Annotated in this window: 52 protein-coding genes and 1 pseudogene (2 of these 53 cut by a window edge); 23 read left to right on the top strand and 30 right to left on the bottom strand. The window is 72.3% G+C overall.

Translation table 11 applies throughout. The features are described from left to right. The 4 genes from ASC56_RS10070 to ASC56_RS10055 all read left to right on the top strand — a co-directional run. On the top strand, positions 1 to 665 hold the 3' portion of the coding sequence (locus tag ASC56_RS10070; RefSeq protein ID WP_055490906.1) for a polysaccharide pyruvyl transferase family protein. It extends 250 nt beyond the left edge of the window; only the last 665 of its 915 coding nucleotides appear in the window; its start codon lies beyond the left edge, outside the window; the stop codon is at positions 663 to 665. 320 nt (positions 666 to 985) lie between these two features. Beyond that, positions 986 to 2,080, top strand: coding sequence for an NAD-dependent epimerase/dehydratase family protein (locus tag ASC56_RS10065; RefSeq protein ID WP_079102424.1), 1,095 nt, complete (start codon positions 986 to 988; stop codon positions 2,078 to 2,080). A gap of 79 nt (positions 2,081 to 2,159) precedes the next feature. Continuing rightward, entirely contained in the window at positions 2,160 to 3,068 is a 909-nt protein-coding gene (locus tag ASC56_RS10060; protein ID WP_234376912.1) for a glycosyltransferase family 2 protein, read from the top strand. 34 nt (positions 3,069 to 3,102) lie between these two features. Continuing rightward, complete coding sequence (locus ASC56_RS10055) at positions 3,103 to 4,101, top strand: glycosyltransferase family 2 protein (RefSeq protein ID WP_079102403.1); 999 nt, start codon at positions 3,103 to 3,105, stop codon at positions 4,099 to 4,101. Between the two features lie 143 nt (positions 4,102 to 4,244). Here the strand turns inward: ASC56_RS10055 and ASC56_RS10050 are convergent, their stop codons facing one another. From ASC56_RS10050 to ASC56_RS10035, 4 genes are all read right to left on the bottom strand, one after another. After that, entirely contained in the window at positions 4,245 to 4,439 is a 195-nt protein-coding gene (locus ASC56_RS10050) for a DUF2795 domain-containing protein (protein WP_055490905.1), read from the bottom strand. 108 nt (positions 4,440 to 4,547) lie between these two features. Further along, on the bottom strand, positions 4,548 to 5,111 hold the full coding sequence (locus ASC56_RS10045) for a hemerythrin domain-containing protein (RefSeq protein WP_055490904.1): 564 nt from the start codon (positions 5,109 to 5,111) through the stop codon (positions 4,548 to 4,550). Between the two features lie 79 nt (positions 5,112 to 5,190). After that, positions 5,191 to 6,207, bottom strand: coding sequence for a cytochrome d ubiquinol oxidase subunit II (locus tag ASC56_RS10040; RefSeq protein WP_055490903.1), 1,017 nt, complete (start codon positions 6,205 to 6,207; stop codon positions 5,191 to 5,193). A 48-nt stretch (positions 6,208 to 6,255) separates the two neighbouring features. Further along, positions 6,256 to 7,668: a cytochrome ubiquinol oxidase subunit I gene (locus tag ASC56_RS10035; protein WP_055490902.1), complete on the bottom strand. Its 1,413-nt coding sequence runs from the start codon at positions 7,666 to 7,668 to the stop codon at positions 6,256 to 6,258. Between the two features lie 247 nt (positions 7,669 to 7,915). Between ASC56_RS10035 and ASC56_RS10030 the strand changes: the two genes are divergently transcribed. The 4 genes from ASC56_RS10030 (at position 7,916) to ASC56_RS10020 (ending at position 10,861) form a co-directional block, all read left to right on the top strand. Further along, complete coding sequence (locus ASC56_RS10030) at positions 7,916 to 8,431, top strand: hypothetical protein (protein ID WP_055490901.1); 516 nt, start codon at positions 7,916 to 7,918, stop codon at positions 8,429 to 8,431. A gap of 157 nt (positions 8,432 to 8,588) precedes the next feature. Continuing rightward, positions 8,589 to 8,762 (top strand): hypothetical protein, encoded by a 174-nt coding sequence (locus tag ASC56_RS41140; protein ID WP_199835953.1) that lies wholly within the window; start codon positions 8,589 to 8,591, stop codon positions 8,760 to 8,762. A gap of 61 nt (positions 8,763 to 8,823) precedes the next feature. Beyond that, on the top strand, positions 8,824 to 9,141 hold the full coding sequence (locus ASC56_RS10025; protein ID WP_055490900.1) for a DUF2795 domain-containing protein: 318 nt from the start codon (positions 8,824 to 8,826) through the stop codon (positions 9,139 to 9,141). A 322-nt stretch (positions 9,142 to 9,463) separates the two neighbouring features. Further along, complete coding sequence (locus ASC56_RS10020; protein ID WP_079102402.1) at positions 9,464 to 10,861, top strand: MFS transporter; 1,398 nt, start codon at positions 9,464 to 9,466, stop codon at positions 10,859 to 10,861. 47 nt (positions 10,862 to 10,908) lie between these two features. Here ASC56_RS10020 and ASC56_RS10015 read toward each other — a convergent pair whose 3' ends face one another. The 10 genes from ASC56_RS10015 to ASC56_RS09970 form a co-directional block, all read right to left on the bottom strand. Beyond that, the gene (locus ASC56_RS10015; protein ID WP_234376911.1) at positions 10,909 to 12,009 is read right to left on the bottom strand and encodes a glycosyltransferase family 9 protein; all 1,101 of its coding nucleotides are present in this window, start codon (positions 12,007 to 12,009) and stop codon (positions 10,909 to 10,911) included. A 53-nt stretch (positions 12,010 to 12,062) separates the two neighbouring features. Then, positions 12,063 to 13,454 carry a D-glycero-beta-D-manno-heptose 1-phosphate adenylyltransferase gene (rfaE2, locus tag ASC56_RS10010; protein WP_055490898.1) on the bottom strand — a complete coding sequence of 464 codons (1,392 nt, stop codon included), beginning with the start codon at positions 13,452 to 13,454 and terminating at the stop codon, positions 12,063 to 12,065. Then, positions 13,451 to 14,107, bottom strand: a complete 657-nt coding sequence (locus ASC56_RS10005) for an SIS domain-containing protein (RefSeq protein WP_055490897.1) — start codon at positions 14,105 to 14,107, stop codon at positions 13,451 to 13,453. The genes rfaE2 and ASC56_RS10005 overlap by 4 nt, the downstream gene beginning before the upstream one ends. A gap of 137 nt (positions 14,108 to 14,244) precedes the next feature. Further along, positions 14,245 to 15,516, bottom strand: a complete 1,272-nt coding sequence (locus ASC56_RS10000; RefSeq protein WP_055490896.1) for a glycosyltransferase — start codon at positions 15,514 to 15,516, stop codon at positions 14,245 to 14,247. Beyond that, positions 15,513 to 16,478 (bottom strand): glycosyltransferase, encoded by a 966-nt coding sequence (locus ASC56_RS09995; protein ID WP_055490895.1) that lies wholly within the window; start codon positions 16,476 to 16,478, stop codon positions 15,513 to 15,515. The genes ASC56_RS10000 and ASC56_RS09995 overlap by 4 nt, the downstream gene beginning before the upstream one ends. Beyond that, positions 16,475 to 17,632: a glycosyltransferase family 9 protein gene (locus ASC56_RS09990; protein ID WP_079102400.1), complete on the bottom strand. Its 1,158-nt coding sequence runs from the start codon at positions 17,630 to 17,632 to the stop codon at positions 16,475 to 16,477. Before ASC56_RS09990 ends, ASC56_RS09995 begins: the two co-directional genes overlap by 4 nt. Beyond that, positions 17,629 to 18,384: an HAD-IIIA family hydrolase gene (locus ASC56_RS09985; RefSeq protein ID WP_079102399.1), complete on the bottom strand. Its 756-nt coding sequence runs from the start codon at positions 18,382 to 18,384 to the stop codon at positions 17,629 to 17,631. The genes ASC56_RS09990 and ASC56_RS09985 overlap by 4 nt, the downstream gene beginning before the upstream one ends. Continuing rightward, the gene (locus ASC56_RS09980; protein WP_055490894.1) at positions 18,381 to 19,469 is read right to left on the bottom strand and encodes a glycosyltransferase family 2 protein; all 1,089 of its coding nucleotides are present in this window, start codon (positions 19,467 to 19,469) and stop codon (positions 18,381 to 18,383) included. The genes ASC56_RS09985 and ASC56_RS09980 overlap by 4 nt, the downstream gene beginning before the upstream one ends. Then, positions 19,469 to 21,130: a carbamoyltransferase C-terminal domain-containing protein gene (locus ASC56_RS09975; protein WP_055490893.1), complete on the bottom strand. Its 1,662-nt coding sequence runs from the start codon at positions 21,128 to 21,130 to the stop codon at positions 19,469 to 19,471. Before ASC56_RS09975 ends, ASC56_RS09980 begins: the two co-directional genes overlap by 1 nt. Before the next feature lie 164 nt (positions 21,131 to 21,294). Beyond that, on the bottom strand, positions 21,295 to 22,257 hold the full coding sequence (locus ASC56_RS09970; protein WP_055491083.1) for a UDP-glucuronic acid decarboxylase family protein: 963 nt from the start codon (positions 22,255 to 22,257) through the stop codon (positions 21,295 to 21,297). A 443-nt stretch (positions 22,258 to 22,700) separates the two neighbouring features. Between ASC56_RS09970 and ASC56_RS09965 the strand changes: the two genes are divergently transcribed. Continuing rightward, on the top strand, positions 22,701 to 24,449 hold the full coding sequence (locus tag ASC56_RS09965; RefSeq protein ID WP_055490892.1) for a glycoside hydrolase family 15 protein: 1,749 nt from the start codon (positions 22,701 to 22,703) through the stop codon (positions 24,447 to 24,449). 48 nt (positions 24,450 to 24,497) lie between these two features. Here ASC56_RS09965 and ASC56_RS09960 read toward each other — a convergent pair whose 3' ends face one another. From ASC56_RS09960 to ASC56_RS09950, 3 genes are all read right to left on the bottom strand, one after another. Continuing rightward, positions 24,498 to 24,989, bottom strand: coding sequence for a DUF1360 domain-containing protein (locus tag ASC56_RS09960; protein WP_055490891.1), 492 nt, complete (start codon positions 24,987 to 24,989; stop codon positions 24,498 to 24,500). A 293-nt stretch (positions 24,990 to 25,282) separates the two neighbouring features. Continuing rightward, positions 25,283 to 26,128, bottom strand: a complete 846-nt coding sequence (locus ASC56_RS09955) for a DMT family transporter (RefSeq protein ID WP_055490890.1) — start codon at positions 26,126 to 26,128, stop codon at positions 25,283 to 25,285. Between the two features lie 428 nt (positions 26,129 to 26,556). Further along, positions 26,557 to 27,255, bottom strand: a complete 699-nt coding sequence (locus ASC56_RS09950) for a hypothetical protein (protein WP_055490889.1) — start codon at positions 27,253 to 27,255, stop codon at positions 26,557 to 26,559. 821 nt (positions 27,256 to 28,076) lie between these two features. Here ASC56_RS09950 and ASC56_RS09945 point away from each other — a divergent pair. Further along, on the top strand, positions 28,077 to 28,778 hold the full coding sequence (locus tag ASC56_RS09945; protein ID WP_055490888.1) for a hypothetical protein: 702 nt from the start codon (positions 28,077 to 28,079) through the stop codon (positions 28,776 to 28,778). Positions 28,779 to 28,997: 219 nt separating this feature from the next. Further along, positions 28,998 to 29,972: a hypothetical protein gene (locus ASC56_RS09940; protein WP_371330048.1), complete on the top strand. Its 975-nt coding sequence runs from the start codon at positions 28,998 to 29,000 to the stop codon at positions 29,970 to 29,972. Between the two features lie 470 nt (positions 29,973 to 30,442). On the opposite strand, the gene ASC56_RS09935 is transcribed toward ASC56_RS09940, so the two are convergent. The 3 genes from ASC56_RS09935 to ASC56_RS09925 form a co-directional block, all read right to left on the bottom strand. After that, a complete protein-coding gene (locus ASC56_RS09935) occupies positions 30,443 to 31,270 on the bottom strand; it encodes an SAM-dependent methyltransferase (RefSeq protein ID WP_055491082.1) in 828 nt (275 codons plus the stop codon). A gap of 91 nt (positions 31,271 to 31,361) precedes the next feature. Continuing rightward, on the bottom strand, positions 31,362 to 31,613 hold the full coding sequence (locus ASC56_RS09930; protein WP_055490887.1) for a DUF397 domain-containing protein: 252 nt from the start codon (positions 31,611 to 31,613) through the stop codon (positions 31,362 to 31,364). Beyond that, on the bottom strand, positions 31,610 to 32,482 hold the full coding sequence (locus ASC56_RS09925; RefSeq protein WP_055490886.1) for a helix-turn-helix transcriptional regulator: 873 nt from the start codon (positions 32,480 to 32,482) through the stop codon (positions 31,610 to 31,612). The genes ASC56_RS09930 and ASC56_RS09925 overlap by 4 nt, the downstream gene beginning before the upstream one ends. A 299-nt stretch (positions 32,483 to 32,781) precedes the next feature. On the opposite strand from ASC56_RS09925, the gene ASC56_RS09920 reads away from it, so the two are divergent. Further along, complete coding sequence (locus tag ASC56_RS09920) at positions 32,782 to 33,273, top strand: ATP-binding protein (protein WP_055490885.1); 492 nt, start codon at positions 32,782 to 32,784, stop codon at positions 33,271 to 33,273. Between the two features lie 106 nt (positions 33,274 to 33,379). Here the strand turns inward: ASC56_RS09920 and ASC56_RS09915 are convergent, their stop codons facing one another. Both ASC56_RS09915 and ASC56_RS09910 read right to left on the bottom strand, forming a co-directional pair. Continuing rightward, the gene (locus tag ASC56_RS09915) at positions 33,380 to 35,818 is read right to left on the bottom strand and encodes a SpoIIE family protein phosphatase (RefSeq protein ID WP_055490884.1); all 2,439 of its coding nucleotides are present in this window, start codon (positions 35,816 to 35,818) and stop codon (positions 33,380 to 33,382) included. A gap of 202 nt (positions 35,819 to 36,020) precedes the next feature. Continuing rightward, positions 36,021 to 36,449 (bottom strand): ATP-binding protein, encoded by a 429-nt coding sequence (locus ASC56_RS09910; RefSeq protein ID WP_055490883.1) that lies wholly within the window; start codon positions 36,447 to 36,449, stop codon positions 36,021 to 36,023. Between the two features lie 153 nt (positions 36,450 to 36,602). On the opposite strand from ASC56_RS09910, the gene ASC56_RS09905 reads away from it, so the two are divergent. Then, positions 36,603 to 37,370 carry an IclR family transcriptional regulator gene (locus ASC56_RS09905; protein WP_055490882.1) on the top strand — a complete coding sequence of 256 codons (768 nt, stop codon included), beginning with the start codon at positions 36,603 to 36,605 and terminating at the stop codon, positions 37,368 to 37,370. A gap of 41 nt (positions 37,371 to 37,411) precedes the next feature. Continuing rightward, entirely contained in the window at positions 37,412 to 38,926 is a 1,515-nt protein-coding gene (gene glpK, locus ASC56_RS09900; RefSeq protein ID WP_055490881.1) for a glycerol kinase GlpK, read from the top strand. Positions 38,927 to 39,019: 93 nt separating this feature from the next. Here glpK and ASC56_RS09895 read toward each other — a convergent pair whose 3' ends face one another. Beyond that, on the bottom strand, positions 39,020 to 39,892 hold the full coding sequence (locus tag ASC56_RS09895) for a helix-turn-helix transcriptional regulator (RefSeq protein ID WP_055491081.1): 873 nt from the start codon (positions 39,890 to 39,892) through the stop codon (positions 39,020 to 39,022). A 191-nt stretch (positions 39,893 to 40,083) separates the two neighbouring features. Between ASC56_RS09895 and ASC56_RS09890 the strand changes: the two genes are divergently transcribed. The 3 genes from ASC56_RS09890 to ASC56_RS09880 all read left to right on the top strand — a co-directional run bounded on the left by ASC56_RS09890 (position 40,084) and on the right by ASC56_RS09880 (position 42,096). Continuing rightward, a complete protein-coding gene (locus tag ASC56_RS09890) occupies positions 40,084 to 40,887 on the top strand; it encodes an SDR family oxidoreductase (RefSeq protein WP_055490880.1) in 804 nt (267 codons plus the stop codon). Positions 40,888 to 40,946: 59 nt separating this feature from the next. Then, on the top strand, positions 40,947 to 41,162 hold the full coding sequence (locus ASC56_RS09885; protein ID WP_055490879.1) for a 4-oxalocrotonate tautomerase family protein: 216 nt from the start codon (positions 40,947 to 40,949) through the stop codon (positions 41,160 to 41,162). Between the two features lie 142 nt (positions 41,163 to 41,304). Continuing rightward, on the top strand, positions 41,305 to 42,096 hold the full coding sequence (locus ASC56_RS09880) for a DUF429 domain-containing protein (protein ID WP_199835952.1): 792 nt from the start codon (positions 41,305 to 41,307) through the stop codon (positions 42,094 to 42,096). 71 nt (positions 42,097 to 42,167) lie between these two features. Here ASC56_RS09880 and ASC56_RS09875 read toward each other — a convergent pair whose 3' ends face one another. Next, on the bottom strand, positions 42,168 to 42,842 hold the full coding sequence (locus tag ASC56_RS09875; protein WP_055490878.1) for a hypothetical protein: 675 nt from the start codon (positions 42,840 to 42,842) through the stop codon (positions 42,168 to 42,170). Between the two features lie 365 nt (positions 42,843 to 43,207). Here ASC56_RS09875 and ASC56_RS09870 point away from each other — a divergent pair, with 365 nt between their 5' ends. The 3 genes from ASC56_RS09870 (at position 43,208) to ASC56_RS09860 (ending at position 48,783) form a co-directional block, all read left to right on the top strand. After that, positions 43,208 to 44,626: a cytochrome P450 gene (locus ASC56_RS09870; protein WP_234376910.1), complete on the top strand. Its 1,419-nt coding sequence runs from the start codon at positions 43,208 to 43,210 to the stop codon at positions 44,624 to 44,626. Between the two features lie 66 nt (positions 44,627 to 44,692). Further along, positions 44,693 to 45,700, top strand: a complete 1,008-nt coding sequence (locus ASC56_RS09865; protein WP_234376909.1) for a (-)-alpha-amorphene synthase — start codon at positions 44,693 to 44,695, stop codon at positions 45,698 to 45,700. 173 nt (positions 45,701 to 45,873) lie between these two features. Continuing rightward, positions 45,874 to 48,783, top strand: a complete 2,910-nt coding sequence (locus tag ASC56_RS09860) for an AAA family ATPase (protein WP_055490877.1) — start codon at positions 45,874 to 45,876, stop codon at positions 48,781 to 48,783. 25 nt (positions 48,784 to 48,808) lie between these two features. On the opposite strand, the gene ASC56_RS09855 is transcribed toward ASC56_RS09860, so the two are convergent. Further along, positions 48,809 to 49,489: a transcriptional regulator gene (locus ASC56_RS09855; protein ID WP_055490876.1), complete on the bottom strand. Its 681-nt coding sequence runs from the start codon at positions 49,487 to 49,489 to the stop codon at positions 48,809 to 48,811. Positions 49,490 to 49,695: 206 nt separating this feature from the next. On the opposite strand from ASC56_RS09855, the gene ASC56_RS09850 reads away from it, so the two are divergent. Then, positions 49,696 to 50,664 carry a threo-3-hydroxy-L-aspartate ammonia-lyase gene (locus ASC56_RS09850; RefSeq protein WP_055490875.1) on the top strand — a complete coding sequence of 323 codons (969 nt, stop codon included), beginning with the start codon at positions 49,696 to 49,698 and terminating at the stop codon, positions 50,662 to 50,664. 100 nt (positions 50,665 to 50,764) lie between these two features. Here the strand turns inward: ASC56_RS09850 and ASC56_RS09845 are convergent, their stop codons facing one another. Next, positions 50,765 to 51,361: a hypothetical protein gene (locus tag ASC56_RS09845; protein ID WP_159039626.1), complete on the bottom strand. Its 597-nt coding sequence runs from the start codon at positions 51,359 to 51,361 to the stop codon at positions 50,765 to 50,767. Positions 51,362 to 51,562: 201 nt separating this feature from the next. Here ASC56_RS09845 and ASC56_RS09840 point away from each other — a divergent pair, with 201 nt between their 5' ends. Together ASC56_RS09840 and ASC56_RS09835 are read left to right on the top strand one after the other, a co-directional pair. Continuing rightward, the gene (locus tag ASC56_RS09840; protein WP_234376908.1) at positions 51,563 to 52,672 is read left to right on the top strand and encodes a PP2C family protein-serine/threonine phosphatase; all 1,110 of its coding nucleotides are present in this window, start codon (positions 51,563 to 51,565) and stop codon (positions 52,670 to 52,672) included. 114 nt (positions 52,673 to 52,786) lie between these two features. Further along, the gene (locus tag ASC56_RS09835; RefSeq protein WP_055490873.1) at positions 52,787 to 53,494 is read left to right on the top strand and encodes a TetR/AcrR family transcriptional regulator; all 708 of its coding nucleotides are present in this window, start codon (positions 52,787 to 52,789) and stop codon (positions 53,492 to 53,494) included. A gap of 12 nt (positions 53,495 to 53,506) precedes the next feature. Here ASC56_RS09835 and ASC56_RS09830 read toward each other — a convergent pair. The 4 genes and pseudogenes from ASC56_RS09830 to ASC56_RS09815 form a co-directional block, all read right to left on the bottom strand. Beyond that, positions 53,507 to 53,656 (bottom strand): annotated as a pseudogene (locus ASC56_RS09830) (FAD-dependent oxidoreductase); the annotation flags it as partial. A 144-nt stretch (positions 53,657 to 53,800) separates the two neighbouring features. Continuing rightward, positions 53,801 to 55,576, bottom strand: a complete 1,776-nt coding sequence (locus tag ASC56_RS09825; RefSeq protein ID WP_055490871.1) for an SDR family NAD(P)-dependent oxidoreductase — start codon at positions 55,574 to 55,576, stop codon at positions 53,801 to 53,803. Then, entirely contained in the window at positions 55,465 to 56,130 is a 666-nt protein-coding gene (locus ASC56_RS41755; RefSeq protein ID WP_055490870.1) for an alcohol dehydrogenase catalytic domain-containing protein, read from the bottom strand. The genes ASC56_RS09825 and ASC56_RS41755 overlap by 112 nt, the downstream gene beginning before the upstream one ends. Before the next feature lie 78 nt (positions 56,131 to 56,208). Further along, positions 56,209 to 56,302: the 3' portion of an erythromycin esterase family protein gene (locus ASC56_RS09815; RefSeq protein ID WP_055490869.1), read on the bottom strand. 1,919 nt of this gene lie beyond the right edge of the window; the window shows 94 of its 2,013 coding nt (coding positions 1,920-2,013); its start codon lies beyond the right edge, outside the window — the gene reads right to left on this strand; the stop codon is at positions 56,209 to 56,211.

The raw sequence follows: 56,302 nt of genomic DNA, 5'->3' as shown, positions 1-56,302 counted from the left end.
GGTTCCCGCACTGTGTGCGGATCGCCGTGGGGAGCTCCGTGCTCGACGCCGCCGACCCGGCGGTCACGGGATTCCACCGCGTACTGCCGAGGGACGGGCCGGCCGCGGCCCCGGTGCCCGACCTCGCGGCCGACGCCCCCGTCGAACCGGCGACGCCCGTCGTGGGCGTGATCCTCACCCAAGGTCAGCACGAGTACGGATCGAGGCGACGGCACGGTGAGGCCGCGGAGGTGGTGACGGGGTGGCTGGCGGGCAAGGACTGCGCACGCGTCGAACTGGAGACCAGGCTCGACAGCCATGACTGGCGGCTGTGCGCGACGCCCGCGCAGTTCGAGTCCGTGCTGGCGCGGATGGACCTGGTGGTCACGGACCGGCTGCACGGGCTGGTGCTCGCGTTGCGCGGCGGGGTGCCGGTGCTGGCCGTGGACCCCGTCTCCGGCGGCGCCAAGCTGACCGCTCAGGCCGACGCCTGCGACTGGCCCGCCCTGGTTCCCGCCGACCACCTCAGCATCCGGCGACTGGACTACTGGTGGCAGTGGTGCCTGACCTCCGGCCGTGTCGCCGCCCGGCAGGTACGTCGGGAGTTCCTGGAGGAGCCGGACCGCGACCGTGCCCCGAAACTGGTGACGGCACTGACCGAGCCGCCCGGGCCCGGCGAACTCTGAGGTCCCGTGGGGCGATCCAGCCCCATGTGGCACACCGGCACCGTCCGTCAGAGCATGGAAGGACCCGGCGGGTCACTCGAACGGCCGCCGTCAGGACAGCGGGGGCCGGAAGCTTCCGGTGGAGCTTCTCCGGGCCCCGGGAACACGGCCGCCGCGGCCACGGCGCGGCGGGGACCCGGGGCGACGGCGCTCGCTCTCGGCCGACCGTCTCCGTGCGGGGGCACGACGTCGGCGCCGTGGGCAGGCGTCCGCCCCTCTACGGCGGGAGGAAGAACGTGCCCATGACGCCGACGCCGTTCTCCGCGATACAGACCACGTCGATGTCGATACAGACCGCCTTCTGCGCCGCTCCGGCGACACGACTGCGCCGACGGCGGGCCATGGTGACCGGAGGCGCCGGCTTCCTCGGCTCGCACCTGTGCGAACGCCTCGTCGACAGCGGAGTCGCGGTCGACTGCGTGGACGATCTGTCCTCCGGATCGGCGGACAACGTACGCCGGCTGACCTGCCGCCCGGGCTTCCGGCTGCTGGAGCACGACGTATCGGAGCCCCGCTTCGCCGGGGCCTTCCCCGGCCCGTACGACATGGTGCTGCACTGCGCGGGTCCCGCCTCGCGGGCCGACTGCCGTCGCCGCCCGCTGAAGGCACTCGACGCGTGCGGCCTCGGCACCCGCAACGCCCTGGCCGTCGCCGACCGCGACGGCGCGCGGTTCCTGCTGGTCTCCTCCGGTCAGGTCTACGGCGACCCCATGGTGCATCCGCAGCGCGAGGACTACTGGGGCAACGTCGACCCGGTGGGACCGCGCGGCGCCTACGACGAGTCCAAACGGTTCTCCGAGGCACTCACCACCGCCCACGCGACCGCGGCGGGCACCGATGCCGGAATCGTGCGGGTGTTCAACACCTACGGTCCGCGGATGCGCGCCGACGACCGCCGGGCGATTCCCACCTTCATCAGACAGGCGCTGGCCGGAGAGCCGGTCACCGTCGAGGGCGACGGACGGCAGACCCGATCACTGTGCTACGTCGACGACACCGTGGACGGGGTGCTGCGGGTGGCCGTGAGCCGGTCCGTGCGGCCCGTGAACATCGGTGGCGACGACGAGACGACGATCGAGGAGATCGCACGCCGGGTGATCGGCCTGACCGGCTCCCGCTCCCGTCTGACGTTCGTCGACCGGAGCCCGCACGATCCCGCCCGACGCCGGCCCGACACGACGCTCGCCCGGGAACTCTTCGGCTGGACCCCGAAGGTCACCTGGGAGGAGGGGTTCAAACGGACCATCGCCTCCTTCCTGGAACGGCCCCCGGACGGGCGGCCACTCGGGGAACGGCACGAGTGGCCGGGCCGAGAGCCGCAGGGAGGACGACCCTCGTGGCCCGAGGGAGGTGTCCGCCATGCCTGTTCCTGGTGACCGTGCCCGCGGTCGCCACAGGGACGCGGGTGGCCGCCGCAACAGCCCGACGACGTACCCACCCACGTCGCAGGAGACCATGTCCGACGCGGTCATGGACTGCGGCGGCGCGCCCGACCGGCGCTCCTTCCGTGTCACGGTGGCACTGATCACACGCAATCGCCGCGAGAGCGTGCTGCGCACCCTGGACAGGCTGGCCGCCCTGCCCGAGCGGCCCCCGGTCATCGTCGTGGACAACGGCTCCGCCGACGCGACGGTGGCCGCGGTGCGCGCCCACCCGGTGGGCGCGCACGTCCTGGCCGTCGGACACAACACCGGTGCTCTGGGCCGCAATCTCGCGGTACGGCACGCCACGACCCCGTACGTCGCCTTCAGCGACGACGACTCCTGGTGGGAGCCGGGGGCGCTGGAGGCCGCCGCGGACCTCCTCGACGCGTACCCGCGTCTGGGGCTGCTGGCCGCGCGCACCCTGGTCGGCCCGGACGGTGTCGACGATCCGCTGAACTCCGCGCTGGCCAACTCGCCCCTGCCGCCGGCGCCCCAGCTGCCCGGCCGTCCGGTTCTGGGGTTCCTCGCCTGCGCGGCGGTGGTCCGCCGCCGGGCCTTCCTCGATGCCGGGGGCTTTCACCCGGTGCTGTTCTTCGGCGGCGAGGAGACGCTGCTCGCCTATGACGTGGCGGCCCGCGGCTGGGGCGTGAGCTATGTGCCCTCGGTGACGGCCCATCACCACCCGGAGCCCGGCGGCCGACCCGGGCGCCGCGCCGTCCAGCGGCGCAACGCACTGCTCACCGTGTGGCTACGGCGTCCCCTCACGGTGGTCCTGCGCCACACCGTTCGCCTCGCCGCGGCGGCGGTCCGCGGCGAGCGCGACGCCGCAACCGCCCTGCGCGGCGCGCTCGCCCGGCTCCCCGCGGTCCTCGAGAACCGCGAACCGCTGCCCGCACGGGTCGAGCGCTCCGTCCGTCTGCTGGATCGCCAGTCCACGTGAGCGCCCCCACGATCGAGGACGAGCGGACTTCGACATGACCCACCACCCGCCTCACACACCGGCCGCCGCTCCCGGGGACGACCGCGTTCGCCCCGGCCGCGCGGACGCCGACATCACGGGGTACGGCGACGACCGTCCCGCGGACCGTCGTACGACCGTCGTGGTGATCACCCGCGACCGCTGCCCCGAACTGCTGCGCACCTTGGGGATCTTGCGGGAGCTTCCGGAGCGGCCCGAGGTCATCGTCACGGACAACGCGTCCGGCGACGGGACCGCCGATGCGGTCGTCCGGTGCTTCCCCGAGGTCCGGCTGCTGCGCCCCGGGCGCAATCTCGGGGCGGTCGGCCGAAACCTCGCGGTGCGGCAGGTGCGCACGCCCTATGTGGCGTTCTGCGACGACGACACCTGGTGGGAGCCGGGCTCCCTGAAGCACGCGGCGGACCTCCTGGACGCGCACCCTGGGCTGGCTGCGGTCACGGCCCGTATCGTGGTCGAACCGTCGGGGGAGGAGGACCCGGTGGTCGCCGAACTACGCGACTCGCCCCTGACGGGTCCCGACTGGCTGCCCGGTCCCGCCCTGGGCTCGTTCCTCGCCGCCGCGACGGTGATGCGGGTGAGCGCCTTCCGGGCCGGCGGAGGGTTCCATCCCGGGCTGTGGCTGGGCGGTGAGGAGGAACTCCTCGCCACCGATCTCCTGCGCCGGGGTCACTGGCTGAGCTACGTACCGGACATGACGATCCATCACGCCGCGTCTCCGGTCCGGGACAGCACCGGCCGACGCGTGCTGGGGCTGCGCAACACGCTCTGGTTCACCTGGTTGCGCCGCCCCTGGCCGTCCGCGCTGCGCCGCACCTGGTACCTGATGCGTACCGTGCCCCGGGACCGGGCCTCCGTACGTGCCTTCGCGCGCGCGGCGGCGGGGCTGCCGTGGGTGCTGAAGCAGCGTGAGCCCGTACCGGCCGACCTCGAAGCCCGGCTGGCGGCGCTGGAGGAGGCGCGGCGCGGTTCTCCCGCCCGCAGGTACATCGGCTGAGACCACCCGCAGGTACGTCGGCTGAGACCACCCGCAGGTTCATCGGCTGAGACCGCCCGCAGGTACATCGGCTGAGACCGCCCGCGGATACGCGGCGCGGCGGCCGGGGCGTGCGTCCCGGCCGCCGCAATCCGCACGCGGGTTCACTCGTTCTGGAAGACGGCCTTGCTCACCTCGGCAGGGTTCTGGAACTGCTTCTTCCCGAGGTGGTCGATGCGCTCGGTGACCTCCTTGGGCGCGTGGTTGCTCCGGGCGACCTTCTTGAGCTGTTCGGTGTCCGCCGGGTACTCCGCGCCCGACAGCGCTTTCTGCAGATCAGTGGGGCTGACACCCGCCATGGCTCCTCCAGGCGGTGAGACATCGGATTCCTGTTGAAAGGGCGCCGTTGAGCGCCGGGCACCCGAGTACCCATGACCCGGCGGAGGCATTCCCCGCGACGGGGACGGTCAGTCCTTCTCCCCGCGACCCGAGAGCGCGTCCCGGATCCGGTCGACGAGGCCTGCGCCGGGGGCGAGCAACTTGTTCGCCGGCGGCGTGTCCGGGGCGGAGGGGTGCGGACGCGTCGGTGCCGTCCTCTTGGCCCGGCGGACCTTCTCGCCCAGATCGTCGAGCGCCCCCGCGGGAGCCACCTGGAGCAGCCTGGGGAAGAGGTTCTCCTCCTCGTCGGCCACGTGGGAGCGGATCTCGGTCATCAGCATGCCGATGAGGCGGTCGAACTCCGGGTCGTCGGCTTCCCGGCCCTCCAGGTCCTTCATGGTCCGCTCGGCCCTGGAGTGGTCCTCGATCTCCCTGTCGGCGATGGCGTCCCCATCGGGCAGGTACTCGCGCACGGCCGGGTAGAGGTAGGCCTCCTCGGCCACCGAGTGACGTACGAGTTCCATGGTGACCTGCTCGGCGTAGACCTTGCGGTCCTTGTCGCCCGGCGGCAGCGCCTCGATCCGGCCGAAGAGCTCCTCCACCTCGCGGTGATCCGTCACCAGCTCGTTGATGACGTTGCCTCCGTGTCCCATCCTTCAGCACCTCCGGTTCGGTACGGCGGGCCCACCGGCGGGCCCGCCCAGGACCGCGGGTGCCCCGGGCGACGACCGGCTAACGCCCGTCCCGCGGGTGCTCGGGTGCGAGCCGTAGCTGGAAGAGCGCGTACAGCCACAGCAGGGACGGGACGAGCAGCACCGCACCGACCGCCAGGGCCCCGAGGGTGGCGCCGAGCGCGGAGGGCTGCGACGCGGTGTCCTGGACGGTGACCGACGGGGGCAGCATCAGCGGGTACTGGGCGACTCCCCAGCTCCACAGGATGGCGGCGACGGCCGCGGCGGCCGTGATACGCACGAGGGTGAGCCTGGTGCGCAGCAGCAGGGTCAGACTGACCGCGCCCAGCAGGGCGGAGAGCAAGACCAGGGGCAGCGCCCGGTGCGTGAGGCCGTGGAAGAGCCCCGGGGCGTCCGCGTGGAGGACGGCGACGCCTGCCAGTGCCACCGCGCCCGTCACCACTCCGATGACCAGGGCCCTGCGCCGGAAGTAGGCCGACAGGTCCGGTTCACCGGCCCGGGACGCGTCACCGGTGAGGTAGACCGCCGCCAGGTAGCCGCAGGTGAGGACGGCCAGCACTCCGCCGAGCGCCGAGGTCGGGTTGAGCCAGCTGGTGACCAGATCGCCCTTCGCCAGGCCGGGAGGCACGCGCCCGGAGGCGAGCGCTCCGGCGACCGAGCCGAGGAAGTAGGGGGTGATGACCGAGGAGAGGGCGAAGAACCCGCCGAACAGGCGCTGCTGCCACACCTCGCTGCTGGCCTTGCGGAAGGCGAACGCGGCGCCGCGGGCGATGATGCCGAGGGCGGTGAGGGTGAGGGGAATGTAGAGGGTGGACATCACGGCGGCGAACACAGGGGAGAAGTCCGTCCACAGCATGACGACGACGAAGATCAGCCATACGTGGTTGGCCTCCCAGACCGGGCCGATGCTGTGCTCGATGAGCCGGCGGGGAGCCCTGCCGCGCATGGTGCCACCGGCGAGCAGATCCCACAGTCCCGCCCCGAAGTCGGCTCCACCGAACAGGGCGTAACAGGTCAGGCCGATCCACATGACGGCAAGAGCCGCGTTGGCGAGCATCAGCGTCTCCCCGTCGCGGTGGCGCGGACAGGCCGGGTGTGCGAGCGGTCAGACAACGGGGTACTCCCGGACGTCGTGCTCCTGGGGAGCGAGGGGAACGGGCCGTTCGCGTGCCAGCCGACGGAGCACATAGACGGTCCCCGCGGTCAGCAGCACATAGACGCCCACCACCAGCCAGAGCCCGGCCATCAGCCCGGGAGCGACGTTCACGGCGTCGTGGACGCGCAGCAGGCCCCACACCACCCAGGGCTGGCGTCCTTCCTCGGTCACCGTCCAGCCGCACTCCAGGGCGACGACCGCGGCCGGTCCGGTGAGGGCCCCGAGCGCGAGGAAGACGCGGAGCGGGCGGCCCGCTCCCTCCAGCCAGGGGCCGGGTCGGCGCCTGCGGCGCAGCGAGAGCAGGAGCAGCCACACACCCACCGCGAGCAGGAACAGACCACAGCCGACCATGAGGTCGAAGGCCAGGTGGACGCCGGTGACGGGGGGCCGCTCTCCGGGTGGTACCTGGTCAAGACCCTTGATCACCGTGTTCGGACTGTAGCCGACCAGCAGGGACAGACCGTTGGGGATCTCCAGGCCGTACTTCAGGCCGCCCTGGCCCGCGATGCCGCCGACCGTCAGGGGTACGTGGCTGCCGGTGTGATAGACCCCTTCCATCGCGGCGAGCTTGACCGGCTGGTAGTGGGCGACGAACCGTGCGGCCCAGTCCCCGACGACCAGCTGCACCGGGGTGACGACCGCGCCCAGGGCCAGGGGGACGGTGAAGCCCAGGCGGTGGTAGCGGTCCCGGCGGCCGCGCAGCAGGGCGACCGCGTACACACTGCAGGTGAGGAAGGACGCCACCATGAGGGCCGCCAGGATCATGTGCGTCGTCTGCGGCGGTGTCGCCGGGTTGAACATCGCCGCCCACGGATCGACGTGCACGACCTTGCCGTTCCTCAGGGTGAACCCGCGTGGCTGGTTCATCCAGGCGTTCGCGGACACGACGAAGAAGGCCGACGAGATGCCCGCGATGACGATGGGCAGGCCGGTGAGCAGATGGGTGCGCGGCGGCAGCCGGTCCCACGCGTAGAGGTAGATGCCCAGGAAGATCGCCTCGATGAAGAAGGCGATGCCTTCCATCGCGAACGGCAGGCCGATGACCTGACCGTAGATTCCCATCAGCCCGGGCCACAGCAGGCCCAACTCGAAGCTGAGGATGGTGCCGGACACCGCGCCGACGGCGAAGAGCACGCCCATGGCGCGAGCCCACCGGCGCGCCAGGAGGCGGTAGGCGGGGTCCCCGGTACGCACGCCCCTCCACTCCGCGATAAGGGTCAGGAGCGGCAGGCCGACGCCGAGGCAGGCCAGCACGATGTGCCAGGCCAGGGAGAACCCCATCTGGGCGCGAGCCGCGTCGAGATTGCCCGGGGTGACGGCCGCGTCGGCCAGTGTGGGCGGCACCAAGGTGACCGGCTTCATCGGACACGTCCTCTCTCACCACCCGGCTGTGCGCGTCACCCCCCGGCCCAGCTTCGCGGCACCGTGGTCCGTATCCGCCGTGCGACACGCACGGTTTCCGATCGGCCACGGCCCTTGACGGGGACATGACCGGGATATCGGTGGCGCGTTCCAGGGAGGGTGGGTCGCGTGAGGAGCGGGTACCCGAGGGGCCTGGCCACCATCGGCGGGCTGCACGCCGGGAAGACGCCGGGGAAGGGGACGATCCATGACGACACAGTCTCGGCAGGGGGGACGCATCCGCACGGATCTGCTCGGCGTCTACCTCAACGACCACCTGGCAGGTGCGACCATCGGCACCGAGCGTGCCCAGTACATGGCCCGGGCCCTGCAGGGCTCTCCGCTCGGCAAGGCCCTGGCGCCGATCGCAGCGGAGATCGCGGAGGACCGCAGGAGTCTGCTCGCCATCATGAGCCGACTCGGCGTGTCGCCGCACCGTTACAAGGTGGGCGCGGCGTGGGTGTCCGAGAAGGCGGGACGCCTGAAGCCCAACGGCCGGATCGTCGCCCGCTCTCCGCTCACCAATGTGCTCGAACTCGAGTTCCTTCGGCTCGGCGTGGAGGGAAAGGCCGCCGGATGGCGGCTGCTGCTCCGGCTCGCGGACGACGACGGGCGCCTTGACCGGCGGGAGCTGGAGGAGCTCTTCGAGCGGGCCCAGCGACAGCTGCGGACGCTGGAGGAGCTACGTCTTCAAGAGGGGCAGGACGCGCTCCGGGCAGCGTGAACCGGGGTGACACATGCCCGCGTGCCCGTGCCCGGTGCGAGTACTCGGGACCACCCGGATGTTCCCGGTGTTTCCCGGTTTCCCGGTGTTCCACAGCCGGTCTTCGGGTACTCGGCGTCGCTCAGGCAACCGAAGGCGCATGTGAGGAATCGCCGCGATGACTGTTCCCGAGGAGAACCGACCGAAGACCGACACCACCGACGAGGTGATCAGGAAGCCGGCCGAGGAGCAGGCCGGGAAGGCCCGGCCCGGCAACGGGGCATCGGGCCGCACCCTGCGTGAGGCGCTGGAGGAGGCGGGGATCGAGCGGGAGGACTTCGAGGACCGCTGACTCCCGCGTCGATGTCGTCGCACGAGGGTCGTACAAGCGTCGTACGAGCAAGGAGGTCCCCATGGCGCACACCACCGTGCCGGAGGTGCTGGACGCCATCAAGGACGTCGACCTTCCGGCCGACAAGGAGCAACTGGTGGAGGCTGCGCGCAGGGCGGGCGCCTCGGACGAGGTGATCAAGGCGCTGCGCGGCATCCCGCCCGAGCAGTACAACAGCCGGGAAGAGGTGGCACGGTCGGTCCGGGTGGACCCGGACTCGGACCTCGGACACAGCCCCGCGCAGCGCGCCGAGCAGGCACGCGAGGGCGGCAAGCCGGGGCTGTCGCAACACCTTCGCGACACCCCCAAGCCGCCGATCGAGGAAGAACTGGAGCGCTGACACCCGCGCCCTGTCCCGGCCGTCGGCCGCCGGGTGGCACGGCGGCCGCGCGGACCCTGTGAGCAAGTGCACATGGAGCGGCAAGTCCCCGACGGCATCGGGGACTTGCCGCGTGTACGGCACCTGGTCCGAGGGCAGAAAGTGACGACTCGGGGGCCTCTTCTGCCACCATGGTCGAGGTCGTAGCCCCGGGGCCCGCGAAGACGTTTCCCGGCGGCACGGCACACCGCCCGATCGGTGGAGCCACCGCGCAGCGCAGCCGGTGTTCCGAACTCCCGCCGACCCCCATGCGAGTCCCCAGGGATCGTTCCCGAGTTTCACTGTGCCTTCTTCCCCCGCCACTTCCTTGCCCCTTCCTGCTCCCGTCCCGGCCCCTCCCGCATCGGACGCCGCCCCCGTTCCCCGGGCGGCCGAGTCCTCCTCGCCATGGCGATCCCTGAAGTACCGCAGCATGCGCTGGTGGTCCCTGGCGAACTTCGTGTCGAACGCCGGCACATGGATGCAGCTCACGGTGCAGAACCTGCTGGTCCTGCAGATCACCGGATCCGCCGCCGCCACGGGTCTCTCGGTCTCCGTGCAGGCCGCCCCCGGTCTTCTGGTGAGCCTGGCCGGCGGCGCCGCCGTCGACCGCTGGCCCCGGAAACTGACCGCCGCCGTCAGCCAGGCGCTTCTCGGCACCGTCGCCTTCGTGACGGCCGCCCTGGTCGTGCTCGGCCGGCTGGATCTGCCCGTACTGATGGTGCTGGCCGGGATCACCGGCCTGATCGCCACGGTCGACGCGCCCGCCTGCGCCCTGCTGGGCAATGACCTGGTGCCGGCGGAGGACGTCCCGTCCGCCATCGGCGTCGGCTCCCTGGTGCACAGCGCGGGTCGGCTGGCCGGTACGGCGCTCGCCGGTGTCGCGGTCGGCTTCTTCGGCACGGCCGCCGCCTACGCCGCCAACGGAGTCTCCTTCCTCTTCGTCGCCGCGGTGATCCCCTTCCTCCGGCCGGCCTACGGCGCCGTCCGTCGGGCCCGGGGCGGCGCGCCCGCCATCCCCGCCCAGCGCGGCACCCGGCCCGCCGATCAGGACATGACCGTGCGGCAGGGCCTGGCCTTCTTCATGCGCCGCCCGCGACTGGTCGCGCTCGCGGGTATCACCGGGATCAGCGCGGTCTTCGGACGGAACTACGGCCTGACCCTGGCCGTCCTGGTGACCGGCCCGCTCGCCGGCGGCGCAGGGGCGTTCGGCACCGTCTCCACCGTCCTTGCCGTCGGAGGCATCATCGGCGCGGTCCTCGGCGCCAAGCTGCGCCGCCCCTCGGTGCGGATCGTGGGCACCCTGGCCGCCGCGGGGGCGCTCCTGCAGATCGTGGCGGGTCTCTCGCCGTCGCTCGCCGTCCTGCTGGTGCTCGTGCTGCCCATGGCCGTGGTGGAGACCGTCTCCGACACCGCCGGGACGACGGTCCTGCAGACCGATCCGCCCGCGCATATGCGCGGGCGGGTGCTCGGGGTGTGGCGCACCATCAGCACGGCCTGGGGCCTGGGAGGGCCGCCCGCGCTCGGCCTCCTCATGCAGTTGGCCGGAGCACGGGGCGCCCTCGTGACCGGCGGGTTGATCATCGCCGGCGCGATCGGAGCGGGTTTCGCGCTTCGTGGCCGCCGCACCGCCCCGGCCGTGGCCCTGCGCACCAGGGAACTCGGTGTGCAGGCACAGCCGGAGCTGAGCACCGCGGCCTGAGTGCGCCGGGGCGGCCGGGGTCCTGGTGGGCCCTCGGCCGCCGTCCGCTATCCGCTCGCTCGCAGGCCCGTCGTCAGGGGCCCGGGACCGGATCCCGCTCCGCCGCTGCTCGCGCCCCGGTCCGGCTCCGGTTGCGGCCCCTGGCCAGGTTCCAGGTGTCCGCGTACCGCATCCAGGACCTCACCGACGGTGATCCTCAGCAGTCGTTCGTCCGGCAGCCGGCCGTGGGCGTCACCGGGGCGGGCCGAGTCGTCGTCCCCGGGATGCCACAGCACCCGGTGCCGCGCGTCCGCCGGCGGCCCCCACAGCCGGGGGGCGACGGGACCGAACAGCACGACCGAGGGCGTGGCGAGCGCCGTGGCCAGATGGGCGAGACCGGTGTCCCCGACGACCACGCAGCGGGCCCCCGCGACAAGGGCGGCCAGCTGGTCGAACGCCATGTCACCGGCGCCTCCCAGGACCGCGCCCGACGGCAGCCCGGCCCGGTCCGCCACCCATCGCGCCAGCGGGCCCTCGCCCGCACCCGCCGTCACGACCACGTCATGGTCCCAGCGGTGCACCTCTCGTGCCACGGCCGCGAACCGCGCCTTGGGCCAGCAGCGGGCGCCCGCGTCGGCGCCGGGATGCACGACGACGGCGCCGGGCGCGGGGGAGGGGGTCGCGGGGTGCGGGATCCCCAGGTCCACCGGGTCGGCCTCGATGCCGTACCAGCCCAGCAGACGGCACCACCGGTCCCGCTCGTGTTCGTCCTCCCGCCACGCGGGACCCGAGATACCGGGGGTCCCCGGGTGCGCGTAGGCGAACAGCCGCAGGGGACGCAGCCGCTGGAGCAGCAGATGGCTCGGCGGTCCGTTGCCGTGCAGGTCCACGGCGAGATCCGGCGCCGGTCCGGACCACGCCAGCGCGGCGGGCACCTCCCGGCCGGGCGCCGAAGTGGGCAGCAACCGGTCCACCAGACCGGTGGCGGAGGCCGCCGCGGACAGCCGCTCGGGTGCGGCCAGCACGATCTCGTGGTGGCGCAGATGCCGTCGTAGCGCCTTCAGCGCGGGAACCGCGGTCAGCAGATCGCCCAGCCCGAGCGCTCGCAGCACCAGCGCGCGGGGCCGGGCCGACCGCGTCGGCGCCCCCTCGTCTGCCGTCACGTTCACGGATGCCTCTCCGGTCGGGGGAAACGCTGGGAATGCGGGCCTACGGCGGCCCCTCAGGGCGGGGACGGCCGTACGGCGGCCCGCGCGGCCCGGCGGGCCAGCAGGGTGGTGGAGCGGCCGCCCAGGTAGGGCAGTACGACCGCCTGACCGCCCCATGCGCGCAGTGCCTCCGCCTCGGGGAGCTCCTGGACCGAGTAGTCGCCGCCCTTCACCCACACGTCCGGCCGCAGGCGCCTCAGCAGCTCCTCCGGTGTCTCCTCCTCGAAGACCGCCACCGCGTCGACGCTGCCGAGCGCCTCCAGGACGCGCACCCGGTCCGCCACCGGATTGATAGGGCGCCCCGGCCCCTTGAGCCGCGCGAGCGACGCGTCGGAGTTGAGGCAGACGATGAGGCAGTCGCCGATGCCCCGGGCGCTCTCCAGCAGACCGACGTGGCCGGCGTGCAGCAGGTCGAAGCAGCCGCCGGTGGCCACCACCGTGCCGCCGCGCGCACGCACGCGTTCCGCCAGCGTGAAGGCGTCGATACGGCGCGTGTCCTCGACGGGGGAGCGCGCCGTCCGCCACAGCGCCGGGTTTCCGGCGCCGCCCGCCGACACGAACGCGGCCGCTTCGGCGACGGCCCGCTGGAGGGCCTCCTCCGGGAGCGCCCCGTCCGCCAGGGCGGCGGCCGTCGTGGCGGCGAAGCAGTCACCCGCGCCGCACGGGTCTCCGGTGGCCCGGTAGGGCGGCGGGACCAGCATCGGCGTACCGGAGCCGGGCCTGGCCAGCAGCACCCCGCGTTCCCCGAGCGTCACGGCGACACCCGCCACCTGCCAGCGTTGTGCCAGTTCCGCCCCGCGCTCGGCGTAGGCGCGCAGCGACTCACCGCTGACCGGGCTCAGGGCGCGTGCCTCCGCCGCGTTCGGGGTGACGAGCCGCGCTCCGGGCACGGGCACGTCGCCCCTGGGGTGCGGGTCCCACACCACCGGCGTACGGGAGACCACGGTCGCCAGATGGGCCCGCACCGTGCTCGCCGTCCGCCGCCCGTAGTCCGCGACGAGCACGGCGTGGGCCTGCGCCAGTGCCTCCTGCACCGCCTCATCCGGTTCCCCGGGCGTTCCGCCGCCCCGGTCGATCCGCACCAGGGGCCGGCCGCTCGCCAGCACCCGTGTCTTGACCGGCAGGCTGCCCCTCAGGGGTATCTCCACCAGCCGGACCCGGCCGCGCAGCCCACGACGTACGGCCTCGCTCGCGGAGTCGTCGCCCAGCGCGGTCACCAGGGTCACCTCGCGGCCGCCCCGGGCCGCCAGCGCGGCGGCCAGCCCAGCGCCGCCCGGATGACACCGGTCGTCGGTGACGTCGACGACCGGGGCGGGGGCGTCCGGGGACAACCGCGTCGCGACTCCTTCGATGTCCTCGTCGAGCAGGACGTCTCCGACGACGACGAGCGGCTTCGGCCCGGTCATGACGCCCTCCCGCGGACCTTGACCGCCCGGGAGGCGGCCGCGCCGGAGGTGGTCGCCACAGGAGTGGCGAGTGCCGCGTCGAAACTCTCGCAGAGCAGGTGTACGGCGACGAGATGGGCCTCCTGGACGGTCGCCGTGGTGTCGGCGTCGATGCACAGGGCTTCGTCGGCGGCCTCGGCCAGCGGGTTCGGGGCGGGCCCGGTCATCGCCCAGACGCGCAGCCCGGCCCCCCGGCCGGTCACGGCCGCGGTGATCAGGTTGGCGCTGCGGCCGGACGTGGACAGGAGCACGAGGACGTCACCCGGCCTGCCGTGGGCGGACACCTGTCGCGCGTACACGTGGTCGAAGCCGTAGTCGTTGCCGATGGCGGTCACGCTGGAGGTCTCCGCGTGCAGGGAGATGGCCGAGTAGGCGGGCCGCTCCTGCCGGTAGCGTCCCACGAGCTCCGCGGTCAGATGCTGGGCCTGGGCGGCGCTGCCGCCGTTGCCCGCGGCCAGCAGCCGGCCTCCGGAGGGAAGGACGGCGGCGAGCCGGCCGCCCCAGTCGGCGAGGCGGCCGAGGCCGTCGCGGCGCAACCGGACGAGCGCGTGCTCCAGCGACCGGCAGTGCAGATGTGCGGCATCGAGTGCAGGGGACCCAGGGGATTCGGTCATGCTGATCGGGCGTACCGCGTCCCGGAGGACGTCGGCCGGACCCGCACCTCCTTCGGACGTCGGTGCTCCGCTCTCGGTCGGGAACGCTGTCGTGGACCGGGCAGGCGGCCCGGGCCGGGGCAGGACGGACGGCTGCCTCAGACCACCCCCGTCGCGGCGGGCTGTGCGTCGAGGACGGCGCAGTACGCCTTCTCGGTCGCGGCGGCGACCCGCCCCCAGCCGTATCGGCGCAGCACCCGCCGTCGGCCGGCCGCGCCGCACGCCGCCCGCGCCTCGGGGTCGGCGAGGAGTTCGCCGACGGCGCGGGCCAGGGCCCCGGGGTCGCGGGGCGGCACCAGCCGGCCGGTGCTCGGGTCCGCGACGGTGTCGAGCTGACCGCCGACCGCGCTGGCGACGACGGGCCTGCCACAGGCCATCGCCTCCAGCGGCACGATGCCGAACGGTTCGTAGTCCGCGGGGCACACCACCACGTCGGCTCCGCGCAGCAGCGGCGGCACCTCCTGGCTGGGCACCCCGCCGGTGAAGCGGACCCGGTCGGCCACACCGGCCTCGCGGGCGATGCCGCGCAGCCGGCGCACCTCCGGATCGTCGTCGAGCCGGTCCGCGGGGGGACCGCCGACGACGACGAGCTCCGTGTCCGGCAGCAGGGCCAGGGCGGCGATGGAGACCGCCGCGCCCTTGCGCGGGACCAGACGGCCGAGCTGCAGCAGCCGGTACGGGTGGCTGCCGCGTTCCGCGGCCGGCCCCCGCGGGGTGAACCGCTCGGTGTCCACTCCGCACGGCACGATGCCGATCTTGGCGGCGGGGATGCCCATCCTGCCCAGTTCGACGACCTCGTCCCGGCAGGTGGCGATGATCCGGTCGCAGCCCAGGCCGACTTCCGACTCGTAGGCGATCCGCCTCGGGGGACTGGTGTCCGCCAGCTGCTGATGCCGTCGCTTCACCGTTCCCAGGGCGTGGTACGTGTGCAGCAGCGGCAGCCCCAGCTCGCGCACGGCCCGCAGGGAGGCGAGCCCCGACATCCAGAAGTGCGAGTGCACCAGGTCGGGGGGCCTCGCCCGCCAGATCCGGGCCAGGTAGCGGCCGAAGGCCGCCATGTGGGGGAGGAGTTCGTCCTTGGGTATCGGCTCCGGCGGGCCCGCGGGCACATGGCGCACCTCGACCCCGTCGCGCAGTGCCACCCGGTCCGGCAGGTCCCGGGAGTCACGGCGGGTGTAGACGGTCACCCGGTGTCCCCGGTCGGCGAGCGCGCCCGCGAGACAGGCGACGTGGACGTTCTGCCCGCCCGCGTCCACCCCGCCGAGGGTGGCGAGCGGGCTCGCGTGCTCGGAGACCAGCGCGACCGACAGGGAGCCGGGGCCGTCGCCGTCGGGAGCGCCGGTGTGGAAGGGTCCCAGAGATGAGGTCATGAGCGCGCCTCCGTCATCACGCGCTCCCAGTCGTCGAGGAAGCGCTTGAGCCCGTACCGTCCGAGGGCCGCCTGGCGAGCGCGGGCGCCGGTCTCGGCCGCGGCTTCCGGTTCGTGCAGATAGTGCCGGGCGGCCCGGGCCAGGACGTCGGGGCGAGTGGACAGGGTGCCCGCGCCGCGCGGGACCGCCTCGACCACCTCTGTCGTGGCGAGCGCCACGACGGGCATGCCGAGGTGCATGGCCTCCAGCAGCGACAGCCCCAGGGACGTCCAGCGCACGGGATGCAGATAGAGCCGGCGTTCCGCCATGGCCCGGTGCAGCTCGGCCTGGGGCAGGTCGGCGCCACGGCACCGGTCCTCGGGCAGGCCCAGATGCGCGGCGAGGCCCTCGGTGCGCATGCCGAAGACGTCGAGCGGCGCCGCCTCGGACAGGACCGGCAGCAGATCCGTACCGGTGTGACGGCCGCGCCGCACCGGTTCGTTGACGACGACGGCCGCGCGGGCGAGCCGGCCGGTGTACCGGTGCCCGGGGTCGACGATGCCGTGCTCGATCACCTCGGTGCGGGTGGTTCCGCAGTCCCAGAACAGCCGGTTGAAGTGCGTGACGTGAACCAGCGTCAGATCGTTGCGGTCGGCGAGCGGGTGCCGGCTGGCGGGGACGTCGCCGTCCGGAGCGTTGTGCTCGACATAGACCGCGGCCACGTCGCGGCCGGGACGGCGACCGCCGAGCCAGCGTTCGGCCAGCCGGAGTTCGTGCGGCCGTTGGAGGAGGACGAGGTCCACCTCCGTCTCACGCAGCTCCTCGGGCGTCACTTCCCGTACCGAGGCGGGCCAAGGGAACGTACGGGCCCGCCCGAGTCCGTCCGGGTCGCGGCCCGGGGTCACGGGAACGAGGTAGGTGTGGGGGCCCTGGACGAACGCCGTCGTCCAGGAGCCGTGCACGTGCCACAACAGGATGTTCATACGGTCGCTCCTCGTTCCGTTTCGGGCCCGCCGCCCGGGCCGGGAACGTCGCACGGCCCGGGCGAGGAGTCCGCGCCGGGATCCGCCCGGCTCGTCGTCCGTGTCCGAGGGGTGCGGTCCATCCCGGCCGGTCGTCCGCCGCAGAGCGCGGTCACGGCGGCGAGCACTTCGGCGTCGCTCACCCCGTCCAGACACGGATGACCCGACGCCGGGCAGCGCCGGGCCCTGCTGCCCGCACACGCCGCCGTCTGATCCCCGAGCAGGACGTGAGGGACGCCGTACGGGCCCCATCGATCGGCCGGAACGACCGGCGCGAACAGCGAGACGACCGGAGTCCCGACCGCGGCGGCGAGATGGGCCGGCCCGGTGTTGCCGACCACCGCCACCCGTGCCCCGGCCAGGACCCCTGCCAGATGCGGCAGATCGGTGGCACCGCCCAGATCGAGACCGTGTGTCCCGGCGACCTTCGCGGTCAGCTCCCGTTCGCCGTGGCCTCCGGTGACGACGACCCGGTGGCCCCCGGCGGCGAGGGCGGCGGCGGCCCGTGCCGCCCGCTCCGGGCTCCACGCCCGTGCCGGGACCGCGGCGCCGGGATGGAGCACGACATACGGCTCCGAACCCGTCAGATGCGCGGTGTCCGGCGGCGTCCTCACGCACAGCGCCCCGTCGTCGCCCGGCGGCAGCGCGAACCCGGCATCCCGCGCCAGGTCCAGCGCCGCCAGGGCCTCGTGCCGATTCGGCAGCCGATGGTGCCGCAGATCGAGCAGGGCGCCCGGATAGTCCTCGCTGTCGGCCGCCGTCCAGCCGACCCCGGCCAGCTTGAGCAGCAGCGCGATCGGCAGCGGGCTCTGGTGGTACGACACGAGCACCAGCGCGCGGTCGAAGCAGCGCGCCGCCAGCGTCTCCAGCACCTGCCGCGTAGCCGGCCGGGAGACCGGTGCCGGGTCGAGGCCCACCCACGGGGCGTCGTACACCAGCACCTCGTCGACGCCCGGCAGCAGCTTCCCCGCCTGGGCCCCGCGCGGTCCGCACAGCAGCGCCGTGTACGAGGAACCGGCGGCCACGGCCCGCACCGCGGGACCCGCCAGGAGCACGTCACCGGCACTGTCCAGGCGCACCACCAGGGTCCGGGGAAGGCTTCGGGAACCGGTCATGACGACTCTCCCGCGCTTCGTACGACGCCCTGCGCGCTGTACCCGTCGTCCCCCGGGCCGGCCGTGCCCGCGGGCGCCGTCCGGTCCGCGGGCCGCCCCGTGCGTCGCTCGGTGTCGCGCTCCGCGCCCAGCACCGAACGCACCGCCGCGAGCAGGTCGCGGGCCGAGGCCTCGGCGGCCTCGATCTCCTCGGGCAGCGTGACGGAGGTCGGCACCAGCACGCCGCGGGCGCCCGCGGCCCGGGCGGCCGCCACGTCGGCACCGATGTCACCGATGACGACGGTGCGCTCGACCGGTACCGCCAGCCGCGCGCACGCGGCCACCACCAGGCCCGGCGCCGGTTTGCGGCAGCCGCAGCCGTCGTCCGGCCCGTGCGGGCACACCGCCCATACGCCGAACGGACCGAGCAGCTCCTCGACCCGAAGCCGCACCGCCTCCACCTGATGGCGTGTCAGCAGACCGCGGGCGATCCCCGACTGGTTGCTCACCACCCCCACCGGGATGCCCCGCGCACGAACCGCGTCGACGGCGGCCCGCGCCGTCGGCATCGGCCGGACCCGCGCGGGGTCGCCGTTGTAGGGCACGTCGGACACGAGCGTGCCGTCCCGGTCGAAGAGAACCGCCGCCGGAAGGGCACAGCCCGCGTCGTACCCGGCGGGCGGGGTGTGCGGCGGCCCGTCGAACAGCCAGGGCCCGGTCGTGGAGCGGAGGGGGGCCTTCGGGTGCCGGGGCATCGGGGGGCGTCCGGTCATGGGCGCACCCGTTCCCGCGGCGGCCGTTGCCGGGCCCGCGTCGGCGCGCCGGCCTGGTAGGCGACGAGCGACGGCGTCGCCCGGTGGACGACCTGACCGCGCAGCCAGTGCCAGGTGGCCACGGGCGGAATGACCACGCTGGTCAGCGCCATGGTGACGAGCTCGTCAGGGTTCCGCGGACCCGGCATGATCCGGGCCAGGGCGAACTCGGCCGTCCCGGCCAGCCAGGCGACGGCACAGACCCCGGCGGCCCGGGGCCTGCGCAGGACGGCGCAGGAGAGTGCCGCCACCCCCGCTCCGGTCACCGCCAGATGGCGGGGCAGCCGCCCGCGAGGCGCGCCCGCCCGGCCCCACCACGCACGCCCGTGCAGCCGCGTCATCAGGACGTCGTCCGCGTTGCCCGCCTGGAGACGAACCGAGACCCAGCGGTCGGCAGGGCGCACCGGGTGGGTCGTGGTGCGGGCCCCGGCGGTCACCGTCCACCCGGCGGCGAGCACCCGCAGCGCGAGGTCCGCGTCCTCCCGGAAGGCACGCCGGAACCGTTCGTCGAAGCCGCCGACCGACTCCAGGGCCGTACGGCGATACGCCATGTCGGCGGTGATCCACCGCGCGGTGGCCAGACCGGCGGTGTTGCGCTCCCAGTCGGTGGGCCGGCGGTCCACCGGGAGCGGCACGTCGATCCGCGCGGTGATCGCGGCCGTTCGGTGCCCCGCCTCCGCCAGGTCGAGCGCGAGGTCGTCGCCCCAGCCCGGGCCGGGCACCACGTCGTCGTCGAGGAACACGATCCAGGGCACCCGGCCGACCGCCCGCCACCCCGTGTTGCGGGCTGCGGCCGGGCCCCGCGCACGGCCCTTCACGACGGTGGTGATCGGGCGCAGGGACCGGGGCACGTCCACCGGGAGCGGTGCGCCCGCGCTCTCGGGGCGGTCGTCGACCAGCACCACCTGCAGCGGCCGGGGGCCACCGGCCTCGGCCAGCGCGCGCAGACAGACACTCAGGCCGGGGCGGCCGAGGGTCGGTATCACCACCGCGTACGCATCGTCGGCGTACTCGGCGTTCGCCGTCCAGGATCCGTGCTCGGCCATCACGCTGCCCTCCCGCCGGAGCCGCGGAAGAGGTCCCCGCGCCGCACCGCGTACGGGCCGATCGCGAGCAGGTCGACGGGTGAGGAGCCGAAGCACTCCAGCGCGTCACGCGGATCGTCCACCATGGGCCGCCCTGCCGTGTTGAGGCTGGTGTTGACCACCACGGGCAAGCCGGTGAGCCGTTCGAACGCGCCGAGCATGCGGGCGACCAGCGGCTCCGCGTCCGGGTCGACGGTCTGGATGCGGGCGGTCCCGTCGACGTGCACGACCGCCGGGATGCGCTCCCGCCAGTTCTCGGCCACGTCGTGCACGAACAGCATGTAGGGGCTGGGCAGCGGGCCGTCGAAGATCTCGGGGGCGCGGTCGGCCAGCACCATGGGCGCCACCGGCCGGAACTGTTCCCGTCCCTTGACGTCGTTGAGCCGTTCGAGGTTGCCCGCGTGCCCCGGGTGGGCCAGCAGCGAGCGGTGCCCGAGTGCCCGCGGGCCGTACTCGGAACGGCCCTGGAACCAGGCGACGATCCCGTTGTCCGCGAGGACCTCGGCCACGGTCGCGGCGATGTCCGGCGGCCGGTCGAACGGCACCGCCGCCGTCTTCAACCACGCCCCGAGCTCCGCGTCGGACCAGTCCCGGCCCAGATCGGCGCCGGGCATGGGCTGCGGATCGTCCCCCTGGCCGGCGGCCAGCAGCAGCGCGCCGCCCAGCGCCGTACCGGCGTCACCGGCCGCGGGCTGCACCCACACCCGGGAGAAGGGGCCCTCGCGGGCGATCCGGGAGTTGGCGACGCAGTTGAGGGCGACGCCCCCGGCGAGCGTGAGCACGCTGTGGTGTGTCTTGCCGTGCAGCCAGCGCACCAGGTCGAGCAGGGTCTCCTCCAGCACGGCCTGGGCGCTCGCGGCCACGTCCGCGTGGTCCTGCGTCCACGGCTCGTCCGCGCCGCGCGGTGCGCACAGGTCGTGCCAGGGCACCGCGGTGGCGCGGAACCCCCCGTCACCCGTGGGACACACATGACGGCGCAGCTCGGGCAGCATGCGGGGAGTGCCGTGCGAGGCGAGGGCCATCACCTTGAACTCGTCGGAGGACCGCAGGAAGCCGAGATGGTCGGTGAGCTCCTCGTAGACCAGCCCGAGGGAGTGCGGCAGCTCCTGCGCGTACAGGGGCTCCAGCCGGTCTCCCACACGGCGCGCGGCGAGGTGCGACGCCCGCTCCCCGCGGCCGTCCAGGACGAGCACCGAGGAGTCCCCGGCGTCGGGAGCGCCGAAGGCACTGGAGGCGGCGTGGGCCATGTGGTGCGGCACGAAGCGGACGACGGCGGGGTCGAGGCCGGGCAACGCGGCCCGGAGGAAGCCGGGCGCCTCACGGGCGTAGCTCTGCCGGAGGTGGTCCCAAGGGTCGTCCAGGCCCATGGACGAGGCGGGCCGGGCGAGTCCCGGATCGTAGGAGTAGGCGACGGCGTCGAGGTCCTGCGGGCGCAGGCCGGCTCGCCGCAGGCACCACGCGGCGGCCTTCTCCGGCAGTTCCCAGGCGGCGAACGGCACCGGCCGCTTCCCGTGCTTGCGCCGGGTGAACCGCTCCTCCTCGGCGGCGGCGACGGTCCGGCCGTCGATCACCAGGGCGGCGGCCGGGTCGTGGAAGAGGGCGTTGATTCCGAGAATGCGCATGGGAGGATCCGAGACTTTCGGCGATGCGATGAGCCGGGTGTGGGGCCCGGTCGGGAGGGGGCCGCCGGAGCAGCGGGACCGCGGGGCGGCGGGTGTCGGGCAGGTCCGGGGCGGAGCCGGTTGCGTTCCCGCGGGGCTTCGGGCGGCGGGCGGGCGCCCGACGGTCAGCGACCGGCGGCGTCGCGGAACCAGTCGATGGTGCGGCGCAGGCCTTCCCCGGCGTCCACCTGGGGTTCCCAGCCGAGCTTGTCGCGGGCCAGTGTGATGTCCGGACAGCGGACGGCCGGGTCGTCGGTGGGCCGTTCGATGAAGCGGATCTCCGACCTGGATCCGGTGAGCTCGATGACGAGGCGGGCGAGATCCAGCATGGTGAGCTCGGTGGGATTGCCGATGTTGACCGGGCCGCGCATGCCGTGCGCCGCCACCGCCAGGATGCCGCGGACGGTGTCGTCGACGTAGCAGAGCGACCGGGTCTGGTGGCCGTCGCCGGTCACGGTGAGCGGTTCGCCGTCCAGTGCCTGCCGGATGAACGTCGGCACGGCACGGCCGTCGTGGCCGCGCATCCGGGGACCGTAGGTGTTGAAGAGCCGCACGATGGCGGTGTCGGTGCCCTTCGCATCGGCGTGAGCGGTGGTGAGGGCCTCACCGAACCGTTTGGCCTCGTCGTACACGCTCCGGGGCCCGACCGGGTTCACATGGCCCCAGTACCGCTCGTCCTGGGGGTTCTGCTGCGGGTCACCGTAGACCTCGGACGTCGAGGCGAGAAGGAAGCGGGCTCCGGAGCGACGGGCGAGGTCCAGGGCGTTGCGGGTACCGAGGCTGCCGGTCTCCATGGTGTGCAGGGGCAGCCGCAGATAGTCGGCGGGGGACGCGGGGGAAGCGAAGTGAAGGATGAGATCGGGTGGCCGTTCGACGGCGAGTCCCTCGGCGACGTTCGCCTGCACCAGGGTGAATCCCGGGCGGTCCAGCAAGGCGGACACGTTTTCGGGCCGACCGGTGCTGAAGTCGTCCACGCAGGTGACCGCCGCGCCCGCGTCCAGCAGGGCGGTGCACAGGTGCGAGCCGACGAACCCGGCGCCGCCGGTGACGACGGCGTGTTCCCATTTATGAGACAAGGCGGTGGCCATGCAGATCTCCTCCCTGTGCGCCGACTGCGCAGCGGGTCCGCTCTCGACGCCGGGCCGCTGACGTCGCGGAAGGCTGTCGAGTACCCCGATCAGCGTCCGTCGCCGGAGCGCGGGCGGCTCGGTGGTGTACGGCATCCGGGTGACTCACACAGAGCGAGCGCGGGGACACCGGTCCGCGCAGGCGCCCGGGGAGCAGCGAGAACGCGTCAGCGGGGAGAACGGGAGTGGGGAGAACGCGGGAGCGGGTGGAACGGAGCGGGGAGAACGCGGGCACGGGCGGGCCGCGGTGTGCTGCCTGAATGACGGGCCGCGACAGCGCCGTGCGTCCGCCTCCGCTCCCTCACTCTTCCCCGCGTCCCGGGCGAGGCGTGAGACCGTCCGGGCCCTGACCCGGCGGGCGGCGACGCGGCACCTGGCCGATCCTGGACCAGGAGGCAGTACCCATGAGCACACCCTTCCCGCCCCACGCGCTGCACGACTACGCGCTGCTGGCCGACGGGGAGCGCGGGGCGCTGATCGGTCCGGACGGCGCCATCGGCTGGCTGTGCGCGCCCGGCTGGCACGACGACGCCGTCTTCGCCTCCCTCATCGGCGGCCGTGGCGTCTACGCCGTCACCCCGCGGGCCCGGCACGTCTCCTGCGGGTGCTACGAGGAGGGAACCCTGATCTGGCGCAGCCGCTGGGTCACCACCGAGGGAGTGATCGAATGCCGCGAGGCCCTCGCCTTCCCCGGTGAGCCGGGCCGCCTCGTTCTGCTGCGGCAGCTGTGCGCCGTGGACGGCCCGGCCCATGTGCGGGTCGTGCTCGACCCGCACGCCGACTACGGCCGCGGCCCCCTCACCTCGGCGCACCGCAGTGAGGACGGCGCCTGGTACCTGAACTCGGGCCACCACCGTCTGCGCTGGCAGGGGGCCGCCCGGGCCGTCGCCCGTGGCCAGGGCCTCGCCACCGAGATCGAGCTGAAGCCCGGGGAGCGTCATGACCTGGTGCTGGAGTGCGCCGACGCGCCGCTGCCGCGTACGCCTCCGAGGGCCGAGCAGGCATGGGTCGCGACCCAGGAGGCGTGGCGACAGGCCGTGCCCGCGCTGGACCACACGATCGCCACGCGGGACGCACGTCATGCCTACGCCGTCCTGCGCGGGCTGACCACCCACGGCGGCGGCATGGTCGCGGCGGCCACCACCAGCCTGCCCGCACGCGCCGAGGAAGGGCGCTACCACGACGACCGGTACGTGTGGATCCGCGACCAGAGCTACGCCGGACAGGCCGCGGCCGCCGCCGAGGCCCCGAAGCTCCTGGACGCGGCCGTGCGGTTCGTCGGCGAGCGGCTGCGGGCCGACGGTCCGCGGCTCGCCCCCGCCTACACCGTGCACGGCAGCCCGGTCCCCGGTGAGCGGGAACTCGACCTGCCCGGCTACCCGGGCGGCTTCAGCCGTGTCGGCAACCGGGTGAGGCGGCAGTTCCAGCTGGACTGCTTCGGCGAAGCCCTGCTGCTGTTCGCGGCCGCCGAACGCCGCGGCCGGCTGGACGCCCTGGGCTGGCGGGCCGCCGAGCTCGCGGTGAGCGCCATCGCCGAGCGCGGCCGGCAGCCCGACGCCGGTATGTGGGAGCTGGACGCCCGGCCGTGGACCCACAGCCGGCTGACCTGTGTGGCCGGGCTGCGCGCCATGGCCGCCGTGGCACCGCGGCATCCGCTCGCCGACACCTTCACCCGGCTCGCCGACTCCCTGCTCGCCGACACCTCGGCGACCTGCGTGCACGCCGACGGCCACTGGCAGCGCGCCCCGGAGGACCCCGACGTGGACGCCGCTCTGCTGCTGCCCGCCGTACGCGGCGCGCTGCCCGCGGACGACGCCCGCGCCCGGGCCACCCTGACCGCCTGCCGCCGCAGGCTGGCGCGCGACCACTTCATGTACCGCTTCCGTCACGGCGACCGGCCACTGGAGGAGGCCGAGGGCGCGTTCCTGCCGTGCGGGTTCGTGATGGCGCTCGCCGAACACCAGCAGGGCCGCCCGGTCGACGCACACCGGTGGTTCGAACGCAACCGCGCCGCCTGTGGAGCGTCGGGTCTGTACGCGGAGGAGTTCGACGTCGCCCAGCGTCGGCTGCGGGGCAACCTCCCGAGAGCGTTCGTCCACGCTCTGCTGCTGGAGACCGCCGCACGCCTCGCGGAGGCTCCGCCCCGCACCTGAGCGAGGCCGCGACACCCTCTCACCGTCCGACCTCGCGATCAGCTCTCGTCAGCCCTCGACCGACTGAGCGGTCCAGCTCCAGGCGTACTGCAGCAGGTCCGCCACCGTGACGGCACTGAGGCCGGCGCAGACCAGGCGCGTGGCCCTGGGCGCGGCAACGTAGCCGCAGACCAGGGCGCCGGCCACCCAGCCCGCGGTGCAGAACGGGCAGGCCACCAGGTCGCCCACGGCCCGCCGCGCACCCGTCCCGCGCGGCTGGTCCATCACCTCGTCGGCCGTGCCCGCGGACTCGCGGTGGGTGAAGGGTGCCCGCAGGAAGCTGGTGATCTTGTCCTTGGACAGCAGGCGCGAGGCCCTGAACGTCGCCGTTGCCAGCAGGGCGACGTCCCAGGGCGGAACCCGTTCGGGCAGCTGCACCCCCCGGCGTCGCGCCACCACGGTGAACACCGTGATCCCCGCCGCGAAGGCCGTCGCGAGCAGGGCGTAACCCCCGAGCGGCACCTCGCTCGCGGTGTCGTAGCGCGGCTTCTCCGCCGTCATGCACGCCTCCCTCGGCAAGTGCGCGGGCCCTGCGGTGCCGGAGCGCCGCGGTGACGTTCCCTTCCCGGGAGCCGATCAACGAGAGCCCCGCCGCGTCGCAAGGCTCCCGGGCGGCGAGGAGAGGCGACGTCGTTCACAGTCCCAGCGTGCGCGTCTGTCAACAGTCGGACAAATCGGTCCAGCGCGGCTGTCGGCGCAGGGGAAGGAACGCCCAGCACTCAAGACGGTGGAGGAACCGTCCCCTCACCCCTGCCGACGTGAGTCGCCCGGCGGCGCGCCCCGGCCGAGTACACCTAGCGCATGCTGGGCACCACCCGGCTGAGCCTCAGCACGCCCCACGCGATCAGCCCCACCCCGATCGCCTCGGGCAGGAGCCACCAGCCGGTCCGGATCTCCTCCCCGAAGAGCGTGACGCCCAGCAACAGACTGACCGTGGCGTCGCCGATGGTCAGCGCCGGTTGGGACGCGGCGAGCCAACCCGCCTGGAGCGCGTTCTCCAGCAGCAGGACGGCGCTGACACCGGTCAGCGCGAACCCGTAGGTCTGCCAGGACGCGAGGAAGCCCACGAGGCCGTCCTCCGAGAACGTGCCCGAGGCGGACTTGAGCAACGCGGCGGTCAGGGCGTTGCCGACGGCCGAGCCCGTGGCCAGTGCGGCGGCCCGGAACAGCGGTGGACGGCCCGGGCGGCCCAGGACGACCGCCGTGGCCATGGTCCCCAGGCACAGCGCGAGCGCCGGAATCCATCGCATCATGGGCGCCTGGTTCTGCACACCGGAAGGCGCGGCCGACCCCAGGACCAGAGCGAGCCCCGTGACCACCCCGGCGATGGCCCACCAGCCCGCGCCGGGCAGACGGCGGTGCAGGAGAGGCGCCGCGATCAGCAGCGCGAAGGGCAGTTCCAGCACGAACAGAGGCTGCACCAGCGCCATCGGTCCGTTCACCAGGGCAAGGGCCTGGAACAGCGCGGCCCCGACGACCCCGCCGATGCCGATCACCCAGGCGGGGCGGTGCGCCAGTTCGAGCAGTAGTCGCAGGCCCCCGCCGCGGGTGACCGTGGACGCCGCCTTGCGCTGGAACGCGGTACCCACCGCATTGCTGGCGGCTCCCATCACTGCGAACAGCGCGGCGAGCATGATCACCCCTCCAGCATGCCTCGGCGGGACGATCACGGCTCCCTGGAGGGTGGCGGGTCCGCCGTGGCGAGGCGCGCGCCGCACCACTCACCCGCCAGGGTGAACGCCCAGGCCGCAGCCGATGCCTGGTGTGCGGCCACGACGGTTTCGCCAGGCCCTTCGCCTACGAGTACGACGTCCGTCGACGGAGCCATGGGCGAGGACTACTGGGGGCCAGCCGGGTTGGCGCGGCCTCGTCGACCCGCCGGCCGACGGCTTCGGCGCCCAACTCCGTGCGGTCGTCGCCACGTTCACCGCGTTGCGGGGCCCACCTCGTCACCTGGGGCTGCAACGGCACCAGCAGCCCGAACTGGACCGCGACCGCCTGACGCCCGCGACCCCTTCATTCCCGCTCATTCCCGCGTGGCACCGGCGCAGCCGGCCGCCCGCGGGCGTCAGCCGGCCTGGTCCGTCCGGGCCTCGGCCTCGCGCGCCGCAGTCGGTTCGGAGGTCTCCGCAGCGGTGTAGAAGACGGAGGTGCCCTGCTTGCTGCGCTGAGCCTGGTTCCTGGCCACGAGCCCTTCGAGCGTGGTGCGCACGACGGTGGCCTTGATGCCGCGCTCGGGATGGGCCTGGCCGAGCGCGGTGGCGATCTCCGCCGCGGAGCGCGGCTCGCTCTGCTCGGTGAGATGACCGCGGACGAGTTCTACCAGCGTGGGCTGGGCCGTCTTCGTGGCCGAGGCATTGCCCTCGGGCTTCCCGGCGTTCAGCGTCTTGCCTGTCGGACGGGCCTGGGCGGCGGTGCCCCTCTTCACTCGTGTCTTCTCGCTCGCGCTCCTGGCCGCGGTCTTCGACGCGTTCTTGGACCCGTTCCTGCTCGTGCCGGCCTCGGATGTGGACTTCTTGCGGGGAGCGGGTACCACGGCGCTGGTCGCCGTGGCCGTCGACTCGGCCGGTGCCGACGCGACGCCGAGCGCGCGTTGCATGTTCACCAGTACGGTGTGGTCGTGCTGAAGGTTCGTCAGATGCTCCTCAAGTGCGGCGATCTCAGCACTGATACGTTCCTGCTCCTTGACGTTCTGTTCGAGGTCGCTGGTCACCTGGGCGGTGTACTGCGACGTCAGGTCAGTGGTGGCGGTGGTGCTCTCGGACATGGGGTCGACCCTTCCTGGGTTGTTTCGGCCGCGGCGAAGGACTGCGGGGTGTCGTGCGGGCAGCGACTCAGATGTGCTTCCCGGGCCGGTGTCTGTGCAGCGGCGGGGGTAACTGCTGCGCAGGGCGCCGGTGTACCGATGGTACGGAGGACCGGAGCCGGTTGTTCTTCACCAGGATGCCAGTTCACGGCCACTCTGTGATCGACTGGTGCGGTGGAAGCTCTCTGGACAAGTGTCGCAGCGGTGATGGGCGCGCTGCCGGGTTCCGTGATCACACGTGCCGAGGATCCGAGAGCCGCTCCTCATGGAGTGTCCGCGTGACCCAACACCACGCCCCTTACGCCCATATGCCCATGTTGACGAGCAACGGCCCACTGACCCAAGAGATCTGACGGATCGCCACCTCGAGGTTGGCCCGGACATGGCGTGCGCCTCACGGCGTCGCACACGCCGCGGACCGCTGACGGACCGTGGAGGATCCGGCGAGCTTCGGGGTGGGTCGCGAGCCGGCCCTGGCGCGCCCACGCACGCTACGGGCCGCGGGGCCCCCGGCATGGTGGTGGTCACCCACGCCTTCCGGGTCTCCGACCGCCTCGCACCGGCGACCGTGTGCCCGGCCTGACCCTGACGTCGAGGACCCGCTCAGGGCCGGACCGTCGGGGCCGGTGGGCGCCGGAATGACGGGGTGTCAGCGCCATGACTACGCCAATCGGATGTTTCGTCATATTGTCCGCATGTCCGATATGACATGTATCGCCATCGTCTGTACTTTCAATCACGCATCGGCTCACAGCCGACGTGTCTGAGACAGGAGAAGTGACATGGCAACGCGTTCCATCGCAGTTTCCGCCGCGATCGCTGCCGGAGCGGCCCTGGTGGCAACCGGCATCACCTACGCCTCCGCGGCCTCCGAGCCGGCCAAGGCGGCTCCGATCGCGCAGCAGGCCGCCGTCCCGGCCGCCGTCCCGGCCGCCGTCCCGGCCGCCGCCCCCGCTCCCGCCGCCGTTCCCGAGGGCAACAACGGCAACGGCAACGGCAACGGTAACGGCAACGGCAACAACAACGGCAACAACAACGGCAACTACAACGAGGGCAAGGGCAACGAGGGTCGGGAGCACGAGGGTCGGGAGCACGAGGAGGAGCACCACTTCCGTCGCCACCACGAGGAGGAGGGCAGGATCCACATCAACGAGCGGGACTACTCCGCCGAACCGGGCGGCTGCATCACCGTCGTCAGCGGCCTGGGCGCCAACAGCCTGAACGTCCGCAACGACAGCCGCAAGACCGTCGAGGTCTTCAACGGTGCCACCTGCGACAACGGGGCTCCCATCGCCACCGTCGGCCCGTGGAGCTCCAGCAACGGGCTCTTCCCCCGCCACGTCCGTGGTGGTGTGAAGGTCAAGCACGGCGTGGTGGGCAGCTTCCGCGTGGTGCGTCACCACGAGTTCGAGGAGCACGAGGACCACGAGGACCACGGTGACCGCGGTGACCGCGGTGAGCGCGGTGACCGGGGCGGTAAGTGATCCAGACACCCGCGTGACACAACAGAGAACGAGAACCCCGGCCCGCCGGAATCGGGCCGGGGTTCCGGCCTTGGGGTCCCCTGCCGGCGCGCCCGCGCCACCCATTAGCCCTGACGGAGCATCACCCGCCGTCCGACATACATCACTTGGCCCGGGTCTGGATTCCGATCCATAGGATTGCCATTCTGTGGATATTGGGGGGAATCCTTGCTTCAAGAGGTGGAGAGGCAACGAGGCCGCACCGGGGGCGGCGGCATGCGGGGCGGCGGGCGGAGGGACCACGGACTGCCGGCCCTGGCGAGCCACAGCGAGCCGGGGCGCCTGGGGGCTGCGTGTGTGCGGGCCGCGCTGTTCGTCGTACGCACGCTGCGGGGCGAGTGGTACTCCATAGTCGTCGATCCGGTACGGCAACTGCTGTGGCGCGGGCTGTCCGGACTCGTGCTGGCCTTCGTGGCCGCCTTAGGCGTGATCTTCTTCCACGCGGTCGCGCAGCGGCCCGCGGGCGCCGTGGCGGTGCGTGTGCTCGGCGGTGTCATGGCCGACCTGCCGCTGTGGCTGGCCCTGCTGCGCACTCCGGTGTCGCTGTACGTCCCGGCCCTCGACCTGCCGGTGTGGGCGGGCATCACCCAGCTGTTCCTGGCCTTCGCGCTGGCCGAACTGGCGCTCGGCCGGGCCCGGACGCTCGCCCTGGCGTACGCGACCACACTCGCCGGCACCCTCACGGTGCGCGTGATGATCGCGCTCGGGCCGGGCTGGTGGGGCCTGGGCCTGCCACCCGAGATCGGGCAGGTGCTCGACACCGGACCGTCGGCCGCGGTCGTGGGCCTCTTCACCTACCTCGCCGTCGTCCGGCATGCTCCCGTGGTGTTCACGCTCACCGGCGGGTCCATGGTGTGGGAGTCGGTCGTCAAGCCGAACCTGGCCGGCCGCGAGCACCTCATCGCGGTGGCCGCCGCCGTCGTCCTGGGTCTGCTCCACGGGCGCGGACACCGGGTGCGGCGGATGGTGGCCGTCGCGCTGATCGCGGCCATGCCTCGACGGCGACGCGCCACGAGCCCGTCGGGACCGGCCCCGATTCCGCCCGCGCGCACCGGGCCCGCCTCGCCCAAGCCACCGCGCGGCCACGCGGCCACGGGATCCACACGACTCGGCGAGGGTGCGGGTGCCCCGGTGGGGAATGGCGAGTCGATGTGAGCTCAGGCCGTGTCCGGGTCCGCGCCGGCACCGCCAGAGCCTCCGCGTACCGCTCCCGCGCCGTCGCCCACATACAGGTCATGATCTCGGCCGCCGCCTGCTTGCCGGTATCCCCGCCGGTGCGTACCGCGGCCAGCCTCAGCTCCCTCTATTGCGTGCGTCGCTCAGGCCATTCCGTCCGGGTCGCGCCCCGTACCGCAGGCCCGCCTCGGTGCGCGCCTCAACTCGCCCTGGTCCCAGCCCCCGCCGGCCCGACGACGGGTTCTGATCGCGGCACCGCTCGCTCACTTGCGCGTAGTGACCTCGACCAGATAATCACGGCACAGCGCGGTACCGACCGGGCAGCGTGTGCGTCGGCACTTCCGGCAGCACGAGATATGGGCCACATACGCTCGATACGTGCCCAGATCGGTGGAGGGCTGGGTCTTCGGCACGTCACACACTCCTCCCTACGGCTGCGCGCCCCTCCGCTAGGGCTTGATGCCCACTCCGGTCCACAGGCTGACCTCGGCGTCCGTGGGCAGCTGGCCCGTGGGCGTGTCGCCCTGCCCCGCGTCGGGGCGCCAGTGGTGGCCGACGGTGATGCCGGGGTCGAGCAGTTCGAGCCCGTCGAAGAAGCGGGCGACGTCCTTCTGGGAGCGGAACCGCACGGGTGTCCCGGCACGGGTGTAGATATCGGTGACCTTCTCCCAGGTCCCCGGGTCGAAGTCGGGTGTGCAGTGACTCAGTGCCAGGGCGCTGCCCGAGGGGAGGGCGTCCAGCAGACGGTTGACGAGTCCGTACGGATCCTGGGCGTCGGTGACGAAGTGCATCAGGGCGTTCAGTGACAGCGCCACCGGTCGGCTCAGGTCCAGCACCTCGGCCAACTGGGGCGCGCCCAGCAGCGTGTCGGGCTCGTTGACGTCGGCCTCGATGTACGTGGTGCGGCCCTGCGGCGTGCTGCGCATCAGACGCTCGGCGTACTTGAGGACCAGAGGGTCGTTGTCCGCGTAGACCACCCGGGCCTCGGGAACCACCGACTGCGCCACCTGGTGCAGGTTCGGCTCGGTGGGGATGCCGGTGCCGATGTCCAGCCACTGCCGGATGCCGTGCTCGCGCGCGAGGACCCGGGTCGCCCGGTGCATGAAGCCCCGGTTCTCCCGCGCGCACACGAAGATGCCCGGATAGGCGGCCGCGACGGTCTCGGCCGCCAGCTTGTCGACCTCGAAGTGGTCCTTGCCGCCGAGGTAGTAGTCGTACATGCGGGCGGAGTGCGGCCGGCTGGTGTCGATGCCCCGCGCGGCGTGCGAGTTGGTCATCATCTCCCTTTCACTGGTGTACGTCGGGCGTGCGGGGCGGGTCCCGACCGGAAGCGGACGGCCTCCGGATCCTTCCCGCTCGTCGGCCGGTTCAGCCGGCCGTCAGATGGTCGGCGAGGCCCTTCTTGACCCCCGCGACGAACGCGGCGATCTCCTGTGGCGTGTAGATCAGCGCGGGCCCCGCCGGATCCGTGGACTGCCGCAAGGCCACGCGCCCGTCGGCCAGTTGCTTGGTTTCCACGCACTGCCCCCCGTTGGGGCCGCTCCACGGAGACTCCCAGCCCTGCTCGCCGAGGTCCGACGCGGGCATCCCGTTGTAGACAAGGCCGTTGGTGGGGCTCATGAGTACTCCTTGCGCATGCGGTTCAAGAGCGCCTTGCTGTCCGCGGACGAGGTCAGCAGCGACATCCGGTTGTGCGCCTCCAGGTGGGCGACGACGTCGGAACGCTGGTCCAGGTACACGGAGGCGGAGAGGATCTCGCTGTAGACGATGTCGGGCAGCTCCGGCTCCTCGAAGCGGAAGTACGTGAAGGGCGCGCAGGCACCGACGTGCGCACCCGCGGCGAACGGAACGACGTCGACGCTGACGTGGTCCAGCTCCGAGAGCTCCAGGAGACGGTCGATCTGCTCCCGCATCACCTCGGCTCCACCCACCACCCGGTGCAGGACGGCCTCCTCCATCACCACCCACAGGGTGGGCGCGTCCGGTCTCTCCAGCAGGCTCTGGCGCCGCAACCGTCCGTCCACGCGGCGCTCCAGGTCCTCGTCGCCGTCGTTCGGGAAGCCCCCGCGCAGGACGGCGCGCGCGTACCCGTACGTCTGCAGCAGGCCCGTGACGTAGTGGGGCTCATAGGTGCGCAGGGTCTTGGCGCCGGACTCCAGGCTCACATAGGCGGTGAACCAGCTCGGCAGCACATCGCGGTACGCGTGCCACCAGCCGGGCTCGTTGGCCTGCTCGGCGAGGGCCACGAACTCGTCGATCTCCCGCTGCTCGGCCCCGTAGGTCTGCAGCAGCTTCTCCACATAGAGAGGCTTGAGGCCGACCTCCGCCTTCTCCAGACGGCGGATGGTCAACGGCTTCACCCGCAAGGCCCTGGCGGCGTCGTCCAGTGAGACGCCCGCGCCCTGCCGCCTCTCCTGAAGTCGTCGGCCGAGGATCATACGGAGAACGGTGGGTGCGCTGGTGCCGGAACCCGAACGTGCCTCGCTCACGCCCTTACCTCCTGAGGGGCTGTCACCAATGTGAGTCTGACAGCGACTTGGTGATGGCGCCAGACGCATACCGTCTCTCTGAAATTATCAGGGAGTCGCTTGCAGCGTGAACTGCGCTGCCCGCATAGTTGCGTGCGTGAGCGAAACCGCCGACGCGCACCGAACACCGTCAACGCCTGCCTCTTCGCACGGAGTTGGGGTGATCCGGCGTTCCACCTGGAGTCCGCGTCGGAGCGCGCGCCCCGGACCGGTCCACCGCTCACCTTCTCCGTCTCCCGCCCCCTTGGAAGGCGACCACGGTGTCCCCCCACACGATTCCCGCCCCCCTGCTCTTAGACGCCACGAGCCCCCAGCGGGCACACCGGTTCGAGCTTCCGGCGCAGCGGTCCAGCGTCGCCGTCGCCCGCCGTTCCGTGGACGCGTGGCTGGGCTCCCGCCAGTTGCCCGCCGACGTCCGCGCCGACGCCGCTCTCCTGGTGTCCGAACTGGTCACCAACGCCGTCATCCACACCCCCAGCACCCGCGTCCTGTGTGCTGTCGAGCTCGTCCCGGACGCGGGTCTCGGCCTCGGGGTGCACGATGAGGACGTCACGGGGCGTGGCCTCCCACCGTGCCGACCGGGCACTGACGACGAGAGCGGCCGCGGTCTGCTGCTCGTACGGGAGATCGCGGCCGCCTGGGGGGTCGAGCGTTCCGCGCTGACGGGAGGCAACGTGGTGTGGGCGACCCTGACGTGGCCCTCCCGGTGGCCGCCTTGTGGGCCGGCGGCACAGGGGCCGACGGGGGACTGAGCTCCTGTGCGTACCGCCTGGGCGCACGGCGGTCGCGGCCCTGCCGTCGGGCCATGGACATGAGTCGGCAGTGGCTCAGGAGCCCTGCGCGGGAGGCGGCAGTGGCTCAGGAGCCCTGCGCGGGAGGCGGGTTGTCGCCCGGTCGGGCGGGCAGCGGTTGCTCGGTCCAGATGGTCTTGCCGCGGCGGTCGCGGCGGGTGCCCCAGTGGTCGGTGAGCTGGGCGACGAGCAGCAGTCCGCGACCACCCTCGTCGGTGCTGCGCGGATGGCGCAGATGAGGGGCCGCGCTGCTGCCGTCGGTGACCTCACAGAGCAGAGAACGGTCCCGGATCAGCCGCACCTGGATCGTTCCCCGCGCGTACCGGATGGCATTGGTGACCAGCTCGCTGACGACCACTTCCGTCGTGAACGCGAGATCGGACAGCCCCCAGCTGGCGAGCTGGTGGTCGACCAGGGTGCGGACGGTGGCCACGATCGCCGGATCACTGGGAAAGGTCCAGGAGGCGACATGGTCCTCGCTCAGGACGCGGGTACGAGCGAGGAGGAGCACCACGTCCCGGTCGGGGCGGCCGGACAGCTCGGAGTAGATCACCGCGTCACACGCGGCCTGCACACTCGCATGCGGCTGGGCGAGGATGCGCCGCAGTCGCGTCAGGCCGTCGCCCGGGTGTCGGGGGACGAGCCCTTCGGTGTAGAGGACGATCAGACTTCCCTCCGGCACGTGCGACTCACTGGTGTCGAACGGCATCCCGCCACTGCCCAGCGGTGCCCCAGCCGGTGCGTCGACCGGCTCCACGAGTCCGTCGGGCTGGGCGACGAGCGGAGCGGGATGTCCGGCCCGGGCCACGTCCAGGCGAGCGCTGACCGGGTCGTAGACCGCGTAGGCGCAGGTGGCGGCGGTGGGCTGGGCGTCCAGGGGGCCATTGGCGGCGGCGGGCCGGCCCTCCTCGACGAGCCGGACCATGAGATCGTCCAGGTGTGCCAGCACCTCGTCGGGGGCCAGGTCCAGCGCCGCCAGGGTGTGCGCCGTGGCGCGGAGGCGGCCCATGGTGGCCACGGCGTGCATGCCGTGGCCCGTCACCTCCCCGACCATCAGGGCGACGCGTGCGCCGGACAGCGGGACGACGTCGTACCAGGTCCCGCCGGCGTGCCCCGGCAGATAGCTGAAGACGGCCTGCACGGCGTTCTGGGTGGGCAGCCGGCTCGGGAGCAGGCTGTTCTGCAGGATGAGGGCGGCGGTGCGCTCCCGGGTGTACCCGCGGGCGTTGTCCACGCACAGCGCGGTGTACGCGGCGAGGTCTGTCGCGATGCTCAGGTCGTCCTCCTGGAACGGCTCGGGCGTCATGGAGCGGTACAGACCGACCGCGCCCAGCACCACCCCCCGCGCGGCCAGCGGTACCACCATCAGGGAGTGCACCTGTGCGGCGCGCATGCGGTCCGCTCTGACCGGGTCGTGCGCGAGCCACCCGTCCTCGTCGTCGACCCGCGGTATCAGGCGGGGCCGCAGATCCGCGAGGCTCTGGGTGAGCGGTGTCGGGAAGCCGTACGAAGCCCTCTCGCCGACCGCGTAGGCGGGCTGCAGCCCGGAGCCCGTGGCCGACCGGAAGGCGGCTCGCCGGAAGGTGACCTCGGAGGCGAGCGGTCCGGGCTCCGGCGCCTCGCCCTGGTAGACGGAATCGAGTATGTCCACGGCGACGGCGTCGGCCAGACGGCCGACCACGACCTCGGCGAACTCGTCCGCCGTACGGGTGATGTCGAGGGTCGTGCCGATACGGGTGCTGGCCGCGTTCAGCAGTTCGAGGCGCGCCCGGTCCCGGTGACGCTCCGTGACGTCGATGGTCAGGCTCAACACTCCCAGATCCTCTCCCGCACGGTTGCGCAGCCGGAAGGCCGACAGGGAGAACACGCGCTCGTCACCGGGATCGGCAGAAGGAGGTCCCGGTTGTACGAAGTCGATGAGCGGCTCACCCGTGCTCAGCACGTGCCGCAGCAAGCCCTCGACGGCGTCGGTCGCGAAGGAGGGCGCGATGTCGCGGGCCCGGCGCCCGACCACATCCTCGGCGCCTGTGCCGCGCATCCCGGGCGAGGCGGTGTTGACCCGCACCACCCGAAGGTCGTTGTCGAAGATGTGCAGAGCGATCGGCGACTCGGACAGCAGCGCGTCGAGCACGGCCCGGTCGAAGTCGGGGGTATCCGTACCGCGCGTCCGGGTGAGGGAGACCGCCCATGCCACCCGGCCCTCCGGGCCGACCCGAGGGCACATCGACCACTCGGCCTCCACCGGCGAACCGGACCGGTCCCGCAGACGCACCCGGCAGCCGCCACCGGACGGCGGCGCGTGCGACACGGCGGGCTCCGCGGCCTGATCGGGTCCGACCAGCAGCGACGACAGCGCCCGGCCCACCATCTCCTCGGGCCGGTGGCCCAGCAGTGACTCGGCCTCGGGGCTCCACTCGGTGATCACACCGTCGGCGTCCAGGAGGACCCTCGCCGCGGGTGCAGCCGCCACCTCCCAGGTGCCCGGCACCCCGTCCGGAGCGGTCATGCGCAGCCCTTCCTTCGCCCGGAGGCCCCCGGGTCCGCTCCTGCCCGCCCTCGGCCGCGGACTTCCGGACCAGTGGCACGTACTCTCAGAGTCGCAGGCCCCCGCTCCGCCCGCTCGGCGGCACGCGCTTGCCCACGAAGGCGCATTCAGCCGGTGCGGCGGGGACGCCCTCCGCGCCCCGGCCGGCCCCACCCCCCGACTCTCACCCCACGAGCATCTCTGCCCACCGGCTGGTGCCGCCGCGGTGTGTTCGTACGCCGCACCGGGTCGACAGAGTGGTGACGATGTCGATGCCCCGGCCGTGTTCGTCCGGATCGACCGCGAGCGCCGACAGCCCCGCCGCTGCCGCGGGCCCCGCGTCGGTCACTTCCACGCGAACGGCCCTGCGGCCCTCCAGCAGGGCCTGCGACAGCCGGAGAGCCGCCGGGGGCAGGGCGTGGACGATCGCGTTGGTGAGCAGCTCCGAGATCACGAGGAGCACGTCCTCGGCGATGTCCGCGGGCAGTTTCCAAGCGGTGAGGACCGTGCGCACGCGTCGGCGTACCGCCGAGACGGCCCTGGGGTCGTGCGGCAGCGGAAAGACGTGTTCGACTCCTGCGCGAGGCGCGGCGTCGAGTTGCGCTATTGTCACAGGCCCTCCTTCCTCCGTGCAGCGCTGCCGGCCGGAGGCCGGGCGCGGGCGTTATGGCACGCTAAGGAAGGAAGTGCGGGTGGGTCAATGAACATGGGTCGGCATTACCGAACGCCAGTCGTGAGCCGGGCGGACTCGGACTAAGATCGCTTCATGGCCGGCCCAGTCCAGTCCATCGAACGGGCGGCGGCGATCCTGCGTCTGCTCGCCGGCGGCCCCCGTCGGCTGGGGCTCGGCGAGGTGGCGTCCTCGCTCGGGCTCGCCAAGGGCACCGCCCACGGCATTCTGCGCACCCTGCAGCACGTGGACTTCGTGGAGCAGGACGAGGCGACGGGAAAGTACCAGCTGGGGGCGGCCCTGCTGCACCTCGGCACCAGTTACCTCGACGTCAATGAGCTGCGGTCCCGCTCCCTGAACTGGGCCGACGCCCTGGCCGCCCGCAGCGGTGAGGCCGTCCGTCTGGGCACGCCCCTGGAGGGCCAGGTCCTCGTGGTCCACCACGTCTTCCGGCCGGACGACACCCTCCAGACCCTGGACGTGGGCGCGCTGCTCCCGCTGCATGCCTCCTCGCTCGGCAAGGTTCTGCTGGCCTTCGGGGCGGCGCCCGTCGAGCCACTGCTGGAGGCCGGACTGGAGGCGTACACCCGGCACACCCTGGTCGACCCGAAGGCCCTCAACCAGGCCCTCGGCGAGATCCGGGAGTTCGGCTGGGGCGCCGAGGTACAGGAGATGAGCATGGGCGAGGCCGGAGTCGCCGCGCCGATCCGGGGTCACGGCGGCCTCGTGGTGGGCGCGATCGGCGTATCCGGCCCGGTCGAGCGGATCTGCGACACCCAGCGCCGACCGCAACCGGCCCTGATCACCCTGCTCCGGGAAGCCGCACGAGCTATTTCCAGAGACCTGGGGGCGACCCGCTGGTAGGTCCCAGCACCTGCGCGACGCATCGGAAGGCAGGCCCGATCATGGTTGACCGGTATGTGATGTCCATCGACCAGGGCACCACCTCCACACGATGCATGCTGTTCGACCAGCGCGGGCGGTTGGTATCGGTCGCCCAGCGGGAGCACCAGCAGCACTTCCCGCGGCCCGGCTGGGTCGAGCACGACGCCGTCGAGATCTGGCGCAATCTCCAGCGCATCGTGCCCGAGGCGCTGTCCAAGGCCCACCTGGACGCCCGGCAGATCGCCGCCATCGGGATCGCCAACCAGCGGGAGACCACGGTGCTCTGGGACCGGCGGACCGGCACCCCGCTGGGCAGGGCGATCGTCTGGCAGGACACCCGCACCGCTGCGCTCGTCGAGGACCTGAGGAAGGAGCCCGGCGACGACTTCTTCCTCGAACGCTGCTGCCTGGCCCCCTCGACCTACTTCTCCGCACCCCGGATCCGGTGGCTGTTCGACCACGTCGAAGGGCTGGAACAGCGCGCCCGGAACGGTGAGGTGCTGTTCGGCACCATCGAGAGCTGGCTGATCTGGAATCTCACCGGTGGTGCGGACGGCGGCCTGCACATCACCGACGCCACCAACGCCAGCCGCACCATGCTCATCAACATCAGCAAGCTGACCTGGGACCAAGAGCTGATGGCGTACTTCGGGGTGCCGCACGCGATGCTGCCGGAGATCCGCTCCTCGGCCGAGACCTACGGCGACGCCCGCGCGGTGCTCCCGGGCGTCCCCATCACGGCCGCCCTCGGCGACCAGCAGGCGGCCCTGTTCGGACAGACGTGCTTCTCGCCCGGAGACACGAAGTGCACGTACGGGACGGGCAGCTTCCTGCTCATGAACACCGGCACCGACGTGGTGCGGTCCCGGCACGGCCTCCTCACCACGGTCGCGTACAAGATCGCGAACCAGCCCACGGTCTACGCCCTGGAAGGGCCGATCGCCGTCACCGGCGCGCTGGTCCAGTGGTTCCGCGACCGGCTGGGGCTGATCCACACCGCACCCGAGATCGAGACCCTGGCGCTCACCGTCGAGGACAACGGCGGCTGCTACATCGTCCCCGCGTTCTCCGGTCTGTTTGCACCCCACTGGCGCAGCGACGCCCGCGGCGTCATCGTCGGCCTCACCTCGTACATCACCAAGGGCCACCTGGCCCGAGCCGTGCTGGAGGCCACCGGCTGGCAGACGCGGGAGGTCGTCGACGCCATGAAGGCGGACACCCCCTTCCCCCTGCAGCAGCTCAAGGTGGACGGCGGCATGACGTCCGACAACCTGCTCATGCAGTTCCTGGCCGACGTACTCGATGTGCCCGTGGTGCGGCCCCTGGTCGCGGAGACGGTCTCCCTCGGCGCCGCCTACGCCGCCGGACTCGCGGCCGGCTACTGGTCGGACCTGGAGGTCCTGCGCCGCAACTGGCACCGGGCCGCCCAGTGGCTGCCTGCGATGGATCCCCAACGGCGCGAGTGGGAGTACGAGTGCTGGCAGCGAGCCGTCGAGCGGTCCCTCGGGTGGATCCAGCCGCCGAAGCGCCGGTGAGGACTTCCCGAACGCCCGGCGCTACGGGTCCGCCCCGGCGGCCGTACAGCGCCGGCCCGGCACGGCCGCCGGGGAGCGCCGGGATCCGCGGGCTCAGGCCTTCCGCTGTCCGAGCTCGTTCCCGCTGGTCGTCATGTCCTGCGTACCGATGACGGAGAGGAGCTCCAGCTGGGCGGCGCCCTCGGTACCGGGCGGAGCGCTGAACCACAGCAGGCGCTGGCGACCGTCCTCGCTGAACAGGCTGTGGCAGTCCAGCTCGATGACGCCCAGCGCGGGGTGGACGATGCGCTTGTGGTCGGTCCGCCTGAGGGCGACGTCATGGGTGTCCCAGAGGGCGGCGAACTCCTCGCTGCGCCGCCGGAGCGCGGCCACCATCCGGGTCACTTCGACGTCGCCACCGCGCCGCGCGGCGACCGCCTGCAGGTCGGCGACGAAGACCCGGGAGTGGTGGGGGTGGTCCTCGGGCGGGTGGAGAGCACGGGCGGACGGGTCGGTGAACCAGCGGTGGACGAAGCTCGCCTCCGGGCCCCGCACCGCCGGAGGACGGCCGACGAGTGCGGCGGCCAGACGGTTCTGGACAAGGGTTTCGTGCAGGTCGGTGATGACCTGCGCGGGGGTGGTGGTGAGCCGGTCCAGCAGGCCGAGCAGGGCCGGCTGGACATGCGCGGTCGGACCGTGCGCCGCCGGAGGCAGCGGCCGGTCGGCGAGATGGAACAGATGGTCGCGTTCGTCGCCGTTCAGCCGCAGCGCCCGCGCCAGGGCGGCGAGTACCTGGGCGGAGGGCTGGGCGCCGCGCCCGCGTTCCAGCTCCGTGTAGTAGTCCGCGGACAGCCCGGCCAGCTGGGCGACCTCCTCGCGTCGCAGACCGGGCACCCGGCGTCGGGGGCCGGTCGGCAGGCCGACGTCGGCCGGGCGGACCCGGTCGCGCCGGGACCTCAGAAAGGCGGCGAGCTCCGAGTGGTTCACGCCCTCCATCGTGACGTGTGCCGACGGGCCGAGCCAGGGGATGACAACCCCCGGGTAGACGCAGCCGTGGCTGACGCGGGACGACCGGCCCACGGTGGAGGCGAGCAGGGCACCGCCGACGACGCAGTCGCCCCGCGCCACGATCCACGCGCCGTGGCATCCCCGATCCGGCACGCTCCCCAGGAGTCCTCATGTCCCCACGAGACACCGCGTCACCCGCCCAGGAGACCGCGGCGGGCCGCGCCTCCTCCGCGCACGGCCACGATCAGCCCCGCGTCGCCCTCGTCACCGGCGGCTCGCGTGGCATCGGCCGCGAGACGGTGAACCGGCTGGCCGCCGACGGATACGCGGTCGTCGTCGGTTACGCGGGCAACCGCGATCTGGCCGAGGCCGCCGTCAAGGACGTCACCGCCGCCGGTGGCCGGGCGGTCGCCGTCCAGGCCGACGTCGCCGACGACGAGCAGGTGGCCGCGCTGTTCGACACCGCGGAGTCCGAGTTCGGCGGAGTCGACGTCGTCGTCCACGCGGCCGGCCGCATGCATCTGGCCCCGGTCGCAGAGTTGGACCTGGCGGAGCTGGACGCGCTCCACCGCACCAACATCCGGGGCACCTTCGTGGTCGGCCGGCAGGCCGCCCGGAGGCTTCGCGGCGGGGGCGCGCTCGTCACGTTCTCCACGTCCGTGGTCGGCCTGGCCCTGCCCCGCTACGGCGCCTACAGCGCGAGCAAGGGCGCCGTCGAGGCACTCACGATGATCCTCGCACGCGAACTGCGCGGCAGGGACGTCACCGTCAACGCCGTCGCCCCCGGCCCCACCGCCACCGATCTGTTCCTGGAAGGCAAGGACGAACAGACAGTCGCCCGGCTGGCCGCAGGGCCCCCGCTGGAGCGCCTCGGCACCCCCGGCGACATCGCCGAGGTGGTGGCCTTCCTCGCCTCCCCGGCAGGTCACTGGGTCAACGGCCAGGTGATCCGCGCCAACGGCGGCATCGTCTGACAGCCGCCCCGCTCCACGTCCGACCAAGTCCTGCAGTCACACTCCGAAAGAGAGCCACCGTGCCGTTCGCGAACTTCAAGGTCCCTGCCGGATCCCTCGACGAGAGGCAGAAGCAGCAGATCGTCGCCCGCACCACCGAGCTGTACGTCGAGATCTACGGTGAACGCGCCCGCTCCAACACCATGGTCCTGGTGGAAGAGGTCACCGACGGCGGCTGGGGCATCGGCGGGAACGTCCTGACCCTCGCCATGCTCCAGCGGTCCGCCGAGGACTGACACCGTCATCCCCGGGGGGACGATGTCGGTGTCAGGTGCGGGTGCTGATGCGCGGGCCGCTGTAGTCCGCGCCGGAGACGTGCTCCAGCCGGTCGACGTCGTCGGTCACCCACACGGCGAGATCGACCAGGGAGATCTCGGCATGGTGCAAGAACAGACGGTGACCGTCGGCGTCGACCTTGCTGCGAGCGCGCGGCGAACGGCGGTGTGCCGGGTGGTCTGGGGAGACGAGGGCGGCCTGACGGTGGAGTTCCTGGTACCCGAGGGAGACGAGGAACTCCTGGCGGTCGTCCGGGCGGCCGACAAGACAGGCCTCGACTGCCCCCTCGGCTGGCCCTCGAACTTCGTGGCAACGGTCCTGGCCCACCACCGAGGCACCCGGCTGCCGCCTCCCGTCAGGTTCCAGGACCGTACGGACGGCAGGCCCGGTCTTGACGCGCTGCGGTTCCGGCTGACCGACGACCTCACCTGGAAGGCCACCTCGATGCGGCCTCCGCTGTCGGTGTCGACCGATCTTCTGGGTGTCGTGGCGCTACGAGCGGCCTATCTGCTGGACGCCCTCGCGGCGACGGGCGTCCCCGTGCCCCGGGACGGGTCCGGACCGGTTGCCGAGGTCTACCCGGCCGCGGCACTGCGGCGATGGGGGATCCACCTCACCCGCAGCTACAAGAGCGCCGGGCCGGGAGCCCGTGCCCTACGGGAACACATCGTCCGCTCGGTCGAGGTGGGCCTGGGGCTGTCGCTCCCCGAGGCAGTGCGCGCGCAGTGCGCCGACAGCCACGACCATCTCGACGCCCTGGTCTGCGCCCTGGTCGCCCGTGCCGTGCAGATCGAGGACACCGTGTGGCCCCGTACCCCGGACGAGCGCGCGGCCGCCCGGCAGGAGGGCTGGATCCATCTGCCGGGCAGGGATCTCGCGGCCCTCCGCGGCTGACGATGCCGACCGTGCGCCGCCGTTCGCCTCAGCGGTTCACGGCGGCCCCGATACCCGGGGGCCGCGGGGCCCTACCCCGCTACCGCTCGGCCCGCCTTGGCCCAGTTGGCGTGCAGACGGTCCAGGTACGACTGTGCCTGGCCGCCCGGAGACGCGCCACGGGCGAAGGCGAGCATGTTGCCCGCACCCGCGTTGTAGCCGAGGGCCAGCAGTTCGTCCCTGCTGTAGGACGCGGGCCACCGGGCCGGAAGCCGCGCCGCGAGGTCGTGCAGGTACCAGGCTTCCGCCTCGATGGCCAGGTTCCGGTCGTCGGGCAACTCCTCCCAGCGCCGGTCGGCGAAGTCCCGGCCCTGCTTGACCTCGTTGAAGGCGGCGCGGTGCATGTTCGCGATACCGAAGGAAGCGCCCGGCTTGTACCGCTGCCATGCCCGCTCCAACTCCGGGTCGTGCGGCTTGTACGCCTCGTTGTAGAGGATCGCCATCAGCAACTGCGCGCCGATGCCCGTCTGGCGGGCTCGGGTACGGACCTGGGAGGCGTAGCCCGAAGGGTCGTACGAGGAGGGCGACGCCGAGACGGAGGGACTGGCCGAGCCGGTCGACGACGTGGGCGCGGAGGCCGATTCCCTAGGTGGGGGAGTCGTACCGGCCTGCGGGGAGTGGGCCGCGCGCACGATGACGTAGAGGGCCACGGCGAACACGGCGAGCGTAAGCCACCGCCAACGCCGCCGCGTCCGGGATTCGGCCATGTCGCGCCTTCTTCTCTCTGACGGCGTGTACGCCCTCAACCGAAAGTATCAAGGCCCCCTTGTACAGCAGGCGGATTAAGACCCATGTGAGGAATCGATCACCCGGCCGCCGGGGGGGCCGCACAGGGCGGGCGTTGCGGAAGGGTGGCATGTGCCAGGCGACAACGCCGATTCGCCCATGCTTCCTTGTGCTCCCGTGCGCCCCCCTGGAAAGAGGAGCGCACAGCCGAAGACGAGTTGCACTTGGCAAGACATGACTCGAACACCAAGTCGGTGGAACGTTCTTTCGCCGATTTCCATGTGCCGACCAAGACGGGTGGTATTCGATGAGTGGTGCCCTGCCCCGATCAGACCGAGCATGGACGGTGGGTACTGCACCAGGCATATTCCCATTCCCGTTCGTCGGTCACGGTATCACCCTGTTCCGTCGGCCGCTGGAATTCCTGAAGTCCCTGCCCGTGCACGGGGATCTGGTCGAGATACGCCTCGGCCCCCAGCGAGCCTGGCTGGCGTGCCACCCGGAGCTGGTCCACCGAATACTCATGGACACCCGCACCTTCGACAAGGGCGGCCCGCAGTACGAACGGCTCCGGCCGCTGATGGGCAACGGCCTCGTCACCTGTGGCCACGCGCAGCACCGACGGCAGCGCAGGCTCATCCAGCCCACCTTCCGGCCCTCCCGCATCGCCGACTACGCGCAGGTGATGGGCGAGGAGGCCCAGGCGGTGTTCCGCGAGTGGCGGCCCGGGACGGAGGTCGACGTCAGTGCGGCCATGCTGGCCCTGACCACGCGGGTCACCAGCCGAGCCCTCCTGTCCGACTCGCTCGACGCCGCGACCGTCGCCGAGGTGCGCGACTGCCTCGCCGCCCTCGTCCGGGGCCTGTTCATCCGTACGGTCGTTCCGCTCGCCCCTCTGTTCCGCGTTCCCACGCCGGCGAACCGTCGCTATCGACGCGCGTTCGCCCGCTTCCACGCGATCATCGACGCGGTCGTCGACGAGCGCCGACGGGGCGTTCCCCGCGACGATCTGCTGGGGAGCCTGCTGGAGGCCCAGGAAGCCCACGACGGGGCCGCCGGGGTCACCGGACAGGAGATCCACGACCAGTTGATCACGCTTCTGCTCACCGGGGTCGAGAGCACGGCGATGTGTCTGGGCTCCGTCTTCAGCCTGCTGCCCGCTCATCCGGAGGTCGAGCGCCGGCTGCACGCCGAAGCCGACGCGGTACTCGCCGACGGACGGCGGCCCGGCCCGGAGGAACTGTCGCGCCTGGTCTACACCCGCAGCGTCGTCACCGAGACGCTGCGGGTGTATCCGCCCGGCTGGCTCTTCACCCGGACGACCACCAGGGAGACGGAGATCGGCGGATTCCGGCTCCCCAGGGGAGCCACCGTCCTGTACAGCCCCTACCTCCTGCACCACGATCCCGCGTCCTTTCCCGACCCCGACCGGTTCCTGCCCGATCGCTGGCTGCCGGGGAACGCCACGGCCGTGGCGAACGGCGCGCTGCTGCCCTTCGCGGCAGGCAGCCGCAAATGCATAGGCGACACGTTCGCCATGGCGGAGGCCACGCTGGCTGTCACCGTGATCGCCCGCCGCTGGCGGCTGCGTCCGTTGCCCGGCCACGTCGAGCAACCGCGCCCGGCGGCGACCCTCGGTCCGAGGTCGCTCAAGATGATCTGCGAACTCCGTCGCCCCGTGCCGGCCCAGGAACCGTCGGCACAAGGTGCCCGCGACCCGGACACCGGCGACGCGTGTCCCGTACACCGGTCACCCGCACCCTGAGCAGAATTCGCGCACCGAATGACGGTGACACCCCGGCCGCGGGACTACCGAAGGGAAGGTGGCAATGTGTGCACGACGCACCAGGACACGGTGGACGCACCGGACGCCGGAAGTGCGCCCGGGAGTCTGCAGGAACTGATCGAGGCCGAGCTCTACATGCCCTTTCCCTTCCTGTGCAATCCGCATCAATCCGAGGTCGCGGACGGCCTCGACCAGTGGTTGCACGCATACGGGCTGACCGTCGACCCTCGGGTGGCGGCGATGATTTCCTACACCCGCCCCGCCGAACTCGCCTCCTACAACAGCCCCACGATGAGCCCCGACCTCCTTCAGCTCGTGGCCAATCAGATCGCCTACCAATTCGTCTACGACGACCGTGCGGAGGACATCGGCCGGGGACGGCCGAGCCGGCTGGTGCCCATGCTGTGCGAGAGCGTCGGCATCCTGCGTGACGGTCAACCGCCCAGCACGCCCCTCGGAGCCGCCCTCACCGACCTGCACCGTCAGGTCAAGGAGCGCTGCACCCCGGCACAGGCCGCGCGATGGGCGGCGAACAGCCGCGAGTACGTACACGGCCTGTTGTACGAGGCGGTGGCCCAGACCGAACCTCACCGGGTGGGGATCGGTCTGTGCGGTTCCATACGGTCGCTCACCGCCGGCGTGGAGCCCTTCTACCCGCTGTGCGAGGCCGCGCAGGAGCACGAACTGGCCCCCGAGGAGCTCGGTCACCCCGCCATGCCGCGCCTGCAGAGACTGTCGGCCGACGCGGCGGTATGGATACCCGACCTGTTCTCCGCGGTGAAGGAGCAACGAGCGGGCGGAGTGATCAACCTGGCGCTCGCGCACCGCCGCGCCTACCGCTGCTCCCTGCCGGAGGCTGTCAGCCTCGCCATCAGACGGATCAACCGCACCATCCGTGAGTTCGAGCGGCTCTTCAAGGAGATCGAGCCGGAGCTGAGCCCCGCCGGCATCGGCTATGTGGAGGGCATGGCCGGCTGGATCCGGGGCTGCTACCACTGGTCCCGCAGCGTGCCACGCTACGCGGACACAGCGGCCCTGCACGTCGGGCCCTGAGGGAGGAACACCGGTCGGGCTGCGTTACCCGAGGTGGGGGACGGGCAAACCGGCGCGATCAAGGGTTCACTCTTTCCACGGCGACTGCTTCCCCAAAGCATCTTCCGCGCGCCCAGGTGAGCGTACGCTCAACCTTGTCTTCCGATAGCTGACGGCAGGAAGCGGCAGGGCACATGGCGGACGGATCACGGCAAACGGTCACCGGGCACCGGATGGTGCTCGAGCGCCATCGGGAACTGCGCGCGGTCGACTCCGCGTTGGCGGACCTCCGCGATGTCGTCGACGGCGTCACGCGAGTCCCGCAGGGCGGACTGCTCGCCTTCACCGGTTCGGCCGGACTGGGCAAGACGACACTCCTCGCCGAAGTGCGCGCCCGCGCCACGGCGCGCGGATTCACGGTGTTGTCGGGCAAGGGCGGCGAGAAGGAGCAGGGCCTGGCCTTCCGTGTGGTCCGCCAACTCGTCCAGCCCGTCCTCGCGACGATGGAGCACAGGGATCGCCGCGAGCTGCTGGGGAGTTGGTACGACATCGTCGCCGCCGCCCTCGGTATCGAGGCGGAGAACACCGCCCGCGTGCCGGATCCGACCGGGGTGCGCGACGGCCTGGACTGGGTGATGACCCGCCTGACGGTGACGAAGGCTCCCGTCGTCCTGCTCCTGGACGACATGCACTGGGCCGATGAGGAGTCCCTGAGCTGGCTGGCCTCCTTCGCGCCACGGGCCGAAGACCTGCCGCTGCTGATCGTCGTCGCCTACCGCCCCGACGAACTGCCGCCCGGGGGAACCGCGTTGCGTTCGCTCGCCGAACGTCACCGGAACCGTCCCTACGCCCTTGCGCCGCTGACCGCCGACGGAGTGGCGAGGATCGTCCGGGACGAAGTGGGTGAGGGAGCCGAGGACACGTTCTGCGGCGAATGCTGGGCGATCACCGGCGGAAGCCCGTTCGAGACGGTCGAGCTCGCCATCCGGCTCGGCGAACGCCAGGTGAGGGGCACCGAGGCCGAGTTGGGTGTGATGCGCGACCTCGCCTCGGCGGTCAAGGGACCGGGGCTGATCGAGCGCCTGCAGCGACTGGGACCGTCCACCGTGCGTTTCGCCTGGGCCGCCGCCGTACTGGGAACCTCCATCTCACCGGAGTCGGCCGCCGCCGTCGCGGTCCTCGGCACCGAGCAGGCCGCCGAGGCGACCGAGAAGCTGCGCGCCGCCCGGATCCTCGCCGATGGCCAGGGACCCGGAGGCGGGCTGGAGTTCGTCCACCCGCTGATTGCGACCACCGTGTACCGGGCCATCCCGTCAGCACTGTGGGTCGGTCTGCACAACGCGGCCGCGGAAGCGGTCCGCGCGGCGGGGCACGGCGCCACCGCCGCCTCCCGGCATCTGCTGGAGGTCCCCTGCGAGGGCAACACCGAGGCCGTGGAGTGCCTGCGGGAGGCCGCCCGCGAGTACCTTCGCGCGGGTGCGCCGGAGGCCGCCCGGCGCGTACTGACCCGGGCACTGCGGGAGCCACCGGCCCCGGAGGCGCGTGCCGAGCTGCTCTACGAACTCGCCGGCTCCACCTTTCTGATCGAACCCACGGCCACGGTCGGCTATCTGCGCACGGCGCTCACGCAACCCGTGCTCGACCAGGAGCTGCGCGCCCGTATCGTCTACCGGCTGACCCAGGCACTGGCCCACACCGACCAGGTCGCCGAAGCCGCGTCCGTGGCCGCGAGCGAGGCGCGACGGGCCACCCATCCGCGTACCCGACTGCGGATGCAGGCCGACCACTTCCAATGGAGCTCCTGTCGTGCCGACGAGCCCGACGCGGCCGCCCGCTCGCGCAAGCTGGCACGGCTGGCCGCGCGCCTGACCGGTCGTGGCCCGGAGGAGCGCTACATCCTGGGCCTGAGGGCATGGGACGCCCTGCTGCGCGGCGAGCCGCGCAGGACCGCCCTCACGTACGCCGAGGAGGCGCTGCGCGGCGGACTGAGCTGGACCGACGAGAACCGGGGCTTCGAGGTCCCGGTCTCGGCCGCCCTGGTGTTCATGTACTGCGACCAGCCACGACGGGCCGAAGAGCTGTTCACCCGGGGCATCGCCGAATGCGAGGCGAAGGGCTGGCGCGGCTCCCATCTCGCCCTGGGCCAGACCCTGTTCGGCTACATCCGCCACCGCCGTGGGAGCCTGGCCGAGGCGGAGGAACTGGTCCGGGAAGGCCTGCGCATCGCCGACCGGGTGAAAGAGGCGCTGCCCGCCCAGTACTTCGCCGTGGGCATTCTCATCCAGATCCTGCTGGCCCGCGGGCGGACCACCGACGCGCGCCGGCTCGCCGACTCCTACCGGTACGGGGCGATCGTCCCGAACGCCGTCATCTATCCCGACCCGCGTACGGTGTACGCCGAACTGCTCCTGGCGGAGGGACGATACGACGAAGCGGAGGGCCTGCTGTCGGCCGTGGGGAAGTGGCTGGACTCACGGGCCTGGCGCAATCCGGCCTGGTGCCCCTGGAAGCTGGACCTCGCGTCCGCCCTCGCCCCCACCGCTCCCGAGCGGGCGGTCCGCGTTGCCCGGGACGCCGTCAAGCAGGCACGGGACTTCGGTGCCGCGTCCGCGATCGGCCAGGCGCTCCACACCGAGGCCGAGGTGACCGGCGGGCCGGCTGCGCTCGATCTGTATGCCGAGGCCGTCGGCCATCTGGAACGCTCACCGGCGTCGTACGAGCTGGCGCGTGTCCTCGTCGGCCACGGCGCCGCGCTGTCCCGGAACGGTCAGCCACAGGACGCCGCCGACCGGCTCTACCGGGGCCTGGAAGTCGCCGTCCACTGCGGCGCCGAGGGCTTGGCCGCCCGGGCGAGGGAGGAACTGTCCGCGGCCGGGCTGCGACCGCTGCCCCTGCGCTACGCACAGACGGACACGCTCACCGCCCATGAACGCAAGGCCGCCGAAATGGCCGCGTCGGGCCACCCGTTGGCGGTGGTCGCGAAGGAACTGCGCCTCACCGAGCAAGGGGTGACGCAGCTGCTCTCCTCCGTCTACCGCAAGGTCGGCACCGATGCCACCGGCCTCGCCAGAGCCCTGGAGACCTTTCCCCGTCCTCAGCCGTGACTCACGGCCGGCGCGGGACGCCTGGTCAAGTGTCGCCTCCGGGGCCGGTGTCGGCGCCGTCGTCGTGGGTCCGGGCCGCGGCGAGGTAGTTGTAGGCGGAGGCCCGGGAGATCCCGAGCCGGGTTGCGACCTGCTGCACGGCGCCGCGTACGGCGAACACCCCGCGTCGGTCGAGGTCGCGGAAGAGTTCCAGCCGTTCGGCGCGGCCGAGTTGGGCCCACGGCTTGCTCTGGCGCAGCTGGCGGGCGTCGACGATCGCGTCCAGCACCGCGCCGATGTCGTCGCCGAAGGTGGTGACCGGCAGGGCCCTGGTCGCAGGACCGACCCCGGCCAGCTCCCCGACCAGGGCGTGCACCTGGTTGACGGCGGTGACGTCGAGGTTGATGCACAGGGCGCCGAACACCGTACCGCTCGAATCGCGGAGCACCATGGTCGAGGACTTGACCATCTTCCCGTCCTGTGTGCGGGTGATGTAGTTGAGCTCGTCGTGCGCCTGGTCGCCGGCCGCCAGGATGTTCATGCCGATCTCGCTCATCGCCCCCCCGACACCCCGCCCGGTGACCGATCCGGCCAGGGCGACGACGGAGCGCTCGGGGCGCCGGAAGTCATGGATCACCACTTCGCAGAAGGACCCGAGGGTCGCCGCGATGCCGTCGATCACCGGAGTGAGCGCGGCGATGATGGCATCCTGCTCGTCGGCCGGCATGTCGGACTCCTCGCGGTTCGTGAAGAACGACTCATAGGGGCGTTGATCCAGGGGCGGTCCGCTCCGGCGTGTTCGTGCGGCCGTCGCCGGCGGTGCCGTTCGTGCCCGCCTGGACGTGACCGTGGCCTGGACATCGAGTATAGGGTGTAGACAATGATTCCAAGCGGTTCGCGGACAGACGGCAGCGCCCGGAACGGAGTAGGAACATGACCGACACCCCGCTCGTCACCCTTGAGGACGTCCGCGACGCTGCCGCGCGGATCAAGGGCATCGCCCACCGCACTCCTGTACTGCGATCACGCACACTGGACGATCTGGTCGGCGCGGAGGTCTTCCTCAAGTGCGAGAACTTCCAGCGGATAGGCGCCTTCAAGTTCCGCGGGGCGTACAACGCCGCATCACGGCTGTCCCCCGAGCAGTTGGCGAAGGGGATCGCCGCGTACTCCTCCGGCAACCATGCACAGGCAGTCGCCCTCGCTGCCCGCGAACTCGGCACCACCGCCGTGATTGTCATGCCGGAGGACACGCCACGCTCCAAGATGGAGGCGACGGCCGGTTACGGCGCCGAGATCGTCACCTACGACCGCTACACCGGCGACCGGGTGGCGATCGGGGAGGCGCTCGCGGCCGACCGCGGCCTGGCGCTCGTACCTCCGTACGAGCACCCGCACGTCATCGCGGGACAGGGCACCGCCGCTCTCGAACTGGTGGAAGAGACCGGTGACCTGGACGCCGTGGTGGTGCCGGTCGGCGGTGGCGGCCTGATCGCCGGCACGGCCACCGCCGCCAAGGGGCTGCTGCCCGCGGTCCGGGTGATCGGTGTGGAGCCGCAGGCCGGCGACGACACGAAGCGGTCCCTGGAAGCCGGTCACCGCGTCTCCATCCCCGTGCCCCGCACCATCGCGGACGGTCAGGCCGCGGACATTCCGGGCGAGCTCACCTTCTCCGTCAACCAGCGGCTGGTGGACGAGATCGCCCTGGTCGGCGACGACCGGATTCGTGATGCCATGCGGTTCGCCTTCGAGCGTTTGAAGATCGTCGTCGAACCCAGCGGCGCCAGTGCCCTGGCCGCACTGCTGGCCCACCGGATCGACCGCGTGCCACGCAGGATCGGAGTCATCGTCTCCGGCGGCAACATCAGCGCCCAGCGGTTCAGCGAGATTCTCCACGGCTGACGACGCCAGCCCCTCGGGACGGCACCCCGCGTCGACATCGACCCCGCACAGCACGACGATGTGGTGTGTGTGCGGGGCGTTCGGTGACGCCTGCCGGTCGCTACTGCAGGACCGTGGCGGTGGACGTGTAGGTACTGCTCGTCACTCCGACGTCCGTGGCGCACTGCAGGGCGTGGCTGACGGTGTCATGCAGGACGGAGTTGGTTTCGAAGAGAGCCCCGGAGAAGAGGCCCGTCGTGACGATGCCCGTGCCCTGCAGGCTGCCGAAGATGTTGCCCTGCGGGATGTTCTCCGTCACCTTGGACGTCTGCGTCTCGCCGTTGTCGAGAATCCAGGTGATCTTGATGTTCAGCGTGCCGCCGGCAGCCGCGCACGAGCTGTTGGGGAAGTACCCCGCGTACGTGTCCGAATAGCCGACGATCGAATGCCCGCCCGTCGCGGACTTGTCGCTCCGCAAGTCCGCGCACGAAATGCCGGAGTCGGCTCCTGTGACCGTCAGGTTGCGCGCCAGATAGTTGATTCCCGTCTGCGGCCGACTGACGTTGCTGATCGAGACCGTGCCGGATACCGCGCATGTCACGGCGGTCGTGGGCACTGCACCTGGCTCGGCGGACGCGACGGCTGCCTCCGGTAGGGAGATTGCGGCTGCCGTCGCCCCGGCGACGAGCAGTGCTTTGCCGGCGTGACCGATCCTCATGGAGTCTCCTCACGTATCAGATGACATCTCAGAAGGTTTTGCGATGCTTCTGGTCCAGTGCATGACGATTACTCGCACGCTCGTTGTACAGGAGAATCCAGACGCGGCCGGGAATGCGGTGGAACGACATCAGAAATACGTCCGACCTGGTGACGCCGGAGTTCCCCGCCGCAGGGGCCGTCGGACGTGGGACCATTGTGTGTGACCCTTGGTGAGCTGCTGGACCTGCGGGGTCCGAGATCCGGGCGGGCGCTCCTGCTGATCCCGCTGGGGCTCATCGCCGCCGTGTGCACGGTGGACATCCTGGCACCGCCGGACATCCATCTCGGCCCCCTGCTGGTTGCGGCACCTGCCATCACCGCGGCGTTCGCCGGACCCCGGCTGACGACCCTGATCGGCTTCATGGCGGTCGGAGGTCAGATCGCCATCGGAGTGGCACGACGCGTACTGACCACGGAGAACCTGCAGGCACAGATCGCCGCTCTGGTGCTCGTCTCGGCCGTGATCGTCGCGTTCTGCCTGTTCAGGGACAGACACGAACACCAGCTGACCCAGAGCCGGTCCGTCGCCCAAGCCGTTCAGGCGGTGCTGTTCCCCACGCTGCCGCGGCACAGCGGGCCCCTGGAGATCGCGTCGCTGTACTTCGCCGCCCAGGACGAGGCCGCCATGGGCGGAGACCTCTTCGCCGCGGCCCGCACCTCGCACAGCACCCGGCTGCTCATAGCCGATGTCCGGGGCAAGGGACTACCCGCGATCGACCACGCCTCGCTCCTGCTGGGTGCCTTCCGCGCCGCTTCGCATCGTCAGCCCACACTGCCCAGACTCGCCGTGCATCTCGACGGTGCCATGCGGTGGGACTCCAGACAGTGGCAGCAGCACCAGGAGCCCGACATCGACGAGGCCTTCGCCACCGCCCTCATCGTGGAGATCCCCGACCATGACCCCGTGCTTCACGTCGTCACCTGCGGCCACCCGTCTCCCCTGCTCCTCGACCGCGGCCACGCCGGGACACTCCCGCTCAGGCGGATCGCTCCACCACTGGGCCTGGGAGGACTCTGCGGGGAGGAGAGCTACGCGGTCGAGTCCTTCGCCTTCAACCCCTCGGACGTACTCCTCCTCTATACCGATGGCGTCCTGGAGGCGCGCGACGGGGAAGGCCGCTTCTATCCGCTTGCCGACCGCGCCGCGGCCTGGTCGGCCGAGCATCCCGGGCAGGTGCTGCGACTGCTGCGCGAAGACCTCGTCACGCACACCCGGGGCCGGCTCTCCGACGACGCCGCGGCCGTCGCGGTCAGGCACGCGGATGCCTGAGCCGGTCCGCCCCGGCCGGTCCGGCTGGACAGCCGCCGAGAGCGCGGAAGAGGTTCCGGCCGCGGTATCGGTGGTAGGTGCTGGCGTTAACAAGGGTCTGTTATCGTCGGAAACGTGGAGAGTCATGACGTCACCGGCGCGGACGGCCACCGCGAACGCATCGTCGCGGCGGCTGCCCGGCTGCTGGCCGAGGAGGGGCCCGACGCGGTATCGACCCGGGCGGTGAGCGCGGCGGCCGGCGTGCAGCCGCCGGCCATCTACCGGCTCTTCGGCGACAAACAGGGCCTGCTCGACGCGGTCGTCGCCGACGGCTTCACCTCCTACCTGGCCGGCAAGACCGCGCAGGGCCCCGGCGACGACCCGGTCGAGGACCTCCGCACCGGCTGGGACCTGCACATCGGCCTGGGCCTGGCCAACCCGGGGCTGTACACACTGATGTACGGCCGGTACCGCCCCGGTGCGCCCTCGCCCGCGGCCCTCGCCGCCTTCGACGTTCTCGCCCAGCACATCCGGCGCATCGCCGAAGCGGGCCGACTGCGCATGCCGGAGGATCGCGCCGCGGCCCTGGTGCACGCGGCCGGCTGCGGTACGACGCTGACGCTCATCGCCACGCCCGAGGACCGCCGCGACCCGGAGCTGTCCTCCACCGCCCGTGAGGCGGTCATCGCGGCGATCACCACGGACGCTCCCGCCGCCACGCCCGGGCCCGTCGCGGCCGCCGTCACCCTCCGTGCCGTACTGCCGCAGACCGACGCCCTCACCGCACCGGAACGTGGCCTCATGCGGGAGTGGCTCGACCGCATCGCCGATCGGCCCCGCTGACGTGCGGTCGTATCAGGCCGCGGCCAGCACCTCGCGCGCCGCCCGCTCGCCGGAGCGCACCGCGCCTTCCATCAGCCCCTGCATCAGGGTGGCCGACTGCGTGCTCGCCCAGTGGATCCGGCCCACCGGCCGGCGCAGCGCGCTGCCGTAGGCGGTGAGGACACGGGCGTGAAGTGGGCCATCATCCCGGGTTGCCGGCACCCGGCACTTGAGGATGCGGGAGAGAGAGCCGGGGCGTGCGCGCAGCGGGCGTCGGGATTCGCCGGGTGCCGTCCTGCCGCCTTCCCGGGTGCCGTCCGCCGTCCCTCATGACAGGTCAACTCCCATCTTCTCGGCCAGGCCGGTGGCGAGGGCGGCGATCGTGGGGTGCCTCCAGACGAAGTCGCTCGCGAGTCTGACGCCCAGCCCCGCCTCCAGACGGGTGCGCAGTTCCATGGACAGCAACGAGTCGAAGCCGAGGCTGCGCAGCGGCGTCTGAGGGTCCAGCCGTGCGCTGCCGAACTGGAGAACGGTCCCCATCTGCTCGGCCGGATAGGCTTCCAGGGCCGTACGGCGGGCGAGCGGAGAGTCAAGTCCGGCCAGGCGCGCACGGACCGCGGATGCGGAGGCGCGCTCGCCGCTCGAGGGAGCGGCGCCCTCAGGCGCGTGGACGTCCACCAGTCCGGCGAAGAAGGGGGCGCTGCGGACCGTGGGCAGGATCCACGTCTCCGGGCGGCCGGGCAGGACGCCGGTCGCCACTCGCCGGTGGGTGAGCAGTACCTCCAGGGCGCGTAGACCGTCCTTGGTGGAGAGGGTCTCGTAGCCGCGGTCGGCGAAGTCGGTCGCCGCGCCGATCTCCCCCCACGGCCCCCAGTTGACGGCCAGCGTGGGCAGCCCCTGGGCGGTCCGGCAGCCGGCGAAGGCGTCCAGCCAGGCGTTGGCGGCGGCGTACGCACCTTGGCCCGGGTTGCCCAGCAGCGAAGCCATCGAGGAGTAGAGCACGAACCAATCGGGCGTGTGTCGCGCGAGGGCCTCGTGGAGTCGCCATGCCGCGGTGACCTTGGGCCGCCAGACGCGTTCCAGCTGGGCGTCGGTGATGTTGGTGACCACGCCGTCGTCCAGCACCATCGCCGAGTGCACCACTCCCCGCAACGGCAGGCCGCCCGCCGTCGCGACGGACACGAGCCGTTCGGCCACCCCCGCCCGTGCGGCGTCCCCCAGTTCGACGGTGATACGGGCACCGGCGGCACGCAGCCGCGCCAACTCGGTCCCGGCCGCCTCGCCGGGCTTTCGACGGCCGTTCAGGACGATGTGTCCGGCGCCCAGTTCGGCCAGCCGCGCCGCCGTGGCCAGGCCCACGCCCCCCAGTCCTCCGATGACGAGGTACGCGCCGTCGGAGCGGACCGGCGCGGGAGGCCCGGTGCGCACGGCGGTCGTCTCCCCTCTTGCGGGCATGATCAGGACGAGCTTGCCGATGTGGCCGGCACCCGCCATGAGACGGAATGCCTCCGTGGCCTGGGCGAGGGGGAACTCCCGGTGCGGCAGCACCGGGAGGTGGCCCGCGGCGAACAGGTCCATGACCTCGCCCAACAGGTCCTGGAAGGCGCTCGGCCGGTCCTGCTGGAGTTGGATGAGGTCGACACTGCTGAAGGTGACGGTGTGGCGGAACGGCCCGAGCCCGAGTGAGGTGTAGGCGAGGATGTCACGGACACCCAGTTCGACGAACCGGCCGAAGGGACGCAGCGCCTCCAGACCGGCGCGGATCGCCGCCCCCGACAGCGAGTTGAGTACGACGTCGACGCCCTCGCCCCCGGTCGCCTCGCGGGCCTGCCCGCCGAAGTCCAGCGAGCGGGAGTCCATGACGTGCCGGACTCCCATACCGCGCAGATAGCCCCGCTTCTCGTCGTTCCCGGCCGTGGCCAGGACCTCGACCCCCAGATAGCGGGCCACGGCGATGGCGGCCAGGCCCGTGCCACCTGTGGCGGAGTGGATCAGTACGCGTTCGCCCTCGGCGAGGCGCGCCACGTGCCGCAGCGCGTACCAGGCGGTGAGGTACGCCGTCGGGAGGGTCGCCGCGGCAGTGGCGTCGAGGCCGGGGGGCACACGGGAACCACGGCGTCGGCGCGGACCGTCGTGAACGAGCCGAAGGCGCCCCCGGCGAGATCCACGGCCAGTACGGTGTCGCCGACGCGGACGTGCTCCACGCCGGGGCCGACCGCGGTCACCGTCCCCGTGCACTCGAAACCGATGCGGTCCCCGCCGCCCGCGGACCGGTCGGCGGCCGGCAGGAGTCCCATGACGGTCAGGACGTCACGGAAGTTCACGCCCGCCGCGCCCACCTGGAGTTCCACCTCTGCCGGGCCCGGTGCGCGCCGTTGGGTCACCACGAGACGCAGCGAACCGAGGTCCCCGGCGCGGGCGGCACGGAGCCGGAAGCGGTCCTCGCCGTAGCGCACCGTGAGAGCGGTCGCCGTCAGGCGTTCGGTGTCCGTCAGCGAGGCGGGGACCAGCCGCGCCACGCGGTGGTCCGCACCCCGTACGGCCATCTCGTCCCCGGGCGGTCCACCCAGCAGGAGGGCGGCGGCCTGCCGCAGGTCGCCGCCGGAGAGTCCCAGGCCGAGGAGGGTGAAAGGGGGCGCCGGAGGGTTCGAGGCCATGGCTACTCCCGGGACACCGGAGAATCAACGGTCCAGGTCTGCCTTATGCCCGTTCGGGCCGGACACGGGAAATTCCTCTCAGACCGCGAACGGGTACGTCTCGGGGGCCTCGCCGGTCTCCCATCGCGCGGTGCGTTCCAGCGGTTCGAGGGCCCGTGTCTCCTCGATGTGG

It is taken from the genome of Streptomyces sp. TP-A0356 (assembly GCF_001417775.1).
Lineage (GTDB): Bacteria > Actinomycetota > Actinomycetes > Streptomycetales > Streptomycetaceae > Streptomyces.
Note: the sequence above shows the minus strand (reverse complement) of the source record. Positions and strands in the feature narration are given on the sequence as shown.

Coding starts and splice junctions, on each gene's coding strand:
- ASC56_RS41140 (WP_199835953.1), top strand. CDS start 8,589: ATGACTGTTCCCGAGGAGAACCGACCGAAGACCGACACCACCGACGAG.
- ASC56_RS10055 (WP_079102403.1), top strand. CDS start 3,103: ATGACCCACCACCCGCCTCACACACCGGCCGCCGCTCCCGGGGACGAC.
- ASC56_RS09930 (WP_055490887.1), bottom strand. CDS start 31,613: ATGAGCCCCACCAACGGCCTTGTCTACAACGGGATGCCCGCGTCGGAC.
- ASC56_RS41755 (WP_055490870.1), bottom strand. CDS start 56,130: ATGGCCTCGAACCCTCCGGCGCCCCCTTTCACCCTCCTCGGCCTGGGA.
- ASC56_RS10060 (WP_234376912.1), top strand. CDS start 2,160: ATGTCCGACGCGGTCATGGACTGCGGCGGCGCGCCCGACCGGCGCTCC.
- ASC56_RS10000 (WP_055490896.1), bottom strand. CDS start 15,516: ATGACCTCATCTCTGGGACCCTTCCACACCGGCGCTCCCGACGGCGAC.
- ASC56_RS09935 (WP_055491082.1), bottom strand. CDS start 31,270: ATGACCAACTCGCACGCCGCGCGGGGCATCGACACCAGCCGGCCGCAC.
- ASC56_RS09915 (WP_055490884.1), bottom strand. CDS start 35,818: ATGACCGCTCCGGACGGGGTGCCGGGCACCTGGGAGGTGGCGGCTGCA.
- ASC56_RS09890 (WP_055490880.1), top strand. CDS start 40,084: ATGTCCCCACGAGACACCGCGTCACCCGCCCAGGAGACCGCGGCGGGC.
- ASC56_RS10040 (WP_055490903.1), bottom strand. CDS start 6,207: ATGCTCGCCAACGCGGCTCTTGCCGTCATGTGGATCGGCCTGACCTGT.
- ASC56_RS09985 (WP_079102399.1), bottom strand. CDS start 18,384: ATGACCGGACGCCCCCCGATGCCCCGGCACCCGAAGGCCCCCCTCCGC.
- ASC56_RS09980 (WP_055490894.1), bottom strand. CDS start 19,469: ATGGCCGAGCACGGATCCTGGACGGCGAACGCCGAGTACGCCGACGAT.
- ASC56_RS09945 (WP_055490888.1), top strand. CDS start 28,077: ATGGCAACGCGTTCCATCGCAGTTTCCGCCGCGATCGCTGCCGGAGCG.
- ASC56_RS10050 (WP_055490905.1), bottom strand. CDS start 4,439: ATGGCGGGTGTCAGCCCCACTGATCTGCAGAAAGCGCTGTCGGGCGCG.
- ASC56_RS10065 (WP_079102424.1), top strand. CDS start 986: ATGTCGATACAGACCGCCTTCTGCGCCGCTCCGGCGACACGACTGCGC.
- ASC56_RS09880 (WP_199835952.1), top strand. CDS start 41,305: ATGGTGCAAGAACAGACGGTGACCGTCGGCGTCGACCTTGCTGCGAGC.
- ASC56_RS10045 (WP_055490904.1), bottom strand. CDS start 5,111: ATGGGACACGGAGGCAACGTCATCAACGAGCTGGTGACGGATCACCGC.
- glpK (WP_055490881.1), top strand. CDS start 37,412: ATGGTTGACCGGTATGTGATGTCCATCGACCAGGGCACCACCTCCACA.
- ASC56_RS10035 (WP_055490902.1), bottom strand. CDS start 7,668: ATGAAGCCGGTCACCTTGGTGCCGCCCACACTGGCCGACGCGGCCGTC.
- ASC56_RS09875 (WP_055490878.1), bottom strand. CDS start 42,842: ATGGCCGAATCCCGGACGCGGCGGCGTTGGCGGTGGCTTACGCTCGCC.
- ASC56_RS10025 (WP_055490900.1), top strand. CDS start 8,824: ATGGCGCACACCACCGTGCCGGAGGTGCTGGACGCCATCAAGGACGTC.
- ASC56_RS09850 (WP_055490875.1), top strand. CDS start 49,696: ATGACCGACACCCCGCTCGTCACCCTTGAGGACGTCCGCGACGCTGCC.
- ASC56_RS10030 (WP_055490901.1), top strand. CDS start 7,916: ATGACGACACAGTCTCGGCAGGGGGGACGCATCCGCACGGATCTGCTC.
- ASC56_RS09990 (WP_079102400.1), bottom strand. CDS start 17,632: ATGACCGGTTCCCGAAGCCTTCCCCGGACCCTGGTGGTGCGCCTGGAC.
- ASC56_RS09960 (WP_055490891.1), bottom strand. CDS start 24,989: ATGACGGCGGAGAAGCCGCGCTACGACACCGCGAGCGAGGTGCCGCTC.
- ASC56_RS09845 (WP_159039626.1), bottom strand. CDS start 51,361: ATGAGGATCGGTCACGCCGGCAAAGCACTGCTCGTCGCCGGGGCGACG.
- ASC56_RS09970 (WP_055491083.1), bottom strand. CDS start 22,257: ATGGCCACCGCCTTGTCTCATAAATGGGAACACGCCGTCGTCACCGGC.
- ASC56_RS09950 (WP_055490889.1), bottom strand. CDS start 27,255: ATGTCCGAGAGCACCACCGCCACCACTGACCTGACGTCGCAGTACACC.
- ASC56_RS10005 (WP_055490897.1), bottom strand. CDS start 14,107: ATGACCGAATCCCCTGGGTCCCCTGCACTCGATGCCGCACATCTGCAC.
- ASC56_RS09995 (WP_055490895.1), bottom strand. CDS start 16,478: ATGAACATCCTGTTGTGGCACGTGCACGGCTCCTGGACGACGGCGTTC.
- ASC56_RS09965 (WP_055490892.1), top strand. CDS start 22,701: ATGAGCACACCCTTCCCGCCCCACGCGCTGCACGACTACGCGCTGCTG.
- rfaE2 (WP_055490898.1), bottom strand. CDS start 13,454: ATGACCGGGCCGAAGCCGCTCGTCGTCGTCGGAGACGTCCTGCTCGAC.
- ASC56_RS09860 (WP_055490877.1), top strand. CDS start 45,874: ATGGCGGACGGATCACGGCAAACGGTCACCGGGCACCGGATGGTGCTC.
- ASC56_RS09975 (WP_055490893.1), bottom strand. CDS start 21,130: ATGCGCATTCTCGGAATCAACGCCCTCTTCCACGACCCGGCCGCCGCC.
- ASC56_RS09905 (WP_055490882.1), top strand. CDS start 36,603: ATGGCCGGCCCAGTCCAGTCCATCGAACGGGCGGCGGCGATCCTGCGT.
- ASC56_RS09855 (WP_055490876.1), bottom strand. CDS start 49,489: ATGCCGGCCGACGAGCAGGATGCCATCATCGCCGCGCTCACTCCGGTG.